Annotated in this window: 43 protein-coding genes, 1 tRNA gene and 1 riboswitch (2 of these 45 cut by a window edge); of the genes, 28 read left to right on the top strand and 16 right to left on the bottom strand. The window is 43.2% G+C overall.

What is annotated here, in order from left to right:
- The 13 genes from DSL64_RS10540 to DSL64_RS10475 form a co-directional block, all read left to right on the top strand.
- Positions 1 to 1,825 carry the 3' end of a PVC-type heme-binding CxxCH protein gene (locus DSL64_RS10540; protein WP_115830720.1) on the top strand. The gene continues 1,916 nt to the left of window position 1, outside the view, so the window shows 1,825 of its 3,741 coding nt (coding positions 1,917–3,741); its start codon lies beyond the left edge, outside the window; its stop codon occupies positions 1,823 to 1,825.
- 242 nt (positions 1,826 to 2,067) lie between these two features.
- Positions 2,068 to 5,274 (top strand): SusC/RagA family TonB-linked outer membrane protein, encoded by a 3,207-nt coding sequence (locus DSL64_RS10530; RefSeq protein WP_229217032.1) that lies wholly within the window; start codon positions 2,068 to 2,070, stop codon positions 5,272 to 5,274.
- Between the two features lie 12 nt (positions 5,275 to 5,286).
- Positions 5,287 to 7,134, top strand: coding sequence for a RagB/SusD family nutrient uptake outer membrane protein (locus DSL64_RS10525; protein WP_115830717.1), 1,848 nt, complete (start codon positions 5,287 to 5,289; stop codon positions 7,132 to 7,134).
- 13 nt (positions 7,135 to 7,147) lie between these two features.
- The gene (locus DSL64_RS10520) at positions 7,148 to 7,843 is read left to right on the top strand and encodes a DUF3823 domain-containing protein (RefSeq protein WP_115830716.1); all 696 of its coding nucleotides are present in this window, start codon (positions 7,148 to 7,150) and stop codon (positions 7,841 to 7,843) included.
- A 1-nt stretch (position 7,844) separates the two neighbouring features.
- Positions 7,845 to 8,840 carry an arabinan endo-1,5-alpha-L-arabinosidase gene (locus tag DSL64_RS10515; RefSeq protein WP_115830715.1) on the top strand — a complete coding sequence of 332 codons (996 nt, stop codon included), beginning with the start codon at positions 7,845 to 7,847 and terminating at the stop codon, positions 8,838 to 8,840.
- Positions 8,841 to 8,988: 148 nt separating this feature from the next.
- Positions 8,989 to 9,867: an AraC family transcriptional regulator gene (locus DSL64_RS10510; RefSeq protein ID WP_115830714.1), complete on the top strand. Its 879-nt coding sequence runs from the start codon at positions 8,989 to 8,991 to the stop codon at positions 9,865 to 9,867.
- 20 nt (positions 9,868 to 9,887) lie between these two features.
- A complete protein-coding gene (locus DSL64_RS10505) occupies positions 9,888 to 13,625 on the top strand; it encodes a hydantoinase B/oxoprolinase family protein (protein WP_229217031.1) in 3,738 nt (1,245 codons plus the stop codon).
- A 207-nt stretch (positions 13,626 to 13,832) separates the two neighbouring features.
- The gene (locus DSL64_RS10500; RefSeq protein WP_115830713.1) at positions 13,833 to 14,993 is read left to right on the top strand and encodes an NRAMP family divalent metal transporter; all 1,161 of its coding nucleotides are present in this window, start codon (positions 13,833 to 13,835) and stop codon (positions 14,991 to 14,993) included.
- 15 nt (positions 14,994 to 15,008) lie between these two features.
- Positions 15,009 to 16,583, top strand: a complete 1,575-nt coding sequence (locus tag DSL64_RS10495; protein ID WP_115830712.1) for a glycoside hydrolase — start codon at positions 15,009 to 15,011, stop codon at positions 16,581 to 16,583.
- Positions 16,584 to 16,611: 28 nt separating this feature from the next.
- Positions 16,612 to 17,985 (top strand): aminopeptidase P family protein, encoded by a 1,374-nt coding sequence (locus DSL64_RS10490; RefSeq protein ID WP_115830711.1) that lies wholly within the window; start codon positions 16,612 to 16,614, stop codon positions 17,983 to 17,985.
- Positions 17,986 to 18,065: 80 nt separating this feature from the next.
- The gene (locus DSL64_RS10485; RefSeq protein ID WP_115830710.1) at positions 18,066 to 18,278 is read left to right on the top strand and encodes a hypothetical protein; all 213 of its coding nucleotides are present in this window, start codon (positions 18,066 to 18,068) and stop codon (positions 18,276 to 18,278) included.
- Positions 18,279 to 18,280: 2 nt separating this feature from the next.
- Entirely contained in the window at positions 18,281 to 19,063 is a 783-nt protein-coding gene (locus tag DSL64_RS10480; RefSeq protein ID WP_115830709.1) for an ATPase, read from the top strand.
- A gap of 50 nt (positions 19,064 to 19,113) precedes the next feature.
- Positions 19,114 to 19,314, top strand: a complete 201-nt coding sequence (locus DSL64_RS10475; protein ID WP_115830708.1) for a DUF4177 domain-containing protein — start codon at positions 19,114 to 19,116, stop codon at positions 19,312 to 19,314.
- A 98-nt stretch (positions 19,315 to 19,412) separates the two neighbouring features.
- Here the strand turns inward: DSL64_RS10475 and DSL64_RS10470 are convergent, their stop codons facing one another.
- Positions 19,413 to 20,966, bottom strand: coding sequence for a M20/M25/M40 family metallo-hydrolase (locus tag DSL64_RS10470; protein WP_115830707.1), 1,554 nt, complete (start codon positions 20,964 to 20,966; stop codon positions 19,413 to 19,415).
- Between the two features lie 259 nt (positions 20,967 to 21,225).
- On the opposite strand from DSL64_RS10470, the gene DSL64_RS10465 reads away from it, so the two are divergent.
- The gene (locus DSL64_RS10465; protein ID WP_147300352.1) at positions 21,226 to 21,528 is read left to right on the top strand and encodes a hypothetical protein; all 303 of its coding nucleotides are present in this window, start codon (positions 21,226 to 21,228) and stop codon (positions 21,526 to 21,528) included.
- A 59-nt stretch (positions 21,529 to 21,587) separates the two neighbouring features.
- Positions 21,588 to 21,824, top strand: coding sequence for a hypothetical protein (locus DSL64_RS10460; RefSeq protein ID WP_115830705.1), 237 nt, complete (start codon positions 21,588 to 21,590; stop codon positions 21,822 to 21,824).
- Between the two features lie 85 nt (positions 21,825 to 21,909).
- Here DSL64_RS10460 and DSL64_RS10455 read toward each other — a convergent pair whose 3' ends face one another.
- From DSL64_RS10455 to DSL64_RS10430, 6 genes are all read right to left on the bottom strand, one after another.
- On the bottom strand, positions 21,910 to 23,235 hold the full coding sequence (locus tag DSL64_RS10455) for a rhamnogalacturonidase (protein WP_115830704.1): 1,326 nt from the start codon (positions 23,233 to 23,235) through the stop codon (positions 21,910 to 21,912).
- A 221-nt stretch (positions 23,236 to 23,456) separates the two neighbouring features.
- Positions 23,457 to 23,530, bottom strand: a tRNA-Pro gene (locus DSL64_RS10450).
- Between the two features lie 147 nt (positions 23,531 to 23,677).
- A complete protein-coding gene (locus DSL64_RS10445; protein WP_115830703.1) occupies positions 23,678 to 27,109 on the bottom strand; it encodes an efflux RND transporter permease subunit in 3,432 nt (1,143 codons plus the stop codon).
- Between the two features lie 84 nt (positions 27,110 to 27,193).
- Complete coding sequence (locus DSL64_RS10440; RefSeq protein ID WP_115830702.1) at positions 27,194 to 28,327, bottom strand: efflux RND transporter periplasmic adaptor subunit; 1,134 nt, start codon at positions 28,325 to 28,327, stop codon at positions 27,194 to 27,196.
- A 258-nt stretch (positions 28,328 to 28,585) separates the two neighbouring features.
- A complete protein-coding gene (locus DSL64_RS10435) occupies positions 28,586 to 29,953 on the bottom strand; it encodes a TolC family protein (protein ID WP_229217030.1) in 1,368 nt (455 codons plus the stop codon).
- 5 nt (positions 29,954 to 29,958) lie between these two features.
- The gene (locus DSL64_RS10430; protein ID WP_229217029.1) at positions 29,959 to 30,615 is read right to left on the bottom strand and encodes a TetR/AcrR family transcriptional regulator; all 657 of its coding nucleotides are present in this window, start codon (positions 30,613 to 30,615) and stop codon (positions 29,959 to 29,961) included.
- 570 nt (positions 30,616 to 31,185) lie between these two features.
- Between DSL64_RS10430 and DSL64_RS10425 the strand changes: the two genes are divergently transcribed.
- Together DSL64_RS10425 and DSL64_RS29405 are read left to right on the top strand one after the other, a co-directional pair.
- A complete protein-coding gene (locus tag DSL64_RS10425; protein ID WP_115830699.1) occupies positions 31,186 to 32,664 on the top strand; it encodes a type III PLP-dependent enzyme domain-containing protein in 1,479 nt (492 codons plus the stop codon).
- A 108-nt stretch (positions 32,665 to 32,772) separates the two neighbouring features.
- Entirely contained in the window at positions 32,773 to 32,898 is a 126-nt protein-coding gene (locus DSL64_RS29405; protein WP_262512413.1) for a hypothetical protein, read from the top strand.
- On the opposite strand, the gene DSL64_RS10420 is transcribed toward DSL64_RS29405, so the two are convergent.
- The 5 genes from DSL64_RS10420 to DSL64_RS10395 all read right to left on the bottom strand — a co-directional run bounded on the left by DSL64_RS10420 (position 32,895) and on the right by DSL64_RS10395 (position 38,608).
- A complete protein-coding gene (locus tag DSL64_RS10420; RefSeq protein ID WP_115830698.1) occupies positions 32,895 to 33,434 on the bottom strand; it encodes a D-glycero-alpha-D-manno-heptose-1,7-bisphosphate 7-phosphatase in 540 nt (179 codons plus the stop codon). The two genes, DSL64_RS29405 and DSL64_RS10420, sit on opposite strands and share 4 nt — an antisense overlap.
- A 147-nt stretch (positions 33,435 to 33,581) precedes the next feature.
- The gene (gene hemE / locus DSL64_RS10415) at positions 33,582 to 34,607 is read right to left on the bottom strand and encodes a uroporphyrinogen decarboxylase (RefSeq protein WP_115830697.1); all 1,026 of its coding nucleotides are present in this window, start codon (positions 34,605 to 34,607) and stop codon (positions 33,582 to 33,584) included.
- 127 nt (positions 34,608 to 34,734) lie between these two features.
- The gene (locus tag DSL64_RS10410) at positions 34,735 to 35,181 is read right to left on the bottom strand and encodes a hypothetical protein (protein ID WP_115830696.1); all 447 of its coding nucleotides are present in this window, start codon (positions 35,179 to 35,181) and stop codon (positions 34,735 to 34,737) included.
- Between the two features lie 178 nt (positions 35,182 to 35,359).
- Positions 35,360 to 37,813: a TonB-dependent receptor gene (locus DSL64_RS10405; protein WP_115830695.1), complete on the bottom strand. Its 2,454-nt coding sequence runs from the start codon at positions 37,811 to 37,813 to the stop codon at positions 35,360 to 35,362.
- A 115-nt stretch (positions 37,814 to 37,928) separates the two neighbouring features.
- A riboswitch (TPP riboswitch) is annotated at positions 37,929 to 38,024 on the bottom strand.
- Positions 38,025 to 38,374: 350 nt separating this feature from the next.
- Complete coding sequence (locus DSL64_RS10395; protein ID WP_115830693.1) at positions 38,375 to 38,608, bottom strand: hypothetical protein; 234 nt, start codon at positions 38,606 to 38,608, stop codon at positions 38,375 to 38,377.
- Positions 38,609 to 38,798: 190 nt separating this feature from the next.
- Between DSL64_RS10395 and rocD the strand changes: the two genes are divergently transcribed.
- The 9 genes from rocD (at position 38,799) to DSL64_RS10350 (ending at position 51,313) form a co-directional block, all read left to right on the top strand.
- Positions 38,799 to 40,055 carry an ornithine--oxo-acid transaminase gene (gene rocD, locus DSL64_RS10390; protein WP_115830692.1) on the top strand — a complete coding sequence of 419 codons (1,257 nt, stop codon included), beginning with the start codon at positions 38,799 to 38,801 and terminating at the stop codon, positions 40,053 to 40,055.
- A gap of 4 nt (positions 40,056 to 40,059) precedes the next feature.
- Positions 40,060 to 41,448: a S41 family peptidase gene (locus DSL64_RS10385; RefSeq protein ID WP_115830932.1), complete on the top strand. Its 1,389-nt coding sequence runs from the start codon at positions 40,060 to 40,062 to the stop codon at positions 41,446 to 41,448.
- Between the two features lie 93 nt (positions 41,449 to 41,541).
- Positions 41,542 to 41,796, top strand: coding sequence for a GlsB/YeaQ/YmgE family stress response membrane protein (locus DSL64_RS10380; protein ID WP_115830691.1), 255 nt, complete (start codon positions 41,542 to 41,544; stop codon positions 41,794 to 41,796).
- 113 nt (positions 41,797 to 41,909) lie between these two features.
- Entirely contained in the window at positions 41,910 to 43,451 is a 1,542-nt protein-coding gene (locus DSL64_RS10375) for a GH3 auxin-responsive promoter family protein (protein ID WP_115830690.1), read from the top strand.
- Between the two features lie 68 nt (positions 43,452 to 43,519).
- On the top strand, positions 43,520 to 46,618 hold the full coding sequence (locus tag DSL64_RS10370; protein WP_115830689.1) for an AAA family ATPase: 3,099 nt from the start codon (positions 43,520 to 43,522) through the stop codon (positions 46,616 to 46,618).
- 443 nt (positions 46,619 to 47,061) lie between these two features.
- A complete protein-coding gene (locus DSL64_RS10365) occupies positions 47,062 to 48,165 on the top strand; it encodes a DegT/DnrJ/EryC1/StrS family aminotransferase (protein ID WP_115830688.1) in 1,104 nt (367 codons plus the stop codon).
- Positions 48,162 to 49,082 (top strand): glycosyltransferase family 2 protein, encoded by a 921-nt coding sequence (locus DSL64_RS10360; protein ID WP_115830687.1) that lies wholly within the window; start codon positions 48,162 to 48,164, stop codon positions 49,080 to 49,082. Before DSL64_RS10365 ends, DSL64_RS10360 begins: the two co-directional genes overlap by 4 nt.
- Positions 49,079 to 49,840, top strand: coding sequence for a class I SAM-dependent methyltransferase (locus tag DSL64_RS10355; protein WP_115830686.1), 762 nt, complete (start codon positions 49,079 to 49,081; stop codon positions 49,838 to 49,840). Before DSL64_RS10360 ends, DSL64_RS10355 begins: the two co-directional genes overlap by 4 nt.
- Positions 49,841 to 49,969: 129 nt before the next feature.
- Positions 49,970 to 51,313, top strand: a complete 1,344-nt coding sequence (locus tag DSL64_RS10350) for a DUF418 domain-containing protein (protein WP_115830930.1) — start codon at positions 49,970 to 49,972, stop codon at positions 51,311 to 51,313.
- A 60-nt stretch (positions 51,314 to 51,373) separates the two neighbouring features.
- Here the strand turns inward: DSL64_RS10350 and DSL64_RS10345 are convergent, their stop codons facing one another.
- Complete coding sequence (locus DSL64_RS10345; RefSeq protein ID WP_115830685.1) at positions 51,374 to 52,543, bottom strand: AIR synthase related protein; 1,170 nt, start codon at positions 52,541 to 52,543, stop codon at positions 51,374 to 51,376.
- A gap of 290 nt (positions 52,544 to 52,833) precedes the next feature.
- Here DSL64_RS10345 and DSL64_RS10340 point away from each other — a divergent pair, with 290 nt between their 5' ends.
- Positions 52,834 to 53,337 carry a C40 family peptidase gene (locus DSL64_RS10340; protein WP_115830684.1) on the top strand — a complete coding sequence of 168 codons (504 nt, stop codon included), beginning with the start codon at positions 52,834 to 52,836 and terminating at the stop codon, positions 53,335 to 53,337.
- A 106-nt stretch (positions 53,338 to 53,443) separates the two neighbouring features.
- On the top strand, positions 53,444 to 54,781 hold the full coding sequence (gene argH / locus DSL64_RS10335) for an argininosuccinate lyase (RefSeq protein ID WP_115830683.1): 1,338 nt from the start codon (positions 53,444 to 53,446) through the stop codon (positions 54,779 to 54,781).
- A 633-nt stretch (positions 54,782 to 55,414) separates the two neighbouring features.
- Here the strand turns inward: argH and DSL64_RS10325 are convergent.
- The 3 genes from DSL64_RS10325 to DSL64_RS10315 form a co-directional block, all read right to left on the bottom strand.
- A complete protein-coding gene (locus DSL64_RS10325) occupies positions 55,415 to 56,728 on the bottom strand; it encodes a c-type cytochrome (protein WP_115830681.1) in 1,314 nt (437 codons plus the stop codon).
- 5 nt (positions 56,729 to 56,733) lie between these two features.
- Positions 56,734 to 57,300, bottom strand: coding sequence for a redoxin domain-containing protein (locus tag DSL64_RS10320; protein WP_115830680.1), 567 nt, complete (start codon positions 57,298 to 57,300; stop codon positions 56,734 to 56,736).
- A 79-nt stretch (positions 57,301 to 57,379) separates the two neighbouring features.
- Positions 57,380 to 57,671, bottom strand: partial view of a SusD/RagB family nutrient-binding outer membrane lipoprotein gene (locus tag DSL64_RS10315; protein ID WP_115830679.1) — the 3' end only. The gene runs 1,409 nt beyond the window's last position; the window shows 292 of its 1,701 coding nt (coding positions 1,410–1,701); its start codon lies beyond the right edge, outside the window; the stop codon is at positions 57,380 to 57,382.

Raw genomic sequence — 57,671 nt, 5'->3', positions numbered from 1 at the left:
TGAGAACGGAAAAGGAAATGCTTATGAAACGCCTTTGAGAGATTTCACGCATGGTCGTCTGTACCGCGTTGCATACAAAAAAGCACCTGCTTACAAACCACTTGCTTTGAGCAAAAGCCGTCCTGACGAGCTGGTTGCTACTTTGAAAAACACCAACATGCTTTGGAGAAGACATGCACAGCGTTTGCTTGTTGAGCGTGGAAACAAAGATGTGGTGGCAAAACTGGTGGAGCTTGTAAAAGACAAATCAGTGGACGAAGTAGGATTGAACACAGCTGCGATCCATGCATTGTGGACATTGCACGGATTGAATGCAACTGATGATGCAAGCGTAGTTGCTGCAATCACCGAAGCTTTGAAGCATCCATCTAATGACGTTCGTAAAACTGCGGTGCAGGTATTGCCACGCACTGCAGCTTCTGCAAAATCATTACTTACAGCTGATGCATTGCACGATAAAGAACCTCTTGTAGTATTGAACTCACTGCTTGCTTTCTCTGAAATACCATATACTGCTGAAGTAGAAACGGCAATTCTTGGCTTGCTTGATACCTATTCACAGGCTGATGACCGCTGGATGCCGGATGCATTTGCTGCGGTATTGAACGCTCAGGATGGTAAGTTATTGAACAAATATCTGGCTCAGCGTGCAAGCAAAGCAGGTTCTGCACAGTCGGCAGCTACAGGCACAGCAAAAGCTGCTGATGCACATGCAGGTATGGACCACAGCGCTCATGGTGCAAGCAAAGTAACCGTACAGGGAGCTGCCGAATTGGCCATCACCAATATCACCATTGACCCCGCTACTCCTTATGTTCGTGAAAATGCCCGTGTAACGATCGAAATTACCAACCAGGGAAGCGTTGCAGTTCCTAAGGGAGTTGTTCCTGTCGTAAACGTAGGTATCAGAAGCCGTTCACTGAACAGCAACTATATCAGCCGTCAGTTGGTAAATGGTATCGCTCCTGGTGAAACTATCAAACTTACAGAAGGTAACAACGGTCCCTGGAAGAGCATGTTCAACTTTACTTCTGATGAAGCTGGTAAAGTAAACGTAACTGCTACCATCGATCAGGATAACGTTGTAGCGGAAAAAGATGATTTCAAAAACAATACTTTGAGCAAATCATTCGAAGTACGTCGTCTGGATCGTTTGTCCGACTTTGCACTTGAACGTGCGACGCGCGGATATACTTCTTATGCAAGCGGAAGCGAAGTGGTGAATCTGATCAAAACTTCTCAGACTCTGGATGCACAGGGACGTAATGCCATTCTGAAAGGAATCCTTGGTGCATGGAACCCACGCAGAAAAGAGAAACCATCTGATGCTGATAAGACTGTTCTTGCTTCAATCAAAAACGATATTCCTGAAGATCTGAACGCACGCTTTGGTACCCTATTGGAATCTTTCGGTTTGAAAGAAGAAGCACCTGTTGATCCAAACGTACAGATCGTGAAAATTAAGGCGATCCGTGAGGAAATGAAATTCGATATTACTGAGTTTACGGCAGTAGCTGGAAAAACAGTAGAAATCGTATTCGAAAATCCAGATGCGATGCAACACAATATCGTTGTCGGCAAGCCAAAATCGACCAACATCATCGGTAATGCTGCTGACAAAATGATCACAGCCAAAGACGGAGCTGAGAAAAACTACGTTCCGGCTATCCCGCAGGTCGTTGCAGCTTCGCCACTTGTGAATCCGGGACAAACTTACCGTCTGCGTTTTGTAGTTCCTGACGTTGCAGGCGACTACCCATACGTTTGTACTTTCCCTGGTCACTGGAGATTGATGACCGGTGTAATGAAAGTTGTCAAACAATAAGAAGACATCTCAAAGACTGCCGATCAAACGGTAATTTTTGAAGTTAGATAATTCCATTCCGCATATCAGTTTCGGCTGATATGCGGAATATTTAACCCTCATAAGAATATTCACCATCTGCTTTGGTGGCTGGGATTCGTATTGCCATATCATTTTTAAAATATAACTAAATAAATAATTTATGAAATAAAACAAAGTCATCTAGCCAAATTTAAAAGATCATCTCTAACCAAACTTAACTTATGACCATAATTCGACAAGACTCCATCCGGAGATTTTGCAAACCTCTCCTTGCCTTTGCGGTAACGGGAATGCTGCTTCCGCAAGCGCCCGCCGCTCTGGCTGCAACCAGTCCTTCAACTGCCTTTGCCAAGCGCCATCGCACTGCCGATAAGACTCTCACGGGTCAGGTAGTAGATGAAAAAAACAACCCACTGCCGGGAGTCAGTGTGGTTGTTAAAGGCAGTACTCAGGGTACCACTACCAGTACCGAAGGTAATTTCAGTATCACAGTGGACGACGATGCAAAAGTTTTATCATTCTCTTTCATTGGGTATACGACACAGGATGTAAACATCGGTTCTCAATCCAAATTCAACGTTTCACTGGTTCCAAGCACGGAAGACCTGACCGAAGTCGTTGTAGTAGGTTATGGAACCCAATCCAGTGCCACCCTTACCGGTGCAGTAAGTAGCGTGCAAGCCAAAGACCTGATCCGTACCCCTTCCATCGGAACTTCCGATGCACTCGTAGGACGCGTACAAGGTATCACAGCTCGTAAGGCAGATGCCCGCCCCGGAAATGCGACCAGTATCCAGATCCGTAACATGGGTACTCCATTGTATGTAATTGACGGTGTTCCATCTGATGCAGCCAACTTTAACAACCTGGGTCAGAATGACATTGAAAGTATCTCTATTCTGAAGGATGCTTCTGCCGCTATCTACGGCTTACGTGCAGCAAATGGGGTTATCCTCGTTACCACCAAAAGAGGGAAAGCCGGTGACGGACCTGCCCGTATCAACATTTCAGGTTACTACGGTTTACAGAATTTTACCCGCTACCCAAGGCCCGCCAATGCCTACCAGCACATGCGCGGATTGGTGGAGTCGGATGTGAACCAGGGACGTACGCCTACCATCACGCCCGAAGAACTGGCCAAATGGAAAGCCGGTACTGAAAAGGGATACCAGAGCTTCGACTACTACAAAATGGTGATGCGCCCGAACGTTCCTCAGTATTCGCTTAATGCCAACGTTTCCGGAGGAACAGAAAAAATCAACTATTTCCTGTCAGTAGGTCATTTGAATCAGGACGCCCTGATCCGCGACTACAACTTCAAGCGTACCAACATCCAGGCTAACATAGAAGCAACTGTTGCCAAAAACCTGAAAGTGGGAACACAGCTAAGTGCTCGTATTGAAGACCGTTTTCAAGTCGGGGTACCAGGTTTGGACGATTATTTTAACCCGTTCCTGAGTATTTTCACGATGTGGCCTACCGAGCGACCTTATGCGAATGATAACCCAAAATATATCAATCAAACGCACAATGTAAACGTCAATCCTGCGACATACAAAAAGGAAATCACAGGTTACATAGACGAAATTGATCGTGTGGTAAAAGGAAACTTTTATGCAGAATATGACTTTGCATTTGGCTTGAAAGCAAAAGGTACTTATTCTTATCAATTCCGGAATTTTGATTTTGACGGATTTGAATATACCTACAACGCTTACACCTATGACGCTGCCAATGATGCCTATAATGTAGTACCGGGAGGCGGTAACCAAAACCCATGGAGAGAGCGCCGTAAACGCAACGTTGTTGACCGCTTTGCACAATTTCAGCTAAGCTACAATAAAACTTTTGGTGACCATGAAATATCTGCCGTTGCAGCTTATGAGCAGTCCGACAATGTAAATACTTACATGATCGTTCATACTGTCCCGCCTAACAACTACATTCCTTTGATGTCATTCGCGAATCAGGATTATCTTCTGGACGAGTGGAATACAGAAGCACGCGCCGGATATGTTGGAAGGGTCAATTATAACTATAAACAAAAATACATTATTGAAGGTGTAGGCCGTTATGACGGTTCATTCCTTTATGCAGCTGGCAAACGTTTCGGATTTTTCCCGGGTGTATCTGCCGGATGGAGAATCTCCGAAGAAGACTTCTTCAGTGGAAAGCTTAAAAATGTAGTAAGCAACCTGAAAATCCGTGGTTCCTACGGACGCACAGGTAGTGACAGAAATGCCACACTTCCGAACGATCCGTTTATCGTAGATCCATTCAGCTATTTGCCTGGCTATAACTTCTTACAGGGAAGTGCAATTTTCGATGGACAATACAATATTGGTGTGCGCCCGAGAGGTTTACCTATTACTACACTTTCATGGATCACCAACGTATCTACCAACTTCGGTATTGACTTCGGATTTCTGGATGGTAAGCTGAACGGTCAGTTTGATATTTTCGAGAGAAAACGAGAAGGCCTTCCTGCTGCACGTTATGATGTACTGCTCCCATCCGAAGTCGGTTATTCATTACCTAATGAAAACCTGAACAGCGATACGCACCGGGGTGTGGAAGGGGTTTTGACATATAAGAGCTCGGTTGGACAACTTGAATATTCAATTGGTGCCAACGCTACACTTTCACGCCGCAGGGATCTTGACTTCTACAAACCACGTTTTGGAAATTCTTACAATGAGTACCGCGATTCTTATGTAGATCGCTGGGGGAATATTAACTGGGGTTACCAGGTAACAGGCCAGTTCCAGTCTCAGGAGCAAATTGAAAGTCACCCCGTAAATAACGACGGACAAGGTAACAGAACCCAGCTTCCGGGTGACTTTATCTACAAAGATGTAAACGGAGATGGAATTATCAATAACCTCGATGAGCGCCCTATCGGCTACGCGGAAGGAGCTAATCCTTATTTGAGCTTCGCTTTGAACACCAGTTTTGCATACAAAGGTTTTACCCTGTTTATGGATTTTGCAGGTGCATCTCTTCAAAGTTTCCAGCGTAACTGGGAATTAAAAATTCCATATCAGAACAACGGTACTTCTCCAGGCTTTATGCTGGAAGACCGCTGGCACCGCGAGGATCCATACGATCCGAACAGCGCATGGATTCCGGGAACATATCCTGCTATCCGTAAGGACAATTCAAGTCATGTCAACTTTGCAAAAAGTGATTTCTGGATTACCAATGTACGTTACATCCGTTTGCGCAACATCGAATTGGGCTATAGCTTTAACCAGAAGGTTTTCAAAAAACTGGGCAGCAACGGACTTCGCGTTTATGTCAATGCAAGTAACCTGTTCTCTCTTGACAATGTAAAGAAATACCAGATCGATCCGGAAATTTCTTCAGGAAACGCGCTTGTCTATCCACAGCAACGTCTGTTCAATGCAGGTTTCAACATCACTTTTTAATTCGACTCAGTCATGCGTAAATTTTCAAAATATATCCTTGCCTTTTCCATCCTGACACTTTCGGGATGTGCGGAGGAATGGCTCGACAGAAAGCCGCAAAACATTATTCTGGAAGACCAGGTTTGGAACGACACCAAAATGATTACCGGACTGCTGGCTAATTATTACGATCGCCTTCCAGCTCACACATCGCTTACCACAGGATGGGCAGAGTTTGCTGCTTACGATGAAGCCATGTGGTCCAACAACGACGACGGACGTAACAACATCATTAACTATCCCTTCGATCGCTGGAGATACTGGGATTATGGTTTGATCCGTGATATTAACCTGGCTATTGAGAATATAGAACAGTACGGAACTTCCCTTACTGCCGCTCAGAAAACACAGTTTTCTTCGGAATTCCGGTTCCTGAGAGCCATGGTTTATTTCGACCTTGTAAAACGAATGGGAGGAGTCCCTCTTATTACAAAACAGTTGATTTATGACTTCAATGGTAATCCGTCTTATCTTCAGCAACCGCGTAACAAAGAAGAAGAAGTATATGACTTCATTGCTTCAGAACTTGATGCGATCAAAGGAACATTGGGTAACGGAACCAGTAACACGCGGGCAAATAAGTATACGGCAATGGCCCTGAAAAGCCGTGCTATGCTGTATGCAGCATCTATCGCTAAATACAATAACCGCCTGTCGTCGCCTATCTCGACACCTGGTGGGGAAGTTGGAATACCTGCATCCAGAGCAGCTGGTTATTATGCACAATCACTGGCAGCCTCGGAAGAAATCATTAACAGCGGGGTTTATCAGCTTTACAATACCAACCCGAACGCCGGAGAGAATTTCTATGAGGCAATTACCAAAAAGACTGCAAACAGAGAGGTTATCCTTGCACAGGATTTTCTTGTAAGTAAAGACAAGCGACATGGTTTCACGTATGACAACATTGCCCGTAACGTGCGCGAAGACAATCTTTCGTCTTCCTCCATTACTCCTTCTCTGAACCTCGTTGAAGACTATGAATACCTGGATGGAACTTCCGGTGAGCTGAAAACCAGAAATGCGGGAAATACGGATTATATCTACTATGATAATCTGCAAGGTGTGTTTGCCAACAAGGATGCAAGGTTATATGGTACCATCATTTATCCGGGTACCACTTTCCGTGGAACTCCTGTGCAGATTCAGGCAGGTGTGAAGGTTTGGAACGCTACAACTAACAGTTTTCAGAATGTGGAATCCAACACGCTTGGCTCAAACTATGACGACGGTGGCTTGCTGACTGGCTCATCGGGCCCACAACGCGCGCAGACAGAAGTAACCAACTCAGGTTTTTATCTGAGAAAGTATGTGGATCAGACTGCCATGTCGAGCACACGTGGTATTCGCAGTGATATGTGGTGGGTTAGGTTCCGTTTGGGAGAAATTCTGCTCAACGCAAGTGAAGCAGCTTTGGAAACAGGTAAAACAGCCGACGCTTTGAAATATGTAAACGTTGTCCGTGAAAGAGCCGGATTTGGAGCAAATAGCCTCAAAGCGCTTACCATGGATCGTTTACAAAACGAAAGACGTGTAGAACTTGCATTTGAAGATCACCGCGTTTGGGATTTGATCAGATGGAGAACAGCGCACGAAGTCTGGAACGGAAATGCAAACAATCCGGATGCGATGATATATGCGTTGTACCCTTATCGGGTGATTCGCCCGGGGCATCCAACGCACAACAAGTATGTATACGACAAACTTGTAGCGCCAAGGTTCCGTGCTCCACGTTTCTTCCAGCTGGGAAATTACTATTCGTCCATCGCACAGTCTGTGATCGACAACAACCCTAAAATTATCCGGAACCCGTTCCATTAATCGTCTTGTAATCATGATAAAGAAATTCATACTTCCGACTAAGCTGTTTCTGGCAGCGATCCTGACTGCCGGCATCATGTCGTCTTGTGAAAAAGATAACAGAGCGGAACCTAAATCCGTACTGAAGGGACGCATTGTATACGAAGGGCAACCAGTGGGTGTTCGCTCCAATGGCGTACAGCTGGAAATCTGGCAACGAGGTTACCAACTATTTACCAAGATCCCTGTCTACATCGCACAGGACGGAACTTTCTCTGCTTCGCTGTTTGACGGAGATTACAAACTGGTTCGCCTCCGTGGCAATGGCCCGTGGGTGGATAACACAGATACCATTGCCGTATCCCTGCGCGGAACGCAGGAGCTGGATGTTCCCGTGAAACCTTATTTTGTATTTCAAAATGACAGTTATTCCAAGGGAGAAGGTAAAGTATCCGCTACATTCAGCCTGAAACAGGTCGATGCTTCACGTACACTGGAGCGTGTCAATTTGTATATCGGGACGACGATGATCGTGGATCCAAACAACAATGCGGGTAACGTTCAGAAGCCTGCGGCGGAGATTACCAATTTGTCCCAACCGATTACTTTGACGGCAACGCTATCTGCAGCAATGGCCAAACGCGAATATGTATATGCCAGAATTGGTGTTAAAACTTCAGGCGTGGGTGAAATGTTGTTCGGAGCTCCGCAAAAAATCATGCTGAAATAATATGGTAAAGCACTTGGCTTTCCTGTTCATTGCAATCCTGGGCGCTAATTTTTCCTGCGCCCAGGATTCTTTGTTAACAGACGTTCCTGTCCATGACCCGGTTATGATCAGGCAAGATGGCACCTACTATCTTTTCGCCACAGGGAGGGGAATCAATGTATGGTCATCTAAAGACATGAAAGGCTGGAAAAAGGAAAAATCGGTATTCAGTTCACCTCCTGAATGGGCGGTAAAAGCGGTTCCCGGTTTCCGCGGGCACATTTGGGCTCCTGATATTGCGTATTATCAGGGTTTATATTACCTCTATTATTCAATATCCACTTTTGGTAAAAACGGCTCCTGCATTGGTCTGGCGACAAACAAAACCCTGGATCCGGCAGATCCTGATTTCAAATGGATCGATCATGAGAAAGTAATAGAATCCGTTCCGGGAAGAGATGAATGGAATGCGATTGATCCGAATCTCATCATTGACGAAAACAAACAGCCATGGTTATCATTCGGTTCTTTCTGGAATGGTCTGAAACTCGTCGCGCTGGGCCAGGATGCAAAAACGATTGCTCTTCCGCAAAAATGGTATACACTCGCAAGTGTGCCGGGCAATCCGGTTAAGTCAGATTCTTCAGCTGGCAAAGGAGCCATTGAAGCTCCGTTTATTTTCAAAAAGGACAAATACTATTACCTCTTCGCTTCCTATGATTATTGCTGCAAAGGTGAAAACAGTACTTACAAAATGCGGATAGGACGTTCTGAAAAACTGACCGGTCCCTATATAGACAAAGACAATATTCCGATGAAACAAGGTGGTGGAACGTTGCTACTGCAAGGCGACAGCAACTGGCACGGCGTCGGGCATAATTCGGTATATACTTTCGATGATACTGACTACCTGATCTTCCACGGATATGACGCCAAAGACAAGGGAAAATCTAAACTTCGAATCGAAAAACTGAACTGGGATGCCCAAAACTGGCCATACATCAAAATCAATAAATAATGCAAAATTGGTAAAATATATCCACCCACTTATCATTTTTTAACATATAAGAAACCAGTTTTATCATTCCATTGTAAATTTTGATCAAATCAGTTATTTTAACAAACCAATCTTGATTTACAAGTAAACAGCGTAACCCTTTCAGCCAATGAAAGTAGTACAGTTCACCATACCGGTTTCCAAAGAGAATACGATTGTAGTGCAGGAGGATATTTTGCCACATTACTACAATCATTTACACAGGCACAGGGAAGTGCAGATTGAATGGGTTATTGAAGGAACGGGCATCCTCATCGCGGGAAATTATATGCAACGGTTTGAATCAGGTGATGTTTATATTATCGGTGCCAATCAATCTCATATCTTTAAAAACGACGAAACCTACTTTGATTCGGAAGAAGGAAAACAGATCCACTCCGTTTCGATATTTTTCAATCCGCATCAGCTCATGAACAATATTCTGAACCTGCCGGAAATGAACGGAATCAGAAAGTTTGTGGATGGCTTACACAACGGTTTTCAAATTCCGAAAGAGTCAGCAGAACTGATCAAAACCATCATCAAAGAAGTAATGCAGGCGAAAGACAGTCTGCGTGTGGCATCTTTCATCACATTGCTTCACCAGTTTTCTATTGCCCGAAACATGCAGCCGCTCGCTACCAACAACAGCGAGCATATCATCTCAGAAGTAGAAGGGATAAGAATGGACCATATTTTCCAATATTTGGTCACCAATTATAAAAATCATATTTCCCTGAATGAGATCTCCGAGGTGGCCAACCTTACACCTCAGGCATTCTGCCGCTATTTCAAAAAACATACTGATAAAACCTTCGTCAGTTTTCTGAATGAATTGAGGGTAAATGAAGCCTGTAAAATGATCGTTTCGGGGAAATTCGACAGTTTTTCTGAAGTATCTTACCAAACCGGTTTCGACAATGTCACCAACTTTAACAGGGTATTCAAAAAAACAATTGGCAAATCGCCGAGAGAATACCACCGTGACTTCCGCGCAAGACTGATCTGAAACGCCTAAATCCTACCACCTTGTCAACATCAATTGCACCGGTCTGGAAAATCAACATTGATACCGGAGGAACCTTCACCGACTGCCTGGCCACAAGTCCGACTGGCAAAAAAATGCGAATCAAAGTATTGAGTTCATCGCGTTTACGCGGTACAATTACGGAGAAGATAGCACCCTGCCAATTCAGGTTCACATCTCCGTGGCAATACAGCGGCGAGGTTCTGTCTGACTACACCTTTCAAGTCGCAAATCATACAGGAAAACTGGTATCACTTTCTCATCAAAGTTCTATTTTGATGGTTGATGAAGATATTGCTATAGATAAACCGATAGATTTTGAGCTATATGCAAATGAGGAAGCCCCTATACTGGCAGCCCGTTTGCTCACCGAAACACCATTATCTGAGCCCCTACCTCCTATTGAAATGCGCCTTGGGACTACCCGTGGCACTAACGCATTGTTAGAAAGAAAGGGAGCTAAAACGCTGTTGATAGTAAGCAAAGGGTTTAAAGATTTGCTCTATATCGGCAACCAGCAGAGACCTTCGCTGTTTCAACTCAATATACCGGAACCTTCATTGTTATATACCGAAGTTTCGGAAATAGATGAAAGACTGGACGCTGAAGGTAATGTCATTACGCCCATCGATTTGGAGACGCTCCACGAACACGCTGCAGGCGATTTCCAGTCAGTGGCAGTTTCTTTACTTCACTCCTATCGCAATCCTGACCATGAAACTTCTGTCGCAAAGTTCTTCCGACAGAACGGGCATCAGTACGTATCTTCTTCAGCCGAATTGTTTCCATTTTCGCATTACCTGCGCAGGACACAAACTGCCGTTGTAAATGCATACCTGGATCCAATTCTGGATCAGTACCTGAGCAATATCCGATCAAAACTGTCGGGTAGTCTGAAGATCATGACCAGTACAGGTAGCCTCGCCGAGCTGAATGCATTTACAGCAAAAGATAGCCTTCTCAGCGGACCAGCCGGAGGCATCGTTGCTGCTTCAAATCTGGCTGCGATGCGTGGCGTGGATCATGTTATTACCTTCGATATGGGCGGAACCAGCACCGATGTGGCTCGTATTGACGGGCAACCGGAGTTGAAATATATTACCGAAATTGATGGCATAGAATTTCACAATCCGACACTGGCGATTGAAACAGTAGCAGCTGGTGGCGGATCGGTTTGCTGGTTCGATGGATTCACGCTACAAGTTGGTCCGGATAGCGCAGGTGCATCACCCGGACCGGCATGTTATGGAGCAGGTGGACCACTTACGATTACGGACGTCAATTTGTTGCTTGGAAAACTCGATGCATCGCGATTCGGTATACCCATTCGTGCAGGAGATGCAGAAAAAGCATTGGGTAAATTAAAAATTGAGATTGAAGCAACCAGTGGCAATATCCTCAGCGACCTTGAAATCCTGACGGGTCTTGAAAGTATTGCCAATGAAAAAATGGCTGATGCGATCAGAAAGATTTCGGTTGAAAAAGGCGTGAATCCCGGAGATTATGCGTTGGTCACTTTCGGTGGGGCAGGCGGACTTCATTGCTGCCAGCTGGCAGATCTGCTTGATATTAAAAATGTAATTATTCCTTACGATGCAGGTCTTTTCAGTGCTGCCGGAATTGGTGAATCGCTGATCAGCACTATTGTTTCCAGGCAAATTCTCCAACCGCTGACACAGGTTTCAGAGCATATTGAGCAGTGGAATCATGAGCTGATTCAACAGGCAATTCATATACTGGCGGAACAACAAATCCTGGAATACGAAACGGTATTTATATCTCTTTTCCTCCGGTTCTCCGGACAGGAAAATGCGCTCAGTGTAGACTGGCAAGGCGAAAAAACGGGTGAAGCCTTCAGAAAGTTATACACCGATCAGTTTGGCTATTATCCCGAAAACATGGTGATAGAGCTGGAAAGTATCAAAATAAAGGTTTGTGAAAAAGCATCTGCTTCGGAAATCAAAGAGCAGCTTACAACAGGATTGGAAGTTGATTCAGAAAGAACTGTCAGTACCATAAACCCTACAAGGATATTTGAGTGGGACTCACTGAAAGCAGGTGACAAAATCACAGGTCCTGCGATATTGCTAAACGCTACTTCAACCGTCTTTATACCTGCCAACTGGGAGCTGGTTATTCAGGAAAACAATGATGCTTCGGCATTCAATATCACATCCGGACAATCACCTAAAACAGAAGAAAAGGAAGAAATAGCCCTGGAACTGTTTACAAATCGATTTGAGGCAATCGCTGAAGAAATGGGCGCTCAGTTGCAACGTACCGCCTTTTCTGTGAATGTAAAAGAAAGGCTGGACTTCTCCTGTGCTATGCTGGATGCGGATGGCGATTTGCTTGTGAATGCGCAGCATATACCTGTTCACCTCGGTAGCATGGGTATTTGCGGCAGACTTGTGCTCGACTATATTGATATCCGTCCGGGTGATGTTGTCATTACAAATCATCCAAAATACGGCGGTTCTCACCTCCCTGATGTGACGCTCATTTCCGGCGTATTTACAGACTCCGGAGCATGTATGGGCTATGTGATCAACCGCGCTCACCATGCTGAAATAGGTGGAAAAACGCCGGGCTCCATGCCACCTGATGCTACTTGTCTGGCTGAAGAAGGCGTTGTGATCCTACCTCAATATCTGGTTAAAGGAGGTATATTCCAATGGGAAAACCTTCGAAACCTTTTTACGAAAGCGGCATATCCTACAAGGAATTTTCTTTCCAACGAGGCGGATATTATTGCTGCACTTTCGGCACTCCGAAAAGGCAGTGAACAACTCCTGAAACTCACTGAAACGCATGGCGTAGCAACGGTTAAAAAATATATGCAGCTGCTGAAGATGAGTGCCACTTCTCAGCTTAAAGCCAAAATTGACTCGCTAGCCGGAAAAACTTTCAGCGCGGAGGAATTTCTGGATGACGATCACCGTATAGCGGTTCAAATACATATTCAGCCAGACAAACAGATTTTCGATTTTACAGGAACATCCTCAGTTCATCCCAACAACCTGAATGCCAATATTTCCATTTTGCACAGCGCGATTTTGTATGTATTACGGTTATTAGTCAATAAGAAAGTTCCGCTGAATGACGGACTCATGAAGCATGTAGAGATCATCCTGCCTGACAATAGTTTTCTGCATCCACAATTTTCAGACGATCCGCTATTATGTCCTGCGGTAGTAGGAGGCAATACCGAAGTGAGCCAACGGTTGGTAGATACGCTTTTAAAAGCCTTCGGGTTGGCGGCATGCAGCCAGGGAACGATGAATAATTTCTTATTTGGAAATAAAAACTTCGGATACTACGAAACCATAGGCGGCGGAACCGGTGCAGGGGAAGGTTTCCACGGACGCTCTGCCGTACACCAGCATATGACCAACACCCGCATCACCGATCCGGAACAGCTGGAAAGAAAGTATCCGGTACGTTTGCTTGAATTTGGCATCAGGAAAGGATCAGGCGGAGATGGGAAATTCAGAGGAGGTGACGGGATCAGCAGGAAGATACAGTTTTTAGAAAAATTGCAGATCACGCTTCTGGGCCAGCACCGTAAACACGAGCCATATGGAATGGAAGGAGGAGGCAACGGAAAATGTGGTACGCATACGCTGATCAGCAAAGGAGAAGCTGCTCAGCTACCCGGTATATGCAGTTTCGAAGCAGAATACAACGATATTTTAGTGATAGAAACACCCGGCGGCGGTGGATATGGTCGTGAAAGTTAAGGTTACAGCGAATTGAGGAGCTTACACAGACAGACACAGAGTTGAACAAGAGATACACTGAGATTTTTATTAATATAACTGAGGAGATTACACAGAGAACCACAGAGTTAAATAAGAGACACACAGAGATTTTTTTTAATTAAATCTCTGTGAACCTCCATATTACCTCTGTGAAACTCTGTGTCCCAAAACCTAAACCCAACCCCTATGCCTAAATCATCTTCCAAAACCCTTCTCGGCGCAGCATTTCTGATGGCTACTTCGGCTGTTGGACCTGGCTTTCTGACGCAAACCACCGTATTCACACAGCAGCTCACTACCAGTTTCGGATTCATTATTTTGATTTCGGTGATCATTGACCTTTGTGTGCAATACAACATCTGGCAGATTGTGACAGTATCTGGCAAACGCGCGCAGGATCTGGCTAATGGCTTACTGCCGGGTCTGGGTTATCTGCTCGCATTCCTGATCGTTATCGGCGGACTGGCTTTTAATATTGGCAATGTGGCGGGAGCAGGTTTGGGTATAGAAGCGATGACAGGCGTACCCGTTCATATTGGCGCTTTGGGCAGTGCTGCAATGGCAATCGGAATATTTCTGTTCAAAGAAGCAGGAAAAGCGATGGATAGTTTTTCCAAAATCCTCGGTCTGCTGATGATCATCCTGATCCTATATGTGGCTTTCACATCGCATCCTCCACTTTTGTCAGCGGTTCACCATACTTTCATTCCTGAACAATTTGATGCCATCGCAACCCTGACGCTCGTGGGAGGTACAGTGGGTGGTTATATATCATTTGCCGGCGCTCATCGTCTTCTGGATTCCGGCGTAACCGGAGAAGCAGCATTACCGGCAGTGAACAAAAGTGCCTCAACAGGAATACTGGTCACAGCAACCATTCGCTATTTACTATTTCTGGCCACACTTGGCATAGTAATGTCGGGAGTTGCTATAAATCCCGATAATCCCACAGCTTCTGTTTTTGAAAGTGCAGCGGGCAGTATAGGCCGACAAATGTTCGGATTGATGATCTGGTGTGCAGCAATTACTTCGGTGGTTGGAGCTGCATATACTTCAGTGTCATTTGTGAGGTCGTTCCATCCGGTTCTTGAAAAATACCACACCTATCTTACAATTGCTTTCATACTGGTTTCAACCCTCGTTTTCTTATTTGTCGGAAAGCCTGTAAGTATACTCATCTTCGTCGGCACACTTAATGGTTTTGTACTCCCGATCGCGCTTTCTATACTTCTTGTTGTAAGTAGAAAATCAAGATTGATGGGAAATTACAAACACTCAGTATTACTGCAAGTTGCCGGCTGGGCTGTGGTACTTATATTAATAGCTATGGGCATTAATCTCTTTTAAACTAACCCCTTTACAATGTCTAATAACTTAAAAATCTGTTTATTTTTATTTGTTTCAACTTCTTTATTTGCTCAGAATAAGAAATCGCTTACGGTCAGCATTGATGTAAATAAGAAGGCTCAGAAAATCGACAACTTCGGGGCAGCAGGAGCCTGGTTTTCGGAAGGCATTGGCAAAAACTGGCCGACGCACAACAGGGAGCAAATGGCAGAATGGCTATTCAGCAAGGAACTGGATTCAAAAGGAAATCCGAAGGGTATAGGATTATCGGCCTGGCGTTTCAATATCGGTGGTGGTACCGCCGAGCAAGGCGATAGCAGTGGTATTTCCGATTTCCGGAAACGGGTTGAGAGTTTTCTGAATCCTGACGGTAGCTATGACTGGACCAAACAGTCGGGATACTTATGGTTTACCAAAAAAGCGAAAGATTATGGTGTCGAAAACCTGATTGCATTTTCGAATACGCCTCCCGTTCAGTTTACTAAAAACGGATTAGGCTATAAAACAGACAAAGATTATGTCTCCAATCTTCATCCTGAAAAATATGCCGCTTACGCAGGATTTCTGGCTACAGTTTTAAAACACTTCGATGAAGAAGGACTTCACTTTAAATACATCAGTCCGATAAACGAACCACAATGGGACTGGTCGCATCCTGTAGGAGCACCTGCCAAACAGGAAGGGTCTCCATGGCGAAATGAAGAAATGGCACAGGTTGTTACCAAGCTCGACAGCGCTTTGACTGCCACCAATTCTAAATCCAAAATCCTGATCACAGAAGCTGCGCAGCTGGATTATATGTATGGAAAAACAGGTGGAGCATCGAAACAGATACAGGCCTTCTTTGGGAAACAAAACCCAACTTACCTGGGTAACCTGAAAAACCTTCCTCCGATTATGGGCGGGCATAGTTACTTCACCGACAAAGGAGATAGTGCCCGCATTGCCGTTCGCCAACATGTGGCAGATACCACTTCCAGATACGGTGTTACATTCTGGCAAAGCGAATATTCTATGCTTGCGGATGGCTATAAGGAAGGTAAGAAAGGAAAAATTCCGGCTATTGACTGTGCACTTTTTCTGTCCAAAGTCATCCATGATGATATTGTATATGGCAATGCGGCAGCATGGCAACTCTGGAACAGCTGGGAGCCGGGCAGCGCCGATTTTGATACGCGTTATTATGTGATCGCTCTCAATCCGGCCAACAAAGAATATACCGATGGAACGGTTACGGCCACTAAAAACCTGTGGGCATTGGGTCACTACAGCCGTTTTGTGCGTCCTGGAATGCAACGGCTGCAGGTCGGCAGAAATGATGCTTTAACTCCCGTGGCAATAGCACAGGATGTGATGCTCACAGCTTACAGCAGCGAAAAGGAAATCGTACTGGTAACTATCAACTATACTTCGGAGTCGCGGGAACTGAAACCGGCGATCAGCAATTTTAAAGTCGGGAAAGAATATGATACCTACCTGACCACCACAGAGCAGGATGTAAACATGCTACATACTAAAGCACAGGATGCTGCAAAAGGAATTCAGATTCCGGCACGTTCTATGATGACCATTGTATTGCATAAAAAATAATTAAACTGAATTTCAATATTTGACCTATATGTTTTCAACAGAAACCTATATCCAAAGACGCAGGATATTAAAACAAAAAGCAGGCAGCGGCTTGCTGCTTTTCATTGGTAACGATGAATCCGGTATGAACTACCGCGACAATGTATACCCGTTCAGACAGGACAGTACTTTCCTGTATTATTTCGGTCTGGATGTAGCCGGACTGACGGCAGTTATTGATATCGACAACGATCAGGAAATCATTTTCGGAGACGAGCTGACGATTGATGACATTGTATGGACAGGACCGAAAGAACCTTTGGCAGAGAAAGCAGCCAGGGTTGGCATTCATCAGGTGAGGCCATCTGCAGCTGTCAGCGGATATTTAAAATCATCATCTGCGCAAGTACATTTCCTACCCCCTTATCGTGGGGAACACTATCTGAAATTACAGGAATGGATCGGAATTACACCCGCTGCCGCTAGTGAGAAAGCTTCTGTAACTTTGATCAAAGCGGTGGTCGCCATGCGTTCGTACAAATCGGAAGAAGAAATTGCTGAAATTGAAAAGGCAGTGAATACCTCCGTGGATATGCATCTCGAATTCATGCGTATCACCAAACCAGGCCTGACCGAAAAACAGGTTGCCGGCCAACTGCAAAGTATTGCAATCGGACAAGGCGGCGATATATCCTATCCTATTATCCTGACTGTAAACGGAGAAATCCTGCATACCCATACCCGCGATCTGGCGATGCGTGACGGACAATTGTCATTATGCGACGCAGGAGCAGAAACAGCGTTGCGCTATTGCGGAGACCTGACGAGAACCATCCCAACAGGCAAAAAGTTTACGACACTTCAGAAAGAGATGTACGAAATCGTGCTCAACGCAGAGGAGTTGGCGATAGCTGCTGCTAAACCAGGAGTTCTGTTCAAAGACCTGCATACATTGGCATCTACCAAATTATTGGAAGGACTAAAAGCTGTGGGTATTATCAAAGGAGATCCAGCCGAAGCAGTAGCGCACGATGCACATACACTTTTCTTCCAATGCGGGCTCGGTCATATGATGGGTATGGATGTGCATGACATGGAAAATCTCGGTGAACAGTTCGTTGGATATACTGATGACCTGAAAAAAGGAACAACTTTCGGATGGAAATCACTTCGTTTGGGTCGCGCCTTAGAACCTGGTTTTGTAGTTACAGTAGAGCCAGGATTGTACTTTATCCCGACTCTGATTGATCGTTGGAAAGCGGAGAACCGACTTGCCCAGTTCATTGATTATAACAAACTGGAATCATTCCGCGATTTCACAGGCATCAGAATCGAAGACGATATCGTCATCACAGAAACCGGCCACAGAATTCTCGGAAAACATTTGCCAAAATCGGTTGCTGAGATTGAGGCGTTGAGGTAGGAAAAAAAATTGATAAGATTCAAAACTATGGTAACCAATAGCTGGTTGAAAGTTTTGAATCTTTTTGTAACTTTAAAAGTATGAAAGCAGAACAGAAAAAAATTTCTAAGCATACAACAAGGGATGGCTTTGAATACCTAACCAAAAGACTGTTGATCAGTAAAGCTAAAAGTGCAGGCAAAATTGCTGCAAAAAATGCTATGGATACAATGGGTTATATTGTTACTGTTCAAGACGGTTGGGTAGTAAAGCGCTATGAGTCCGGTAAGATTGAGCAACTTCAGAAATTGTAATATTGGCATCATCCGATACTCCAAATTCTCAGTTACGCTTACGCGTTTTTGCCGGACCCAATGGTTCAGGCAAAAGTACCGTCATTAAGTCAATACGGGACACGATAGTAAATGGGCGCAATCTTGATTTTGGAACATATATCAATGCAGATGATATTGCCAGTGCTTTGAAAGAAAAAACTTTTTCGTTCTCTTCCTTTAACCTAAATCCGAAAAAAGAACAACTTATCAGTTTTGCAAATATCTCGGGGTTGATATATACAAAAGCTGATTTATCTCACTTCACCGATTCTTTCGATCTTAAAAATCAAGAATTGATTACCTCTCCAGATTTACCGCCTGACCGACTAGCTCAAATCACAGCCAGGTATCTCAGAGAACAATTACTAAGTGATAACCAGAGGTTCTCTTTTGAAACTGTTTTTTCTCATAGATCAAATCTTGATATTATGAGAAGAGCCGCTGAGTCAGGCTATAAAGTATATCTTTACTTTGTCTCCACGGAATCTCCGGAAATCAATAAGTATCGTGTAGCGCTACGTGTAAAGCAAGGCGGACATAATGTACCTATAAACAAGATAGAAGAGAGATATTACCGATCATTGAGTTTATTAAAGGAGGCAGCCGATTTATCTTATCAGGCATTTTTCTTTGACAATTCTATTGATAATGAACCATACAAACTAGTAGGCCACTTTAAAATGCTTGGTGACCAACAAAATTGGGATAACATCAGAGAGGATCAGATTTCGCAATGGTTTAGAAAATATTACCTGGAGGCATAGAAAATTTATTCACTTTTTACATATTACTTAATAACAACCACAATCAACCCATGAAAGAATACAAAGTAGAGTCACTGATTTTTTATTCTAAATTAACGCTTGATTCCGAGCATATTGCAAAGAAATCGAAGGAAGAAATACAGATCAAGCTGGATGAATACGCAGCAGCAGGCTACAGGCTTGTGTCAACAGATTCGACCAATTTTGGTGCTGCAATTTACTTTCACTTGTATTTTGAGAAGGACATTTGATCGATAAATAACATTTCATTGATCTAAAAATCAGACATAAAAAAATGGCAACCAGATATATCTTCGGTTGCCATTTCTCATTAAAAGAAAATACAATTTTATCTGCTTACACCAGTTGCAGTACGTGGCTTCGGAAGTTCTTTTCTTGGAATTTTCTGATCCATTTGCGCCGTGTTGTAAACAAACGCTGCTACCACTGTCGCCATCTGTTTCAGGTCATCCATAACGAGTCTTTCGTAAGTATCCACGTTGGTATGGTGGGTACGGGTATTGTACTCTATACCATCCTGAATAAACTGAAAACCGGGTAAGCCAACCGCATCAAAGCTCTGGTGATCGGTACCACCTGTATTGCGCGAAGTAACAGTCGGGTTGTCAATAATATCTTTGAACTCACCAAGCCACTTTTCGAAAACAGCGCGAGGCCCTTCATTGCCCTGAAGATAAATCCCGCGGATTCGACCTGTACCATTATCAATATTATAATAGGCCGACAATTTCTCGTGAGCCGGTAACAATTTCATCGTCTGTGGATCGCCAAATGTATTTTTTACATAATTACGTGAACCATGTAACCCCTGCTCCTCACCAGACCATAACGCAATTCTGATCGTACGTTTTGGTTTCAAACCCGTCGCCTGAAGAATACGAACCGCTTCCATCATCACCGTGGATCCCGCCGCGTTGTCGGTAGCACCGGTAGCACTATGCCATGAATCCAGGTGAGCGCCCAACATCACTATTTCATCTTTTAGCTTCGGATCCGTTCCCGGAATCTCTGCGATTACATTTCCGGTTTTCAGATTTTTGTCATAAAAAGTAGTTTTTGACTCCGCCTCAATTGTAACGGGAATGCCGCTTTCTGCCAAACGGGCAATCAGTCCGGCATATTCCGGAGCAATTTCAAATGCAGGACCAGCAACCGGAGAATCACCTTTGTAGGAAGCACCATTACTCGTAAAGAAAGTACCATGCTTACCAGTACGACCCGCCAGTTCCAGCTTGATTCCCTGTGTTTTCAAAGTACTATCAACCTTACTGCGGAAAGAACGCATTTTCAGCAACCGCTCCATTTGTTCGGGATTGAAACTGCTCTGTCCGAATGGCTGAGAATTGGTCATTTTTTCAAGATCTTCGGCAGTATAACGATTGGCATCAGGTTTAAATCCCGGATCAGTATCTGCCGCACTTCTTGTCAATACCACTTTTCCTTTCAGATTCCCACCTGCATATTTTTTCAGGTCATCCTCATTTTGAATATCTACAACTACAACCTCACCTGTAAGCGCGCCGTTCGTACCGGCGGTCCACGCCTTTGGTATAGCAATAAAAGGCATATAATAAGGTTTGGTCATGGCCAGATAACTTTTCTCAACCTGCCATCCCTTTCCGAATTCCCCCCATTCCTGAAGACTTGCATTTTTGAGCCCCCAATCTTTCAATTGCTTTACAGACCAATCAGCAGCACGCTGGAAACCAGGAGAATTCGTAAGCCGCGGACCCGTTACGTCGGTCAGATGATGTGCAATCTCTTTTACTTTTGAGTTTTCCAGACCCTCTTTTCTGATTTTAGCAAGAGCAGACTGATCTACTTCCTGAGCAAACAGCAATGCAGGAGAAAGGAAGAGTAAAGGGTAACAAATTCTTTTCATATAAGACGATAGTTGTTGAAATAATTAATATTTCAAATGTAACTATTTTTCACTTCACGCTCTCATCAAATACAACTATCAAACAATTGAGTTTTTACCAAATTAAATTCCGGAATAATAGTTTAAAACAATTTTTAGACAAAATTAAATTTTTAAGTTATTCCGCCTGTTCAGGGCCACGCAAACAGCCTGATTGGTCTGGCGGCATGAAATTTTACGAATTGTAATGGAAATCACATCGCTTTTGATATTTTGCAATATGAACTCATCAGAGCAAAAAGATTACGAACACAGCACTCCGTCAGAGGAGCAGATTGAGGAAACGATACAAATGGTTGCCCGTATACTCCAGCATCCGGCCACGAGCAGAGACGAAAATGCAGGCATTAAAAACGGATATAGGGAAGCCATCAAAATACTCACCGGCAACATCAGAAGTTATGAAGAAATTGATCTGATGCTGGAAGCCGGACAGCCGCTATCCATTGCCGTGATGGCAGTAGATTACCTTAACGGCGAATGCAGCCAAAAGGCCTTACTGGCAGTAGATCCGACACGCTGAGCTGCTTTATGAACTGTAACAGCGGAAGTTATATATAAACCAACTATCACCTGAACACTATGGGAAAAGGAAAAGACCTGTTTGGACACTACAATGACCTGGGAAAAGAAAAAGGCCCCGGAAGCGAAGAGTACGACTATGCCGGCGTGTTGTTTCAGGCATTATTGATTTTGGGAGAAAGAAAAACTTTTGAGTTGCTTGAAGAAGCAGACCTTTCAGGTAAAAAACTACAGCTTGAATATACATCTGTTGCGGCTGGCGACAGTCCGGTACCAGAGGGAGTGACCCTGGTATAATATTTCATATCATACAATATTGACAAGCCCCGGAACCGTCCTCTACGACAGATCCGGGGCTTTGGTATTTCCAGGTATGCTTTCGCTACTGCAATTGCTTATTGTTGACCTTTACATTCTTCACCTTGAATCCCTTTACCAGACTTTTATCGAAAGCATCATTCTTTGCAGTAATATCCAGGTTTTCAAAGTTGAATTTGGACAAACGATCGTATTCACCAGGTTTCACATCAAAGAATACTTCGCACTTCAGTTTGATATTCTTCAATGTAATATTGTCGCTGTAAGACAATGGTGCCTCTTTTCTTCCTTTCAGATCAAAAAACTGCGTCCATGGTTTTACATAAATGAGACTGTGTGCATAGCCATCCACATTTTCGACACTTACAAATTCATATTTCTGAGGCGTATCGGGGCGCATTTTAAGCCATAGTACACGTACCGCGTTGGTAATATGGCAATCACGCATCACTACATTTTTGTTATGAATGGCCTCACTTCCACAAGTGAGCGCTGCGTGACAAAATCCAAATTCAGAATCTTCAATGATAATATTGGAATTGCCACCATTGCCTGCCTCCTTATCGGCATAAGGTCCCTTTCCACCTTTAAGCGCAATGGCGTCATCATTCACTGCCAGATAACATCCTTTGATCAATACATTGTTACAAACGTCCAGGTCTATTGCGTCCGTACTTGGCGCTTTAATCGGCTCATGAGGAGCTGTAATGCGCACATTCAGGATTTTGATATTATTACATTGGTAGTAATGGCTCGTCCAGAAGCCAGAATTCTGCAGCCGCACATCCTGTACCTGCACATCGTTGCTTTTCCAGATAAATACCAGTCGCGGGCGTGAGACTTCCAGATTGGTACAATTCGGATTTTCCTTTCTACGCTGCCAGAAAGCCTTCCAGTAATTCAGGCCGTTTCCGTCAATAGTGCCTGCACCTGATATAGAAAATTTATTAACTCCGTAAGCATTCACCAGAGCCGGAAAATAATCCAGATTCTGCCCCTCCATGCGTGAAGGCATCATCGGATAGTCAGCAATATTGTCCGAACCTTTCAAAACAGCACCTTCAGAAACATACAAATGTGTTTTGGGCTTAAAGAATAAAGCACCACTCAGAAACGTCCCCTTCGGAATCACGATCGCCCCGCCCCCACGCTCATGTGCGAGATCAATCACTTTCTGAATCGCGGCGGTTTGCACCAGATTACTATCCGCCAGTACACCATGTTTTGTAAGCACATACTGCTCTCCCAAATCGGCCAGTTTAATTTTTGTTGAATCTGAGAACCAGGCTGGAATCTTTGTGCCGTCAGGGAAATTTTTCGACTTATGACTTTGAGAAAATGACGAGAGAGCAATAAAAAATAGTGAAACGGATAATAATAATCTGAACATGGTCGAAGTAATTGATAATCTGACGATACACATTGTTTTGCTATGTGTTACATGCACGTTAACTGTACTGTAACGAGCAATACGAACAACTGAAAGGGAGAATGGGAAAAAAACTACTGTGTTAGGACTGAACGAATAAAAATCATGACGATCAATAACCGACAATAGCTAATTCAAAAGCAAAAAAGAGTCCGACCCTCTCAGATCAGACTCTATACTCGTCGGGATGACAAGATTCGAACTTGCGACCCCCAGCACCCCATGCTGGTACGCTACCGGACTGCGCCACATCCCGTGGTATTGGGCTGCAAAACTAAGTAAAAAAACGCAGAGTAAAAGGAGTTTTTCGCAGAGTAGCACAAAGTTTTATTTTACAGTAATCTCCGTGCAACTCCGCGCTTAACTCCTAACCTCCGCGTTTAAATAAATCTGCGCTATCCAATCAGATACTCTCGTTTCTCCAATTAGGGTTAATCACTTCCTGCTTTCCTTTACGGAACCATTTGTCTCTGATCCGCTCGTTGACGTAGTACATACACGGCACAAGCAGCAATGTCAGTACGGTTGAGAAGGTAAGACCCATGATGATGGTCCAGGCAAGGATGTTCCAGAATACGGAACTGGCTCCGCCGGTAACAAAATTCGGCTCAAAGTATCTGAACAGTCCTACAAAGTCGAGCGTCAGACCGAAGGCCAATGGTATCAGTCCCAGTACAGCTGCCGATGCAGTAAGTAATACCGGAGTCAGACGTATTGCTCCACCTTCAATGATGGCATCACGCAAGGGATAACCACGTTCACGAAGCTCATCAATAAATTCGATGAGCAAAATCCCGTTCTTCACAACGATACCTGCCAGTGCTATAATACCAACACCGGACATGATCACGGAGAAGGTTTTGTCAAAAATCACAAAGCCCAGCAATACCCCGATCAGCGATAGTACAATGGTGAAGAATATAATAAGCGGTTTTACGACGGAATTGAACTGTGTCGCCAGGATCAGATAGATCAGCAAAATGGCTGCTCCGAATGCACCCGTAAGGAAGTTCATAGATTCTGCCTGGTCTTCCTGCTCTCCACCCATTTTAACGGTATAACCACTTGGAACTTTCACATCAGTTAGCAAAGTCTCTATCTGGGCAACAATTTCATTGGCATTGTAGCCAGGCAGTACATCTGAGCTCAAAATAACGATCCGCTGCTGGTCTTTCCTGTTAATCTGACTGAACGTAGATGTATAGGAGATGTTAGCTACTGACGTAATCGGTACCTGGCGCAACGCTCCGCCGGAGTTCATATCGCGGTACACAATATTCAAACTTAATAGTTGTTCGATCTGCTGGCGGTCGTCTTTTTTCAAACGGACCATGATCGGATACTCATCTTTCACATCACGGAACTTTGATACTTCCAGACCAAACAGGGCTGTCCGGATGGCGAGTGCGATCTGGGAAGAACTGATCCCTTCACGCTGCGCTTTCTCACGGTCAATATCAATCGTAATTTCCGGCTTATTGGTTACCAAATCCGATTTCAGCTGATCAATACCTTGTATACCCGACTGCTGTACTTTCTGCAAAAGATCCTTTTCAAGTGTCTGCAAAGTCTCAAATTCATCACCCGAAATCTCAATCGAAATAGGTTTTCCGGTTGGCGGACCTGTACTCTCACGTTCAACAGAAATTTCCGTTCCCGGTATTCCGCTCACAGCATTCCGTACTTTGGTAAGCAGTTCCTGCGTAGAACGCCCGTCACGATCCTCGCTCTTCACAAAAGCAACTGTCACTTTTGATTTGTGAGGTGTAGCAGAGCGATCAGGATTGTTAGGGTCACCCGCGTTTTTACCCACATTGGCAATCACCGAGTTCACGATATTCATCGCTTTTTCATTTTTTAATACCGTGAAAACCCTTTTTTCAATGATTCTCGTTACTGAATCCGTTGTAAGCGCATCGGTACCTGCAGGCAGTTTATTGTACACATAAATGTAATCGGGATCTCCGCTTGGGAAGAAAGTAACTTCCGGCTTGGCAATACCCACAATCACAAAAGTAGCAAACAAGAGCACTACCATCGATATGATCGCCGCCACGGGTCTGTAACCCTTAATCAGCCAGGTAATCAACCCTTTATAGTTGCGTTTAAGTGCAGGCAACAATCTATCCTGGAAAGGAACCAATATTTTAGGCGTAAGGATATAATGGTTGAACACATACAGAGCAAGCAGGATAACGAAGAAGTTACCGACGCCACGGTCTATAAAATAACCGATCACCGCCAGTACTCCCAAGATAATAAGAGGCCGCATGATAGCTTTGATACTGGTGTCGTGTTTCTCCTTTTCATCCTCATGACGTCCCATGAACGATACCGCAAAAACCGGATTGATCACATAAGCCACGAAAAGAGACGACATCAAAGTCAGGATCAGCGTAAGCGGCAGGAACTTCATAAAGTCCCCTACGATACCCGGCCAGAACAACAACGGGAAAAATGGCGCAATGGTCGTAAGCGTACCGGACAATACCGGCACAAACACCTCTCCTGCCGCTGCTTTCACTGCTTGCTGGATTGTCCAGTCCTTATGATTGTTAAATAGCCTGTGGGTGTTTTCAATTACCACAATGGCATCATCCACCACCAGACCAATTCCGAGCAGGAAGGCAAAAAGCACGATTGTATTCAAAGTAAATGCCGTTCCGATCGCAGGACCCAATACGGGCATAAGCATAAAGGCCACCAAGGCAGAAAGGGGCACCGATAGTCCGATGAAAATAGCATCACGGATGCCCATGAAAAACATCAGAACCAATACCACAAAGATGAAACCGATGATAACGGTATTGATCAACTCGTGCAGATCCGCACGGGTACGCTCCGACTGATCGGCTGTGATCCGAATATCCAGTCCGGATGGCAATTCGGTTTCTTTCATTTTATCAATAATCACCTCAATATCGTCGGCAGCTTTCACCAGGTTGGCACCGGCTCTTTTGATCACGTTAAGTGTGATTACTGATTTGTCGTCCAAACGGGCAAAGTCGAGTTGTTCCTCAAAGCTGTCCACAACTTCCGCCACGTCACCAAGCCTTACCACAGCTCCTGTCGAAGTACGGATACGCAGATTTGACAATTGGGTCATGTCCAGAAACTCCCCTTTTACACGAAGTGTACGACGCACCTGACCCACTTTAAGATCACCGCCGGAAACGTTAATGTTTTCACTTTGAACGGCTGTCTGAATGTCATAAAAAGTAAGTCCGGTTGACTGCATACGTGGCAAATCCAGGTTGATCTGAATTTCGCGGTTCAACGCTCCCACAATATCGACACGGCTGATCTCCGGCATGGCTTCAATCGCATCCTGTAAATCTTCCGCATATTCTTTCAATTGCTTCAGCGAATAATTACCTGCCAGGTTGATGTTCATGATCGGAAATTCCGAAAAGTTCACATCCTGTGCCGTTGGCCCTGAATCCAGCTCCTGCGGCAAATCCTGCTTGGCTTTATCAATGGCGTCACGTACCCTCTGCAAAGCATCCGAGACCTCCACATCCGGCGTAAATTCTACCAGAATTACTGATACATCCTGTAATGCATTGGATTTGATATGCTTGACACCATTGATCGATTTTAACTGCTTTTCAATGGGTTTATTAATCGTATTCTCCACATCCGCAGGAGCCGTACCAAAATATACTGTATTGATATAAATCTGCGGTATTTTGATATCAGGAAACTGCTCCTTGGGCAGGTTGTTGTATACCACAAAGCCTGTCAACGTGATGATAAACGTAAAGATGTAAATCGTCGTCCGATTCTCTACGCACCAGTTGGTAAAACTGAGGGTTTTATGATCTTCAAATTTCATGAGTATACTGAAAGTTAAATGTTTGAATGTGCAGAGAGTTGAGGGCTGAGGTGTTCCCCTGCCCTGCGCCCCAAGCCCTATACGTTAATACGAGATCGTCTGACCATCAGAAACTTCCTGATATCCGGTAGTAATGATTTGGTCTCCTGCCTGCAAACCTTCCGTAATTTCTATTTTCCCGTTGTAGATCAAACCTGTTTTCACCAGTTTTGATTTGGCCACTTTTTTACCTCCTTCTTCCACTGCCACATAGACCACCTGTCCCTTTTCAGTACCCTGAATGATATTCTGATCCACGATAAGCGCGTCTTTTTTAGTAACGTCGTTGATTTGTACTTTGGCAACCATATTCGGTTTCAGGGCAGGATTCGAAGGAAGATTGGCTTCAATGGTAAAGGTGCGGCTGAGCGGATCAACCGTGGTACTTACGAAAGATACTTTTGCGGTGTAATCTTTTTGCAGGTCGGGGAAACTGATCAGAATTTCATCCCCGCGTTTCACACTGGCCGCATACGTATCCGATACTTTTGCAATAACTTTAAGATTTCCAAGATTGACAACTCTGAATACACCTACACCTGGTGCAGCCGCTTCTCCGATTTTGATATTCACCTGATCCACAACACCTGAAATCGGTGATACAATTCTGGACTGAGAAAGTTGCGCATTCAGCGTAGCCAGTTTTCTTTCAAGTCCTTCCTTGTTGTTTTGGGCTTGCAGGAACTGAAGCTCTGTACCGATTTTCTGATCCCAAAGGTTTTTCTGCTTGTTGTAAACAGTAGTGGCCAAGGCCAGAGAACTATTGAGCTCTTCTACCGTTTCGCGCAAAATGCTGTCGTCTACTTTTGCCAACACACTTCCGGCTTTTACCTGATCGCCTTCACGCACATATACGGCAGTCACCGAGCCACCCGATTTTGGCGTAACCATGACGCTGTTTTTAGCATCAATAGATCCCTGCAGCTCTACATAATGGCTCAGCGTTCCGGTTGTCAGCGGCTTCACTGTAACGATTTTTATATTTGTTTCTTCTCTTTTGGTAGTATCCAGTTTGGCAATTTCAGACTCGAGTGCCTTTATTTTTTTATCATTCTCGCTCTGCTCCGCTTTAAGTTTGGTCAGTTCCTCTCTTTTCCCTTCCAGTCCTTCTTTTTTTTCTCCCGAGCATGCAGCAAGAAAAGCAGCTATTGTGGTGATTAATAAAATATTTCTTTTCATGATATAGATATGTAGTGTCTTTTCTTAATTGTTAATTGTTAAGTGTTAATGGTAAATGATAGCCCTTATTCCTGAGCAGTCAGAGCTCGATGTCGGCTGATATAATGATTAAATGTTAATGGTAAATGATTATCGATTATTCCTGAGCCATCAGATTTCTATACCAACTGATCTAATGATTAATTGTTAATGGTAAAGGATGATCGGTTACTCCCGAGCAGTCCCCGACAGGATCAATTAACAATTAACCCTTAATAATTAATCATTATAAAGTTCTCCTTTTGCTTTGCTCAAATCGACTTTCGCAATCATCAGATCGTACAAGGCAGCGAAATAGTTAGTCTGTGCTTCCTTAAATGAAGACTCCGCATTGATCACCTCAATGTTGGAACCCACCCCTTCTTTGTATTTGATTTTAGAAACACGGACAATCTCCTGAGCCAGATCCAGATTCCGTTTCTGGGTTTCGAGTGTTGCAAAAGCATTTTTGATATTGATACCAGCCTGACTTGCTTCCAGATCAATAGATTGTTTCAGCAACGTCTGCCCATTTTTCACTTTATCCAGAGCAATTTTCTTTTGCTCTATCTGATAACGCTTGGTGAAACCATCGAAAATCGGGATACTCAGGTTCAGGCTGAGTACCGAGTTATTGAACCATTTCATGGTAAAAAGATCCGCATAGGTGTTGGCTCCGGCATTATGACCATACCCCACCGACGCCGAAAGACTTGGCAAATAACCCGCTCGGATATTCCTGATATCCAGCACTGCCAGCTTTTCCTGCGTGTTCAAAAGAGAATATTCAATCCTGTTCTCATAATTAACAGCTGCCTGAGCCGTCTCTGATCTTAGCTGATCAAGATTTACAGTGTCAATTGTATCTGTAAGTTTCAGAGGCTGATCCAGAGCCATACCCATCTGATACTTCAAAAGTGTATAACTCAATTCAATCAGATTCTGAACCTTCTGGCGCTCTGTCAACAGGTTATTTTGCTGCACTTCCAGTCTGTTTACATCCAGCAATTCTACAAAACCACTCTCGTTCATAGCCTTGGTTTCCCGCATGAGTGTATCTATACGACTGATATTGTAATCCAGCACTTTCGCCTTTTCTACAGCCACCTGCACTGAATAATAAGCTTTTGTTACAGCTTCAGCTACGGTAACCTTCGATTGAGTTGTGCTTTTCTGAGCCAATTCCCTATACGTTGCAGCAGCTTTCAGACCGATGAAGTAAGAACCATTAAAGATCAGCTGGTTCAGTGTGGCAGATACAGACCCCTGCTTTTTCACCCCAAATTTAACCGCAACCGGCGGTCCGTCAGCCGGTACACTAGGATCTCCAAAACCACCTGCGGGCAAAAAGAATCGCTGAATAATGAGGTTGTCGGTAATATTGGCATTAGCACTTAGCTGAGGCAATCCGGCAGCACGTATTTCACCTATCTGCGCTTCAGCAGATACAGCATCCAGCTGCGCATTTTTGACATTAATATTATTTTTAATTGCATAGTCCACCGCTTCTTTCAGGGTAAAATTGCTGTCCTGAGCCCGCGATGGGACGATACTCAGACAAACCGCCAGCATGAATAAACAGCTGCGTATTAATTGTTCATTTCTCATGGGTGTTAAAATTCGATTACTGATTTATCTTTTAAGGTGTTATAATAAGCAAAGCCTTTTTCTGTCATGATTCCTCTCAGAAAATGATGTACGAACTGCATTTGCACGCGCATCATGTGGAATTTATCGGGAGGAAAAACGGTAGGGTCAAAGGCAATTTCAAATTCCTGAATGCGCAGGAGAGAAAGTACATCTACATCAAGATCTGCCCGGTAATAACCTTCAGCGATCCCCTGATGCATATTATCCCTGATACCTTTAATAATGAACTCATCCTTATGACTTTGAAACAGTCCCCAGGACTCCGGATAATACTTTTTCAGATCATAAATTAAAGCAGGATTCATATTCGCCATCGCAACTCTCATCTGATCTGTAGCCTCGATCATCTGGTCAATAGGATTTCCGATTTCGTCCAACTGTGCCATTTCACATTGCTGTGTACTGAGCTCTTCCTGGATCACTACTTTAAGAATGGCCTCTTTGTCAGAATAATGTTGGTAAATGGTTCTTTTGGAAATTCCCAAATCCTTGGCAATATCGTCCATGGTGACACTACGAATCCCATAGCGCCAAAACAAGTTTAATGCTGATTTTACAATTCTCTCTTTCACACCGCAAAGTTGTAGTTTTCGAATGATAAAAACTATGGAAACTTTCAAAATATTTTAAGTTTTCTAAAATCATCATCTCATTCTAACATAATGGCGAAGCCTGCATGAGTCACAACCGCATAAGTAATTAAAAATGAAGGTATAGCCAATGAGGTATTAGATAACAATAAGAAAATTCAAGTGTCTACTCTGTATCTGCTCAAAAGCTCCAAAATGCCAAAAATATAATTATTCAAATAATAACTATATATAAAATAGAATTGAATTTCAAAATGGAATCAGCATCTCAGCTTCCGGCACACGCTGAAATTTCAGGTGAAAGTAGCTCAGCAACTCCCTGGTATACAATCAAAATGGGACAAGTGCAGCGTTTTAAAGGATGAGCGCAATGTTTCCCGGCATAAACGCCGGATCGGTGGAATGATTTATAACTCAATGATGTTTGGAATTGACACAGATTCTAAGCAATTTTCCGCCCTTTTTCTCAAATCTGAATCCGGTATATTAACATTTTAATAAATCGATTGTGCAAAGGCACTAAGAAGAGCGAAAACAAGTTCTATCCATATTGTATTCAGTTACTCACCATTTTAAACAGCAGACCGCAAACGACAATAAATGAAAAGCTACATTGACCTGATTCAGCAAACGTTCGAGTTCCCGACTATGGAATTTAACGTTGACAATAATGAATTGCTGTTCAACAATGTACCATTGATGGACATCATCAAGGAGCATGGTACGCCGTTAAAACTAAACTATCTCCCGAAAATCGGAGAGCATATCGCAAATGCAAATATGTTCTTTAAGAATGCTTTCAAGAGGCATAACTACAAGGGGAGCTATACTTACTGCTATTGTACCAAGTCATCTCATTTTAGTTTTGTACTGGAAGAAGCACTGAAGCACAATGTCCATCTGGAAACTTCTTCTTCTTTCGACATACCTATTATACGTGAGCTGTACAGACGCGGCAAGGTGAGCAAATCGACCTATATCCTAGCCAATGGATACAAACGTCCTCTTTATACTCAGTATCTGAGTGAACTGATCAACGAGGGCTTCAACTGTATACCCATTCTGGATAATCTTCGTGAGATTGAGGCATACGAAAAACTGGTTACTGCCGATTCTATGAATCTGGGTATCCGTATCGCAACGGACGAAGAACCTAATTTTGCTTTCTACACCTCCCGTCTTGGTATTCGCTATAATGACGTAAACGAACTTTACAAAGAGAAAATAGCGCCAAATCCGAAGTTTAAGCTTAAAATGCTTCACTTCTTTATCAATACAGGTATCAAGGACAGTGCTTATTACTGGAGTGAATTAACCCGCTTCATGTTCAAGTATTGCGAAATGAAGAAGATCTGTCCTGATCTGGATTCCATTGACATTGGCGGAGGTCTTCCGATTCAGACGTCGTTGTCGACCGGCTACGATTACCAGCAGATGATTGACGAGATCGTTGAGAACATCCAATGGATCTGCAACAAGAACAACGTTCCTGCGCCTCACATTTTCACCGAGTTCGGCAGTTATACAGTCGGAGAAAGCGGAGCGGTCATTTATGAAGTGATCGATAAAAAGCTTCAGAACGATAAAGAGCTTTGGTATATGATCAATGGTTCTTTCATCACACAACTTCCTGATTCATGGGGAATGAACCAGAAGTATATCATGATGCCGATCAACAACTGGGATAGCCCTTATCAAAAGGTGAACCTTGGTGGATTGACGTGCGATTCTCAGGACTTCTATAACAGTGAAATGCACAGTGCTGACTTGTACATGCCTATCTATGAGGACGATGAACCGCAGTACATCGGATTTTTCCACACTGGTGCGTATCAGGAATCTTTGGGAGGATATGGCGGTATTCAGCATTGCCTCATTCCTGCGCCGAAACATGTTTTGGTAGACCGCGATGAGGAAGGACGCATCACCACGCGCGTTTTTGCAACCGAGCAAAACAGCGATTCGATGCTACGAATTCTCGGCTTTAAAGATGAGTCTTATGTTTCGCCTGATGTAAAAGAGCAAAAGGAAGATGAGCCCGCAGAGCAAGTTGAGGAACTGACAGAAACAAAAATCTGATTAGTTATATAAAGTTCTTTGAATGAGTTCGTTATTAGTCATACTAAAACGCTCATTCAAAGAATTATTTTTAATAACTTTACAGTCACATCTTATAATTGATACCTGATGAGAAAATTATTCTTCCTTCTTGCAGTTGCCGGTTCACTGGCCTTCGCTTCATGTACAAAACATGCCTGCCCTGCATATGGATCAGTTCAAAAAGCAGTTCCTACCCAGGTTGAAAGGGTTTAAGAAACCTGCTTCAGAATAATTTCAGCGGCTTCGGCCAGATTGGCTGCACCATGATCTCCTACCAGAGCCTCGTGCTCTGACAAGATCTGTATTGTCCGCAGTTTTACCTTCTTTCCCGCCAGCATATCTCTGCCCCGGTCTCCTACCATCCAGGATTGGGATGCATCAATATTATACTTAGCAATTGCCTTTTCGATCAATAAGGAATCTGGTTTTCTGGATAATGATTTACCAGAAAAATCGGGATGATAGGGACTGAAATACAAATAATCCATTGCATAATCCGAAGCTTCCTGCATCTTTTCATGAATGGCGTATACAAGCTCAGGTCCGTATAAACCTTTGGCGATACCTGCCTGGTTTGTAATGACAACCAGCAAATATCCTGCAGCCTTCAAAGCTTTGAGTGCACCAGGCACACCCTCAGGAATGATAAGATCATCGATTTTGGTTATATAATCTCCGAGTTCTTCGTTTAATACACCGTCTCTGTCGAGGAAGACGCATTTTGTTTGGGGGGATGGGGAGTTGGGCATGGGCTGGAATTTGAGGTTACATAGAGGAGCACAGAGTTATTAAAAAGAGAGCCACAGAGAAAGTTGTTTTTTCGTTGTATTATATACAGAAATAATACTCTGTGCAACTCACCTTAAACTCTGTGGCTCTCTGTGTCCCTTTTCTATCTATGAAGAAAATTCCTTTACAGATTCAATGAAGCAACGTACTTTATCCGGATCCGTATCAGGATATACACCGTGACCAAGGTTTGCGATGTAACGTTGCGTACCAAACTGGTTCACCATTTTCTTTACTTCAAGCTTAATCTGATCGTATGAAGCATACAATACGCATGGATCCAGATTCCCCTGAAGTGTTTTATTCGGAATTAATTTTCTGGATTCAGCAATGTCCATATTCCAGTCAAGACCGACTACAGAGCAGTTCAATTGCCCGATTGCTTCTCTTGCGAAAAATGCACCTTTTGCAAAAACAGTCAGAGGCACTTCCGTGATAGCATCACAAATTTGCTTGATGTACGGCAATGAGAAAACATTGTATTGTTCCGGCGACAAAATGCCTGCCCACGAATCGAAGATTTGAACGATATCAGCTCCGGCACGTATCTGGGCTTTCAGGTAGGCAATAGTGCTATCCGTAATTTTCTGAAGTAGCAAATGAGAAAACTCAGGATCAGCGTATAAATGTTTTTTGGCAACAGAGAAAGTCTTCGATCCTTTGCCTTCTGTCATATAACAGAATATGGTAAACGGAGCTCCTGCGAAACCGATCAGAGGAACACGATTTGCCAATCCATCCTTTGTCAGCTTGATCGCATCAATGACATATTTCAGATCCACTTCGGGCTCGGCCACATGCAGCGAATCAAGATCAGCAATGGTATGTACCGTTTTCGGAAAAACAGGACCACGTTGCTCAATCATTTCATAAGGCAATCCCATCGCTTCCGGTATCACCAGAATATCGGAGAAAATAATGGCTGCATCTACACCCAGTAAATCAACAGGCTGAAGTGTAACTTCCGCTGCCATTTCCGGCGTAGTGGCCAGCTTGATAAAACTACCTGCTTTTTCACGAACTGCGCGGTATTCAGCCAAAATACGGCCTGCCTGACGCATCATCCAAACAGGAGTGCGCTCGGTTTTTTCACCCCTTGCAGCACGTAATAAAAGGTCATTTTTCAGATTCATGCCGCAAAGGTAGGCTGAAAAAATTTAAACGCAGAGTTCAGGAAGTTTTTTGAATGGGTGTGTGTCTTATTTAAACGCAGAGTTATAGGGAGTTTCGCGCGGAGTTTCGCTGATTTACATTATTGCTTTATTCGGTTCGGCTATACACAAGGTGAGCCCTATCACACATGGCTGTTATTCCTTGTATTTCGCTGTTGGATTTGACATATAACTGTTCAACGGGCGTAGCATAACAATTATCAACTAATTCACTCCTGGTTTCGTAGGTGACTTCCAAAAATTTCTGTGAATCGACTTCTGTAAATCTAAATTTCCCTTGTATCGTTTTCGCAGTTCCATTCGCTTCCCTCGTCTTACTTGCCGTACCATCTGCATAAAGAATGTAAAACTCCTGCATATTTAAATCAGAGCCCTTCAATATCGGACTATTTGCTATGCTTCTACCTTGTGCAGAATACAATTGCCACTTTTGTGGAAATTTGTCTGAATCAAACTTCGCCATCTCTGGCTCTGCATCTTTTTTACAAGCTGACAGTATTACCACTAAAACTGTCAATAAAAGTAAATTTTTCATTTTGATCCATTTAAGTTGCCCAAATTCATTCTCTCAGACAGACAGTTAAAAAATCAAAATAGTTGGAAAAGCAATGGCTTATATCAAAACAGAGTGACGCCGAAATTTCGCAGAATCATAAAAAAACTCTGCGAAACTCTGCGCTAAACTCCTTTACTCTGCGTTCAACCCCAAAAAATCAAAATTTAAAATTAACCCCTACCAAAAAGTTGGTCCCGGCCTGTGGGAAGTAGAAGTTCTCTCTGGTCTGCACACCTCCGGCAAAGAATCCGTAGGTATAACCGTTTGACTCATATCTTTCGTTGAAAATATTATTTACCAGCAAATTGAAAGATATTTCCTTCATCCAGCTCGGCTTCACAGACCACGTTAATCTGATATCATTAGTGAAATAGGCATCCAGTTTCCTTGTTTCATCCGACGTGTTGTCCAGATACTGTTTGCTTACATACTTACTCAGTAAAGCCAGTTCGATATTTTTTTTAGGACTGAAAGTAAACTGACTACCCACAATCACATTCGGAGAAAATGAAATATCTGTCTGCCCATGACTGATTGTGCGGTATTCATAAGTGTCATAATCAATCACATATTCTGTGAAATCTTTGATCTTGTTTCTGCTGAAAGTAGCATTTGCATTCCATTTCAGATATTGATTAAAGACCGCAGCTCCTTCAAGTTCAATACCCATTCGGTAACTATTCGGAACATTAACACGAATCGCATTGCCCACATCATTAATTTGTCCGGTAAGTACAAGCTGATTGGTGTAATTCATCAGATAGTAGTTGGCTGCAAATGCCCATTTCCCTTTTTGCGTACGCACACCCGCTTCCACATTGTGCATGGTTTCATTTTTGGGAAACAATTGAGCAGTGGCAGAGGTAAAATCGTCACGATTCGGCTCTCTGTTACCAAGGCTATATGAGGCATATACAGAAGTCTGAGGTGCAGCCTGATAGGTAAGACCGGCTTTAGGATTCACGAAATTATATTTTTGATCTACTGCATGAAGTACCTGATCATTGTCTCTGCCATGAATCGAGTGACTTACGGCACGGTACTGCACATCAGCGAATGCGTTGAGTTTATCAGTAAACTGGTAATATACCTTACCGTATAAGTTGAAATCTTTTTTAACACCCTTATTGTCGTAATATTGGTGCTCACTGGAAATAGTACCCGCATTACGCGCCCAGATAATCTGCCCGTAATGATCGCCGTCGTAGTGATTCCACCCACCGCCAAAACTGGCAGTCAACTTTTTGAAGCTATTATAATCCAGAGAAAATGTTGTTCCGTAAAAATAATTATCCAACCACCTTCTGCGAATAATATCGGTACGTGTTAATGTATCAGCTCCAATTACCACATCGGGCAAGTTATACTTGCTGTATTTATCATTTGCCTTAAACTGCTCATAATGCCCCAAACCTCTCACCAAAAATGCGTTCAGGTTCAATGTCAGCTGATCGCTCAGCGTATGTGACGTTACCAGCTGGTAATGATCCTGGCGGTAATTGTCTACCTCGTTTTTATAGGTGTAAGAATTATAAGTTCTGTCTCCTGAGTTTAATAAATTCTCTGCATCCGCTTCTCCTAATTCATTACGGCTGATATAATCTAAAATCCCCTGACGATCTCCTCTCAGCTTAGCTTCAGGCACCCCATTCCATGATTGATATGTTCTTTCTTTACCAGAAAAAACATTGGCTCTTACAAAGCTCTTTTTACCATAATAAGCTCCTGAAAGATAATAAGAATGGAGATTGGATGAAGCCCTGTCCACAAAACCATCTGAGGAAATACGGGACAGTCGCCCGTCAACAGAGAACTTATTGTTGATCAAACCGGTACCCAGCTTAATAGTATTCTTAAATGTATTGAAAGATCCAACAGAATTGTTTAGCTCGGCATATGCCTCTTCCCTGAAAGCATTGGTGCTGATGTTCACACTCGCTCCGAAAGCACCTGCTCCATTGGTTGACGTACCTACGCCGCGCTGCACCTGGATACTGCTGACCGAGGATGCAAAATCGGGCATATTCACCCAAAACACACCCTGACTTTCCGCATCATTATACGGAATACCATTCACGGTAACATTGATCCTGGTTGCATCAGAACCACGAATACGAATGCCTGTGTAACCTACCCCTGCTCCGGCATCACTGGTGCTTACCAGCGAAGGCGTAAAATTCAGCAGTACAGGCAAATCTTGTCCAAGATTTTGTTTTTCGATCGCTTCGGCATTGACGTTGGTATAAGCCATACCCGTTTTATCATTCACACGGGTTGCACTGATAATCACCTCATCGGCCTGATAGGTGCTTTTGACAAGTTTAATCTGAACAGTTTTGCTCCCCGATTCCAATGCAAATTTCTGCGACTGGTATCCTACATAGGAAACCTGAAGTTCAGCTATATTTTCAGCAATGTCTTTGAGAGAGAAATTACCTTCTTTGTCGGTAGCAGTTCCGCGGATTTCTCCTGCACGCACAGTGGCACCTGGAAGTGGCTTACCATCCGCGGCATCCGTAATTTTTCCGGAAATGGTTTTTTGGGCCCAAACGTGGGTAATACTAATAGTAGTGAATAACAGCACAAACAGATAGGCCGTAACTTTTCGCATAGCGATAAAATGGTTACGAACAGGCAGGGGCCACCTATCCTTGATGATTAAAATAAAAGTTCGATAACAGCTAAGAATGGTATTGAGCTGAAGGTATCTCAACCTTCGTATTCTTTTCATTTAAGCTTTCTCTCCCTACGCCGGCATTACCCGGATCAGGTTGTATGGGTATGATCTCAGCCCGTTAGGTTGGGCACCCCTATGAGATTCTGCTGCAAAGGTATAGCAGAGAAGGCAATGAACAGCTAAAAAAGAAAATAAATTAGACCTTCTCTCGCCATAAAGCCGGGTTTCGGCTGGTGTGCAAGACTGCAATAATTAGTACTGTCTTTATTTTTTCCTCAATTGAAAAATGAATCATGAATGGAAATACATCCAATAGAGCAGTACGTACATCCGAATACCGTACAACATAGAATTGAGGATCTCGTAATATTTTATTCACTTTTGTTCTTACGAGTCGAATAAAACGACGTCCAAGTCCGTGCTGCTGATCGTTATACCAAAGCGCAGCTTCCTGAATATCAATATTTGCAGCAGGTAGAATTACAGCCCGATACATCAGATACTTCTCTCTAAATCGTCCATAGCAATATCGAAATCCAAAACTGATTCTGATTTTTCACCGGATTCTTTAAGACGTGCCATAACTACATCCTTGTGCCATTGAGGAATATTATCTGTTTCTTCAGCTTCAATTCCTTCAAACCTGATTTTCATTTCTTCCCACTCAGCAATAGGTATATAAACACCAGTTGTAATACCCTTGCTATCTGCGATATATTGTAACTTCATGATATATACCCTAAGTAGTTAAACCATATCCTTTCGAAATCCTGACTTTATAGTTATTAACAAAAACAGCAGTTAACAAATATAACCATTTTATAAGTTAATGTATTAGACCATCTCAAATCAGATAATCAACAACCTTTTCCGTATTTTTACCTATCAAATCCAACTTCATTTCAAAAGCGTATATTTAATGGCTCATCACACCGACACTACTTTCATGAATGTATCTCAGCAGGCAATAGAACTTGAATACCGCTATGGCGCTCATAATTATAAGCCCATGCCGGTGGTTCTTTCCAGGGGATCAGGCGTGTATCTGTGGGATGTAGAAGGGAAACGATATCTGGATTTTCTCTCTGCCTACAGTGCGGTAAGTCAGGGGCATTGCCATCCGAAAATTGTCCAGGCGATGATAGACCAGGCACAAAAACTGACTCTAACTTCCCGCGCTTTTTACAATGACAAACTGGGCGAGTGTGAGAAATTCCTTTGTGATTACTTCGGTTATGATAAAGTGCTGATGATGAACAGCGGGGTTGAAGGTGGAGAAACTGCACTTAAGTTAACCCGTAAATGGGCATACAAGGTAAAAGGTATCGCACCCAATAAAGCGAAAACAGTATATGCTTCCGGCAACTTCTGGGGCCGTACACTGGCGGCTGTTTCGTCGTCCACTGACCCTTCCAGCACCAACGACTACGGACCATTTCTCCCTGGTATGCTGATTATCCCTTACGATGATTTGGATGCGCTCGAAAATGCATTTCGTACCGATCCGGATATTGCCGGATTTATGGTAGAACCGATTCAGGGAGAAGCCGGAGTGGTCGTTCCACAAGATGGTTATCTGAAAGGGGTACGCAAACTTTGCACCCAGTACAATGTACTTTTCATCGCAGATGAAGTACAGACCGGCATAGGCAGAACAGGAAAAAGACTGGCCTGCGACTGGGAGGGAGTAAAACCAGATATACTTGTGTTGGGAAAAGCACTTTCCGGAGGAACCATGCCGGTATCTGCCGCCTTCGCCGATGATGAAGTGATGCTGACAATTGCTCCGGGTGAACACGGCTCTACATATGGCGGAAATCCTCTCGCCTGTGCGGTTACGATAGCGGCTTTACAAGTAGTCGAAGACGAAAATCTGGCAGTTAATGCAGAAGTCATGGGAGCTCTTTTCAGATCCAGAATGGAAACACTGCAAAAGGAATGTAACCTGATTGAGCTCGTAAGAGGCAAAGGACTGCTGAATGCTATTGTGATCAACGATTCGGAAGACAGCCCAACTGCCATGAATCTTTGTTACAAAATGATGGAACAAGGTTTGCTATGTAAACCTACACATGGCAACAAAATCAGATTTGCCCCACCTTTGGTGATTAACGAGGAACAAATGAACGCCGCATGTGATATTATTGCTGATGTTTTTATCCATTTTAATGCATAAAAAAATGCTTTTGAAACGAATTGTAATCATGCTGGCGCTTTTGCCGCTGCTCTATTCCTGCAAAGATAAAACGGTGGATCCAGCCACCGACAGCCAGACCAATGAGTGGATACTTTCCAACATGAAACACTGGTATTACTGGAATGATAAGATACCGGCAAACCCAAATAATGCGCTGGGGCCGTCAGAATATTTCTCATCACTTTTATATAAATACGATCGCACCAGCAATCCGAATGGCGACCGTTTTTCCTGGATACAGGAAAGTGCCGATGAGCTCACTTCATCACTGAATGGAAATACAAAAACAACGGGTCTCGACTATCGTCTGGTGATATATCCGTCGGGCAGTACAAATGTGGTGGGTATTGTTTTGTACACACTTCCAGGTTCTCCTGCGGCGAAAGCGGGCTTTAAAAGAGGTGATATTTTCACTCATATTGATGATCAGAAACTAACCACTTCCAATTATAATGCTCTGCTAAGAGGCGATGGCCCCCTGAAATTCACCGTTGGTACCGTAAGTGATGCAGGCGTAATTACGGAAGGTACTACACAACGGACAGCTGCAAAACTGGAATTACAGGAAGATCCGATTCACTTCGACACACTGTATCAATATGGCTCCAACAAGGTGGGCTACATTGTGTACCATCAGTTCGTGCCTGGCCCCGACAGTGTAAGTGGTTCAAAAGCTTATGACCAGAAACTGGATAATATTTTTGCAAATTTCAAAAGTGCGGGCGTCAACTCGCTGATCCTCGATTTACGCTATAATGGTGGTGGTTATGTAAGTTCTGCTACTAACCTGGCGAGCTTAATGGGAAAAGTTACCAACAATGATGTTTTTTACTATAAAGAATACAACGCCACGGTTACACCTGCTTTGGAAAAGCAATATGGCGCTGGTTTCTTTTCTGAGAAATTTCAGACCAAGTCGCAGAATATCGGACAAAGCCTGACTAACCTGGTGATTATCACTTCCAGAAATTCCGCTTCAGCGAGTGAACTGCTGATCAACGGCCTCAAACCCTTTATGAATGTAACGCTCGTAGGTGATGTCACTTATGGAAAAAATGTAGGTTCCATTACGATAACAGGGAAAGACAAAGGTATCAAATGGGGCATGCAACCTATCGTTACCAAGTCGTTCAACAGCCTGAAGCAATCCGACTATTCTGTTGGCTTCACTCCTACGTACTCGGTGATTGAAGGGACTAAATTATATCCTTACGGAAGTCTTAAAGATCCGCTGCTCAACAGAGCGATGACGGTTATAACAGGCTCGCCTCTGGCACGAGGAAAAGCTCAGGAAAACACACCGGTTTATCTGGAGATAGGCTCTTCTGTCGTTAACAAAGCGGGGGGAAGTAATATGTTTTTCGACCGGTAAAACGCATCAGAATATCCTATCGGATTTTGAATACCTTATCAGGCAAAGTTTTTGTATATTGACACCCATACTGTCACACTAAACTAAAACAGAATGGGTATTTTAGCCTGGATTATCGTAGGACTCCTCGCAGGAGCTATTGCCAAAGCACTTCACCCGGGAAAAGATCCCGGCGGATTTATAGTTACCATCCTGATAGGTATTGCCGGAGCCGTTGTCGGAGGTTGGATATCATCACTTTTGGGCTTCGGGAAAGTCGATGGCTTCGATATCGGAAGTCTCTTTATAGCTATTCTCGGATCGGTTCTGCTTCTTTTTCTTTACAGAAAGTTCAGTTCCAGGACATAGCATTTAAAAATTGATTTAACCCGGTGAGGGAAACAGTAGTAAGCTGTTCTCTCACCGTTTTTATTGTTAATTTTACAGAATTTTACAACTCAATATCCACAACGGAACGTGTTATGAAGCTGGTGAATGATATGACTGTCTGGTTTTTGAAGCGACGCTTTGAAAGGATAGAACAGTTTATGAAGAATCCGGTTGAAACCCAGCAACGTATTTTCTCTGAGCTTATCGAAACGGCTCGTTATACGGAATGGGGTTCAAGGCATAACTATGGCCAGATCAAATCCATCCGGGAATTTCAGGATCAGGTGCCTGTATCGTCCTATGAAGAGCTGTATCCTTACATAGAGCGTGTTTTAAAAGGTGAACCTAACGTACTTTGGCCATCCCCCATTGAATGGTTTTCCAAATCATCGGGAACAACCAACGCACGCAGTAAGTACCTGCCTGTTTCGCCGGAAGCCTTAGAGGACTGCCACTACGAAGGCGGAAAAGATATGATGACTCTCCTGATCCACAATCGCCCGGAGACGCGTGTTTTCGATGGAAAGGGTTTGTCTATTGGTGGCACTTTACACGCAAACCCGTTTGATGATTACACACAAGTCGGTGATGTATCAGCGGTAATTATGCAAAACCTGCCGGCCTGGGGCGAATTCATGCGCACTCCTCCTCTTGAAGTAGCATTGATGGACCATTGGGAAAGCAAGCTCGACAAGATGGCTTCCATCTGTTCTCAGGAAAATGTAACCAGCATTCTTGGTGTACCCACCTGGACTATCGTTTTGCTTGATCAGATTCTCGAACGGACTCAGAAAAGCAATATGCTTGAAGTATGGCCCGATTTTGAGGTTTTCGTACACGGAGCAGTTTCTTTCGAACCTTACCGCGATTTGTTTACCAGCAAATACTTCCCGTCCGATCAGGTTACATACCTTGAAACTTACAGCGCTTCTGAAGGCTTTTTTGCGATTCAGGATGATTTGAGTCGTGTGGGCGAAATGCTATTGATGCTGGATTACGGTATATTTTATGAATTCATACCCATGGATGAAGTGGGAAAGGCTCATCCAAAAGCCTTGTTACTTGATGAAGTGGAAATCGGTGTTAATTATGCTTTGGTCATCTCGACGAATGCCGGTTTGTGGAGATATCTGATTGGAGATACCGTAAAATTCACATCCAAATATCCCTTCAGACTCAAAGTGAGCGGCCGCACCAAACATTTTATTAATGCGTTCGGTGAAGAAGTGATCGTTGAGAATGCAGACTATGCCATTAAAATTGCAGCCCACGAAACCGATTCGCTGGTTGCCAACTATACCGCCGGACCTGTTTACATGGGTGATGGATCAAGAGGCGGACATGAATGGATTATAGAGTTCAACAAAGAACCTGCAGACCGCCAGGCTTTTATTGCTATTCTGGACAAATCGCTTCGTGAGATCAACTCGGACTATGACGCCAAGAGATATAAAGATATGGCACTGGTTGAGCCTCTGGTTCATTTTGTCCCTGCGGGCACGTTCTACTCCTGGATGGGAAAAAGACAAAAACTCGGCGGACAGAATAAGGTTCCAAGACTGAGCAACGACAGAACTTATCTTGACGATCTACTTTCTATGAGTCTGGATGAATCATCACAATTAGACAGATAATCTCATCTTTATCAGCCTACGAAAATCAACCTGTATGTCGCTAAAAATGGTGTGCATACCGCTACCCTATGATTCCTAAATCACTAAAAATAAAAGGATTATACTCCTATCTGACTGAACAGGAAATTGAATTTGATGCACTTACAGATGCCTCGTTATTCGGTATATTCGGATCGGTAGGGAGCGGAAAATCGTCTATACTGGAAGCCATTACTTTTGCTTTATATGGTGATACGGAACGGCTCAACAAAGCCGGGGATGACCGTACATACAACATGATGAATCTTCGATCAGATGATTTATTAATTGATTTTGAATGCATTGCCGGAAAAAACGCTGACAATTACAGGTTTACGGTAAAGGGAAAACGAAATAGCAAAAACTTCAAAGAAGTAAAGACATTCGAAAGGAAGGCTTACATTCAGAAAGAAGGTAACTGGATGCCGCTTCCCGAGCATGAAACGACCGAAAGTATCATAGGACTCAGCTACGACAATTTCAGGCGAACGATTATCATTCCGCAGGGGCGTTTTCAGGAATTTATTGAACTGAAAGATGCCGAAAGAACCCGCATGATGAAAGAGCTTTTTCAGTTGGAGAAGTACGATCTGAGCCGGAAAGTTGGCACACTCAGTAAACAGAATGATCTTGAATTGTCCAATCTGGATGGTCAGTTGCAGGCAGTCGCGGAAATAGACCAACAGGCTATAGACACCAGAGAAGAACAGAAGCAATCGGTACTAACCACAATTTTGCAAGCAAGCGAAAAGCTGAGTTTGCTTGCTGCTGAGTTGGAAAAAATGCAATCCCTGAAGCTTGCTTTTGAGAAAATGCAGCTTCTGAATGAACAGCTTGTGACACTCGAATCCCGGAAATCACAAATGGAGGAACGGGAAGAAAGCCTTCGCCTGTTTGAAATTTGCTCTATTCATTTCAAAACATTATTGGATCAACAGAAATCACTAACCGCCGCGACCGCCAGAGATAAAAATACCTATGAACTGAATGCCGGAAAAGAAAAAGAGCTGAGCGAGACATTAATCAAGCAAAAAGAGACACAGGAAAGCCTTAAAAATGCTTACGACAAACGACAGGAACTGATCGACCTGGCTGAAGAACTCGAAAAGGTAATCGGGATTAAACAGCTCGGAGAAAAACTGGCTCAACTTAAAAACAGGTTGGTGAAAGCTGAAGAGCAACTGAAAGCCAAACAAGCTGCTATTGAAATCCTTCAACAAGAGAAAAAAACACTCGAAACAGATAACGATCTCAACAAAACGCAGCTCATTGACATTCATGTACTCAGTCAGATCAAAGGTTGGTTTGCTACCGCAGACGAAATTGAACAAAATAGAAAAGCCTTACTGAAAGAGGCAGAAGACCTTAAAAATGAACAACTTGTCTTTACTGAAAAACTATCCGGTAAGGTAAAGAAAGCCATTGATTTCTTTACACTGGAACTGTCGATACAGGCCGGATCTGAAGAAATTGAAAAGGCTGTTAACAAATATCTTACGCAAAGTGAAGCTGAGAGAGAAAGAATAGCACAGCTCAGCGTACGAATTCAAACACAGATTGCACTGCATCAATACGCTTCGGGCTTGTCAGACGGAGATCCTTGTCCATTGTGTGGCTCAGCCCACCACCCTTCCATTTTACATCAGGATGAAAATCTGACAGAACAGCTCAGTTTGGAAGAAAATCGAAGACTGCAACTTCAGAAGATGGAGGATTCTGTCCGCAGATTTCAGGCAGATACACTGAAGGATTTTTCTTCCATAGAAAATATTGAAAAGCAAAAAAACAACATTCGCAACCGCTACGCAGAAATAAAGGAACGGATTAAGGCACACGATCTGATTTTCGTATGGGAGAAGTTCAGTAAAGAAAATCGTGAAGCTTTTGAACAGGAACTCGCCCGTATGGAGCAGCTTCAAAAGCAGATCAGAGAGGTTGAAGTAAAGATCAAAAACAAAACTGCTGAACTAGAAAAATCTCTGACAGAAAAAACAGAAGTTTTTGAAAAACCTTTAAACGAGCTCAGAAATAATATACTCCAAAACGAGAGTACGGCTTCAACCCTTACCTCTCAACTGGTTCAGGTAAAATTGAGTGACTGGGCTGATGTAGAACAGGATACGATTGTTCAGAAGGCTGCTGAACTGAAAACATCTTATTCAGAAATAAAACAGCTGTACGAAACAACAGTTGCTCAGATCGACATCAATGAAAAAGAGAAAGATATCATTTCCGGGAGCCAGAATACCCTGTTGAAGGCACTGGAAAATCATCAGCAGGAACTGAACCATGTCAGAGATGCATTGACAAAACAGCTTGCTCAATTTGAATTTCAGTCTGAAGACTTTGTTGAAAAAATACTGCTGAATCCGATTGCTATCGAGCATGAAAGACGGGAAATTGACACATTCAAATCGGCATTGAGAAACATAAAGCAAGAACTGGATACTTTAAAGGAAACACATCAGGACAACCATTACCAGGCAGAAACCCATCAGTTACTGATTACAGAAAAAGCAGCACTGGATGCCAGCCTCAGCGATCTTCGCAAAGAAGAAGGCCGGTTAGAAGGATTATTAAAAAAACTAAAAGAAGACTTAACCCGCAAAACAAACCTGCTTAAAGAAATTGCCAAGCTAAAAATCCGAAAATCCCATCTGGACGATCTGGCAAAACTTTTCCGGTCAAGCGGATTTGTCGATTATGCCTCCAGTATTTACCTCCAAAATCTGATTCAGGCTGCCAATCACCGTTTCCACCAAATGACTCACCAGCAACTTCATCTGGAATTAGGCGACGGAAACAGCTTCTGGGTCCGGGATTTACTCAATGGCGGTCATATGCGTCTGTTGAAGACGCTTTCCGGTGGTCAAAAATTTCAGGCGGCACTTTCACTGGCTCTGGCCCTTGCTGATCATATACATATCAGGAACGAATCCAGACATAACTTTTTCTTCTTGGATGAAGGATTTGGCTCGCTGGATAAAAATGCACTGCAAACAGTTTTTGAAACATTAAAATCTCTGCGAAAAGAAAACAGGATTGTCGGGATCATCAGTCACGTCGAAGATTTGCAGCAGGAAATTCAGACTTATCTGAAGGTAGAGCAAACGGAAGAGGGAAGCAAAATTATCCCAAGCTGGAAATAATTAATGCTCTTTTAATATTATCAAATTTATTCGCAACGCACTGCGTAATAATCGCACAATAGCCATATCTCAGGTAAATTTATTTGTCACCCCAAGCATACATTATTTGGAAAGTAGCCAATTTTCAATAAAATTATTATGTCTGTTTGGAATTTAACCTACAAAGAGAATACATTTACCCAGCGATTCATAAGTAACCTCTGACGTATATATATGCTCAGAATGCGGTTTGAAGCGTGAACCAAATCATACCCTAACAGAATTTAAATTATGCCAAAATTTGTTGAGCTGATTACTTTCGGCTCAGACACAGGCAATCTCATCGTTCCGAAAAACAAAACTTCTGGTATCTTAAAAAGTATCATGTATTCTTATGGTCTTAACGACCCGGATCGAAAAATTTCCAGGTTCTCATCACACCCACTATATCGATCCAATTTCTCATGATTCCCTTTTTAGATCTGAATCAGATCAATGCCCCTTTTCAGGAGGCTATTGAACAGGCCACCTTACGCGTACTACGCTCTGGCTGGTATATACTCGGCAAAGAACTTAGCAGCTTCGAAAAGTCTTTTGCGAGTTATTGTGAAGCAGCTCACTGCATTGGTGTAGCCAATGGTCTGGATGCCATTACGCTCATTTTAAAAGCATTTGATTTTCCGACTGGCAGCGAGCTTATCGTTCCTGCCAATACCTACATAGCATCAGTGTTGCCGGTTTCTTACCTCGGCCTTACACCTGTATTGGTAGAACCTGATCCTGTTACGATGCTGCTGAATCCGGCACTCGTAGAAGAACGGATCACTCCCAATACTCGGGCAATCATTACGGTGGATTTGTACGGCCGAAGCTGCGAGATGGATGCCATTATGGATATTGCCGAAAGACATCGTCTGAAAGTGATCACCGATGCTGCTCAGGCACACGGAGCAATTTACAAAGGAAAAAAAGTAGGAAATATTGCTGATGCTACGGCATTCAGTTTTTATCCTACCAAAAATCTGGGAGCATTGGGTGATGCAGGAGCAATTACGACTTCGGATGATACACTGGCAGAAAAGATAACTTTCCTCCGGAATTACGGTTCAAAGGAACGTTATAAAAACGAATATAAAGGTGCAAACAGCCGGTTGGACGAGATACATGCAGCTATACTCAGCGTAAAGTTGCCTCATCTTGAGAGTGATAACAAAAGAAGAAGAGCGATTGCACAGCGCTATCTGGATGAAATCACAACCGAAGGACTTACACTTCCCCCCGCAGATAAAGTGGAGCAGGATGCATGGCATTTATTTGTAGTAAGGCATGCTGAAAGGGCGGCACTGGTTGCTCATCTTGAAAATTGCGGTGTACAGACAAATGTTCATTACCCTTTGCCTATACATAAGCAACACGCCTACACGGAACTGGCTCATCTGGACCTGCCTGTATCTGAAAAGATCCATCGCGAGGTGATCAGCCTTCCTTTGCATCCGATGCTAACGGATGAAGAAGTTTCAGTCGTTATTGATGCAATAAATACCTTCTCTGTACGGCAAAAACCATGAAACTATCCGTTGTAGTGCCTGTGTACAACAGTGAGTTTTCTATCAGCTCATTGGTACAGCGACTGCAGTCAGCACTCAGTTCTGTTTCATTTGAAATTGTACTGATCAATGACAACAGCCGGGATGCATCAGAAGCAGTGTGCGGCCAACTGGCAGCCACTCATCCTAACGTACATTTTATCTCACTCAGGAGAAATTACGGGGAGTTCAATGCTGTCATGTGCGGACTGAACTGGTCGAAGGGCGACTATTGCGTCATGATCGACGATGACTTCCAGAACCCGCCAGAAGAAATTCTGAAGCTGCTTGATAAAGCAGAAAATGGTGATTATGATGTCGTATACACCTACTATGCAAAAAAACAACATGCCCGTCACCGCAATTTCGGAAGTAAGGTCGTGAACTGGATCACCAGCTATCTGCTCAATAAACCAAAAGACCTATACCTTTCCAGCTTTAAACTGATCAGCAAAGAAGTTGTACAGGAAATCATTAAATACAAAGGCCCCTACCCTTATATTGATGGTTTGATCTTCCGAACCACCAGTAACATTGGCAAGGTGCAGGTTTCGCACCAGAAGCGGGAAGAAGGTGCCTCCAACTATACCTGGCGTAAGCTTATTTCCCTTTTCCTAAATATCCTTTTTTGCTATTCAGCACTTCCCATCAGGCTCTTTATGCCCGTAGGCCTGGGATTGTTTGGTTTGGGGGCACTTCTGCTTATCTTTCTTTTCGGACAATGGGTAATCGGTCCCGATCCCAAAGGTTGGCAGGTAGTTACGGCAGCATTTATTTTCATCGGTGGCATGCAATGTACCTTGCTGAGCGTATTGGGGGAATACATCGGTAAAAGCTTTATGGCTCAAAGTGGGCAGCCGCAATACGTGATCAAGTTCAACAGTTCTGAATTGAAATGATAGATAACAGGCTGGAATACCAGAAAATGTACGAGGTCGAACGGAAGTTGTGGTGGTATAAAATCCTGCATGAAAAGGTGTTGGCACAAATCGAAAAACACTTCGATCCAAAAAACAGAAAAATTAAAATCCTGGATGCGGCATGCGGCACGGGCGGATTGCTTTCATTCCTTCGCGAAAAGGGTTTCACGGATATCTCGGGATTTGACTATTCATCGCATGCTGTTGATTTTTCTCTTGAAAGAAAGCTCGATGCAGGCTTCGGGGATTTACGCCATGTAGAAAATTTCAGGCCTCACGAAACTTACGATGTCATATGCTGTAATGATGCACTCTACTTTCTTACGGATCAGGAAATTACAAAGGCACTGTCTGTTTTTAAACAAAGGCTAAAACCAAATGGTATTCTATTGATTAACATCCATGCGTTTGAAGCTTTCTCCGGAACGCACGATCTAGCTGTAGGAAGTTCGCGCAGATTTGTCCTGAATGATTTTCTGAAATATACCCGGCAAGCAGGATTGTCTGTTTCATTTTCCACCTATTGGCCTTTCGCACTCTCCATCCCCATCTGGTTCGTACGTCAGTTTCAGAAATATCAGATCAAAAGAAATAACATGACTATTTCCGAGGTTGATTCCGACGTAAAGTATCCCGGCGATTTCATAAATAATCTCCTGTATACGGTAATGAAGACAGAAAAAGCCGTTCTTAAAAAAGGCCCTTTCGGTAGCTCTCTTTTCATGCTGATCAAATAATCACAACAAATACATTATCAGTTACTTATACCGAATAATAACTATTCTATCTCATCCGTAAATCTGCAGATTTATGTGATTACATTTATGTTCGCCCGACCAAGAATGTATATCGTAAACCTTCAGAAAATGGAAAACTTACAGGTGGCTCTGCCTGACCAGCCAGACACCCTTGCGCCCGTCTCCCAATCCGACCGCATCTCAACCATAGACATCTTGCGGGGCGTTGCCTTATTGGGAATTCTGCTGATGAACATTCCTATGTTCTCCATGCCTGATCGCTATACAGAAGCTTTTCGCAGCAATCCCGAAGACTTTAACTTCTGGGTACGCGCAGTGATTCTCGTCGTATTTGAAGGCAAAATGCGTGCGCTCTTTTCCATGATCTTCGGAGCGGGTATTCTTTTGTGTACTACCAAAAAGGAGGCAGCAGGCAAATCAACTGCATTTTTGTTTTACCGCCGCATGGGTTGGCTGGTACTGTTCGGTCTGGCGGATGCACACTTGCTTCTTTGGGAAGGTGATATTCTGTATGCCTATGGAATCATTGGAATGCTGGCATTTCTGTTCAGGAGAATAAAACCCGTTTACCGGGCACTGGGTATACCTCTTGTTGCACTGATGGACTTTGGCATGAGTCACGCCTTCTATTCTGATTTACGGGCTAAACGAATGGACTATGTGAAGGTTCAGAATGAGATCAAAACAGGTCAGAAACCCAATCCGGAACAACAGAAAATACTGGCTCAATGGCGTGAAGTGGAACTGGACTTTGTTCCCAATGAGCAGGATATTAAGGATAATATCAAAAAGATGAAGTCAGACTACGGTACCGTGGCTCAAAAGATCAGAAAAGATTCCTGGAACTGGCAAACCAAATATTTCCTGTACGGCATTGCCGATCCACTGGCATTAATGTTACTTGGTATAGCGCTGTTCAAATGGGGTTTCCTCACGAACAAATGGTCAGCCAGGAAATACCGCCTCACCATGCTGATCGGTTATGGAATCGGTTTACCGTTGGTTTTGTATGATTTCTATTACGGGTTTGTAAACATGCCCAATCTGGCTGCATCCTTCCGCCACATGGAAACACATCCTGTAGTTTGGGTAAACATCATTTATCCGTTTCAGCGTATTCTGTTGGTGATGGCACACACAGCCGCCATCATGCTGATCATCCAGTCGGGAGTGATACAACAAATCCTGAACAGAATTGCAGCTGTAGGACAAATGGCACTCACCAACTATGTGATGCATACAATCATCTGCACACTTTTCTTTTTCGGATACGGTCTCAACTATTACGCAACGTTCCAGTACTACCAGATTTTCTATGTAGTTTTTGCAATCTGGATTGTACAATTAGTATTGAGCCCGGTTTGGCTGAAGCATTTCTATTTTGGTCCGCTGGAATGGCTTTGGCGCTCACTCACGTATTGGAAAATACAACCGATGCGGCGACGGGATTAAAAGAAAATGGGCGCAGCCGATTCGTCAGCTACGCCCATTTTTATTTTATACTGAAACAGATTAATAGTAGTATTCCCCGGTTTCAGTTTTAATTGTCAGTTTTTTCTCTTCGGAAGCCTCCACGAGTCCAATAATCTGCGCATCGATACCGAATGACTTGGAAATTTCTATCACTCTTTCAGCATGCTCTGCAGAAAGGTAAATCTCCAGTCTGTGACCCATATTAAATACCTTATACATTTCCTGCCAGCTCGTACCGCTTTCTTCCTGAATCAAACGGAACAATGGAGGAATCGGCAACAGATTATCTTTGATGATATGCAGTTTATCAACAAAATGTAAAATTTTAGTCTGAGCACCACCACTGCAATGTACCATCCCATGTATCTGCGCACGCAGTTCGTCCAAAAGTGCTTTCGCAACGGGCGCATAAGTACGTGTTGGAGAAAGAATCAGTTGTCCAACATTCAAAGGCGTACCTTCTACAGGATCAGTCAGCTTTTTTGTCCCGCTATATACCAGCTCCTCATTTACTTCCGAATCAAAACTTTCAGGATATTTGCCAGCAAGATATTTGCCCAATACATCATGGCGCGCGGATGTCAGTCCGTTGCTACCCATTCCGCCGTTATATGAGGTTTCGTAAGTAGCCTGCCCGTAAGAAGCAAGGCCTACGATCACATCACCCGCCTGGATATTGGCATTGTCAATCACCTCAGCACGCTTCATTCTTGCGATCACCGTACTGTTTACCGTTACGGTTTTGACAAGATCACCTACATCTGCGGTTTCACCACCAGTACTGTATATCTCCACTCCATATCCACGCAGCATGTCGAGCACTTCTTCAGCACCGTTAATTACCTCGGCGATAACTTCACCAGGAATCCGGTTTTTATTTCTGTCGATAGTAGACGAATACAGCATAGGACCAGTAGCTCCTACACAAAGAAGGTCATCCGTATTCATCACGATCGCATCCTGCGCAATTCCTTTCCACACCGAAATATCACCCGTTTCCTTCCAGTACAGATAAGCCAGCGACGTTTTTGTACCTGCACCATCTGCATGCATGATCGTACAGTACTCAGGGTCTCCGCCCAGTGTATCCGGTACTATCTTGCAAAAAGCTTTGGGATACAGCCCTTTGTCAATATTTTCAATTGCCTTGTGCACATCTTCCTTAGATGCTGAAACGCCGCGCTGCAGATAACGGTCGGTGGTATTCATGAAGAAACGTTTTATTAATTACTCCGTTTGGAAGCTACAAAAGTAGGAAAAAACCGGCGCGTAATGAAGGAAATCTCGGTTCAGTGAAATTCATTAAACCTTTACTTTCATGTAAAATATCCTATTTACTAGTTTTCAGCGATTTAAGCTAAAACGCTGAAAAAGAACTGAATTTAAAATAAAATAAATCAAAAAATGATCGTTAGCTTTACAAAACATAGATAAAATTACAAAAGGCAATATTTTCTGCTGCTGAGAATTTTTATATTCTGAACCAACCTGAATCCCTGATGCAATTATCGATTGGACGTATTATTTTGTTTGTTACCCTGTTATTCGCCGTTGCTTCTACCCCTTCGGTCGCCCAAAGTAAAAAACAACCCGCCGTTTCAGCCGATACGCTCAATCCCATCGAATCTCTGGTTTCCTTCGCTACCAAGCATTTACACATTCCTTACCGTTCGGGAGGATCCTCCAAAAGAGGCTTTGACTGCTCTGGTTTTGTAAGATATTGCTTTGATAAATGGGACATTTCGCTCCCGCATTCCAGTGCTGCCCAGGCTCAAAAAGGGACACTTATAGAACTACCTGAAGCCAAACCAGGCGATCTTATTTTCTTCAAAGGACAAAGTACCAAAAGTTCAAGAGTAGGCCACGTAGGCATTATTACCGAGGTTACGCCCAATTACGTGAAGTTCATCCATTCCGCATTCAAGGGTGGAATACGTTATGACCTGCTTGATGCCGCTTATTATCAAAAACGCTTCGTGGCAATTCGGCGTATGATCGACTAATTCTGATAAGTTCTTCTTCCTTTCCTCACAAATTCCATACGAGCGTGTAAATTTGCAGTAGTCAAGTCGGGAGTGTTCCCGGCATCACCTATTCAACTGCTGCATTTTGAAACTCTGGCAAAAAGAAAATACCGTAACGTCTGAAAAAATTGAACGTTTCACTGTTGGAAAAGACCGTGAAATGGATCTCAATCTGGCTGAATTTGATGTATTGGGCAACCTTGCTCATGCGACGATGCTGGAATCAATCGGGCTCCTTACTGCTGACGAACTTACTTCACTCAGGGAGGTACTAAAAGAAATTTACGGTCAGGTTGAAAAAGGTGAATTTACCATTGAAGACGGTGTAGAAGACGTTCATTCGCAAGTGGAACTGATGCTTACGCGCAAACTGGGTGATACCGGCAAGAAAATCCATAGCGGACGCTCCCGTAACGACCAGGTTCTTGTGGATATGAAGCTTTATACCCGTCATCGTCTTTTTGAAGTCGTAAAAGCTACCGAAAAATTATTCGCTATACTTTCCAAAAAATCAGAAGAACATAAAAATGATCTTCTCCCGGGCTATACGCACCTGCAAATCGCCATGCCCTCTTCTTTTGGGTTATGGTTCGGAGCTTATGCCGAAGGATTGATCGACGATGTGATTCAACTTAACGCAGCTTTCAGGCTGGCCAACCGCAATCCTCTGGGTTCCGGTGCGGGTTATGGCTCATCTTTCCCATTGAACCGCCAGATGACTACCGAATTGCTTGGATTTGAGGGCATGCACCGCAATGTGGTATATGCACAAATGAGCCGCGGACGTACAGAGCAGGCAGCCCTTACAGCTATATCCTCTCTTGCGGCAACAGTATCACGTCTGGCCATGGATGTGTGCTTGTACAACAGCCAGAACTTCGGATTTGTAGTATTGCCGGACGACCTCACAACGGGAAGCAGCATTATGCCACATAAAAAGAATCCGGATGTAGCCGAATTGCTTCGTGCCAAAACAAACCGCATGAAAGCGCTACCCATGGAAGTAACGATGGTGCTGAGCAACCTGCCATCAGGCTACCACCGCGACATGCAGCTACTGAAGGAAATATTGATGCCTGCATTTGACGAAATACTGGATTGCCTTGACATTGCCACTTTTATGCTTGAACACATGAAGGTGAAGCAGAATCTGCTGGATGATGCCAAATATGATTTACTGTTTAGTGTGGAGCGCGTGAACGAGCTTGTGATTAACGGCGTACCATTCAGAGATGCTTATAAGCAGGTGGGTGCAGAAATCGGCGACGGAAGCTATACAGCTCCCCGCGAACTGAAGCATACGCACGAAGGCAGTATCGGAAATTTGCAAACGCAGGAAATTGAAGCTAGAATGGAGAGGGAGATAGAGGCGTTTGGGTTTGATAAAATCTCCGCTACGCTGGAAAGATTATTGAAAATGTAAAAATTAATTGCCGCAGATAAATTGTTGATACCTTTATTAAACATCATTTATCTGCGGCTATGATATAGCCTGTTTTTCTCTGCTGATTCTACAGTGTATGGCTTACGAGAACCTGAGCAGGCACATACCAATTCGGTAAACACCAAACTGCCCTATCTTTTACGCCGTCTGAAAAAATCGACGAGCATACCGATCTGCAATAACACACCGACACCCATCATGATCCTCCCGCCAGACCAGTGCTGAATAAAGAAAAAACATCCGATAACAACCAACGACATTGCTGCAAAGAACAGCGCAATTCTTATTAAATTGGAATAGATATTCATCAGTCAGTAAATTTTAATTAATAGGTGTGGACAGTAATTAATCCTGGTTATTTCTTCTTTTCCGGAAGATAAATTAAAAAGTAATAATTCAGACACAAGTGGATTACAAAAACACCGGAAAGCATTAAAAATAAGCTTTTCTCACGTTCCATGTTCAGCCAATAGTTATCTGCCAGAGAAAAGAGAACAGCATAAATAATGATAATCAGCCAATGGGTCATATTTCGCGTCTTTCTGGAAAAAATCAAAAGGTATTTTTTATTCATACGATTAGCTGATCTCGATCAAAAAACTAAATTTCAATTTACTCATTTAAAACAACATTTTCATCACCTTCTTTATAAGCTGAATAGATCATCAGCAACGTCATCATTTCATTTTTTGAATTCATATCACCAAATGAAACAACAGGTTGTGGCGGATTATTCGGATTAAATGGATTATCTGCAGTATTATCATACGTGCAATCCACATGAATCACAGAGCCTTTCGGAATTTTGACAAGATTTTTCATCTTATACAATTCCTGCCATCTGAAATCCCATTTAGGAATATGCACCAGTTTAACTGTATCTTTTTGTGGCGTAACCGCGTAAGCCAAAAATTCCTTTCCCCAAAAATGCATATGAGGCCAAACATACATCACCGACTGATCTTCCTGTGTGCGCACTTGTAATGAATGCTTACTTATATCGTTAGGCAGTAACAGCAAAGGTGGATTAATATCCCGCTCTCCAACTCCACCTGAACCCAGACTAATCACTTTTACATCTCTTTTAACAGGATCTTTCCGATAAAACAAATTCACTCCCACAGTTGAAATTTCCTCGGCTGCCAATGGCGAATAATGTGCCGTAATGAGCATTACACCACGTTTAGGTAATGTCCACCCAAATCCCTTCGGATAATTTTCCACCGATGTACCGGGAATCCATCCGGTATAGTATACCATCTTTTTTTTGTAAGGAATATGTTGTCTCAGTTTGGTAGAACTCTCGTTATCGTCTGTGGAATTGATAGTTTCATCACCTCCCGTAATATCAATAGAAGAATCAGCTACATCGTAAAAACCATAATTGATATGATGTATTAATTTTTTATTGTTTGAATATAGTTCTACCGCTTCTATATCATGAGAACCGTCCAGTTCAAACGGTACTTTAAAAACCACAAACCGCTCCTTGTTATCACCTTTCAATTGAAAAGCAGAAGCAATTTTTAATGTCAGATCGGGCTTTCTGTTATAGGAAGTAATCGAAAGCAGTGACTGTTGTCCAGGCTTTGCAGTATAATTTCCTTTCGCCGCGCCACCATCTATCCAGGCTAAAATTTTATTTTTCTCCGCTTCGGACAGAGAGCGATCATTGGCAAACTGCCGGTAATGATTATCGGCACGCCAGGGGGGCATATATCCATTATCAATCACCTTTCTGATCGTTGTTTTTTTCTTAAAAATATCTTCGTAGGTGATCAGGGAAAATGGTGCCGCATCTCCCGGTCTGTGACAGGCAACACATTTAGCAGTAAAAATGGGCTCAACTTCCTTGAAGGTAATTTTCTGTGCAGATGCATCCAGACTAAGAAGACTGATGATCAGAATAAGTAATGTTTTTTTCATGGTGTTCAAAGGTCAGAAATAAAGCAACCTATTGCCTTCTTTCTGGTTAATATAATAGGTTCTCCTGCTACATAGGCAGCTATTGCATCAGGCAAGTAGTGTTCGCTGGCTGCGTATCGCTTTGTCCCCAAATCTATCGCCCAGTTATCAATAGCACCGGCATACAACACCTTAAAATTAGTATCCAATAAAAATACTTCAGGCGTTACCAAAGCAGCCAGTGCTTTGACCAGACTTTTGGAGCTATCTACAAATAAATCAAAGTTCACTTTGTATTTGTCCCTGAATGTGATGTAATCGGAATAAGAATAGGACGTTCCCGGAAAGATACCCACAACCTGTAGTAAGCTGGCATTCTGTTGTTGAATACGATTGAGGTTCAATATATAACTCTGGCTCAATGGACATTCCGGAGACAGAAAAACAACAACAGTTAATTTTTTATTTGATGATGAAAGACTGACCAGTTTCCCGTCAAGCGTGCGCAAGGGAATATCAGTCAATTGCTGAGCTCTGACCGTCAGAAACGTAAAAAGAAAAGCTGCCAGAAAAATGATAATCCTTCGCATCATCAAAAACTACTATAGTCCGTAAACAATAACTCCGGCGTTACACCGGAGTTATTCATGCTATAAAATTACTATTTAAAATCTACTTCACATCCCACCAAACACGCCCTGTAATATCACCAGGAACACTAAAATCTGGATTTTTTTGTTGCTCTTCGATCGCCGCTTTTGCATTTTCGTAGTTGATGTCGGTCAACGATGGAAATGAAATTGAGAATCGTCTTGGCATTACCTGCTCAGTTCCTCCCTGATTTACTCTTTCAAGTTTCAGAATTTTACCGTTCACAGATGGGAAACCTGTTCTCTTGATAATTGCCCACGCCTCATTCTGATTTTTGAAGAAATTGAGGTACTGCTGTACGATAATCTGCTCC

The organism is Dyadobacter luteus, from assembly GCF_003383615.1.
GTDB classification, from domain to species: Bacteria; Bacteroidota; Bacteroidia; order Cytophagales; family Spirosomataceae; genus Dyadobacter; species Dyadobacter luteus.
This window is presented reverse-complemented; position numbering and strand designations above follow the sequence as displayed.

Excerpts from the sequence above, each read along its gene's own strand:
- DSL64_RS10530 (WP_229217032.1), top strand. The coding sequence starts at position 2,068 with ATGACCATAATTCGACAAGACTCCATCCGGAGATTTTGCAAACCTCTC.
- DSL64_RS10525 (WP_115830717.1), top strand. The coding sequence starts at position 5,287 with ATGCGTAAATTTTCAAAATATATCCTTGCCTTTTCCATCCTGACACTT.
- DSL64_RS10520 (WP_115830716.1), top strand. The coding sequence starts at position 7,148 with ATGATAAAGAAATTCATACTTCCGACTAAGCTGTTTCTGGCAGCGATC.
- DSL64_RS10515 (WP_115830715.1), top strand. The coding sequence starts at position 7,845 with ATGGTAAAGCACTTGGCTTTCCTGTTCATTGCAATCCTGGGCGCTAAT.
- DSL64_RS10510 (WP_115830714.1), top strand. The coding sequence starts at position 8,989 with ATGAAAGTAGTACAGTTCACCATACCGGTTTCCAAAGAGAATACGATT.
- DSL64_RS10500 (WP_115830713.1), top strand. The coding sequence starts at position 13,833 with ATGCCTAAATCATCTTCCAAAACCCTTCTCGGCGCAGCATTTCTGATG.
- DSL64_RS10495 (WP_115830712.1), top strand. The coding sequence starts at position 15,009 with ATGTCTAATAACTTAAAAATCTGTTTATTTTTATTTGTTTCAACTTCT.
- DSL64_RS10490 (WP_115830711.1), top strand. The coding sequence starts at position 16,612 with ATGTTTTCAACAGAAACCTATATCCAAAGACGCAGGATATTAAAACAA.
- DSL64_RS10485 (WP_115830710.1), top strand. The coding sequence starts at position 18,066 with ATGAAAGCAGAACAGAAAAAAATTTCTAAGCATACAACAAGGGATGGC.
- DSL64_RS10475 (WP_115830708.1), top strand. The coding sequence starts at position 19,114 with ATGAAAGAATACAAAGTAGAGTCACTGATTTTTTATTCTAAATTAACG.
- DSL64_RS10470 (WP_115830707.1), bottom strand. The coding sequence starts at position 20,966 with ATGAAAAGAATTTGTTACCCTTTACTCTTCCTTTCTCCTGCATTGCTG.
- DSL64_RS10465 (WP_147300352.1), top strand. The coding sequence starts at position 21,226 with ATGAACTCATCAGAGCAAAAAGATTACGAACACAGCACTCCGTCAGAG.
- DSL64_RS10460 (WP_115830705.1), top strand. The coding sequence starts at position 21,588 with ATGGGAAAAGGAAAAGACCTGTTTGGACACTACAATGACCTGGGAAAA.
- DSL64_RS10455 (WP_115830704.1), bottom strand. The coding sequence starts at position 23,235 with ATGTTCAGATTATTATTATCCGTTTCACTATTTTTTATTGCTCTCTCG.
- DSL64_RS10445 (WP_115830703.1), bottom strand. The coding sequence starts at position 27,109 with ATGAAATTTGAAGATCATAAAACCCTCAGTTTTACCAACTGGTGCGTA.
- DSL64_RS10440 (WP_115830702.1), bottom strand. The coding sequence starts at position 28,327 with ATGAAAAGAAATATTTTATTAATCACCACAATAGCTGCTTTTCTTGCT.
- DSL64_RS10435 (WP_229217030.1), bottom strand. The coding sequence starts at position 29,953 with ATGAGAAATGAACAATTAATACGCAGCTGTTTATTCATGCTGGCGGTT.
- DSL64_RS10425 (WP_115830699.1), top strand. The coding sequence starts at position 31,186 with ATGAAAAGCTACATTGACCTGATTCAGCAAACGTTCGAGTTCCCGACT.
- DSL64_RS29405 (WP_262512413.1), top strand. The coding sequence starts at position 32,773 with ATGAGAAAATTATTCTTCCTTCTTGCAGTTGCCGGTTCACTGGCCTTC.
- DSL64_RS10420 (WP_115830698.1), bottom strand. The coding sequence starts at position 33,434 with ATGCCCAACTCCCCATCCCCCCAAACAAAATGCGTCTTCCTCGACAGA.
- hemE (WP_115830697.1), bottom strand. The coding sequence starts at position 34,607 with ATGAATCTGAAAAATGACCTTTTATTACGTGCTGCAAGGGGTGAAAAA.
- DSL64_RS10410 (WP_115830696.1), bottom strand. The coding sequence starts at position 35,181 with ATGAAAAATTTACTTTTATTGACAGTTTTAGTGGTAATACTGTCAGCT.
- DSL64_RS10405 (WP_115830695.1), bottom strand. The coding sequence starts at position 37,813 with ATGCGAAAAGTTACGGCCTATCTGTTTGTGCTGTTATTCACTACTATT.
- DSL64_RS10395 (WP_115830693.1), bottom strand. The coding sequence starts at position 38,608 with ATGAAGTTACAATATATCGCAGATAGCAAGGGTATTACAACTGGTGTT.
- rocD (WP_115830692.1), top strand. The coding sequence starts at position 38,799 with ATGGCTCATCACACCGACACTACTTTCATGAATGTATCTCAGCAGGCA.
- DSL64_RS10385 (WP_115830932.1), top strand. The coding sequence starts at position 40,060 with ATGCTTTTGAAACGAATTGTAATCATGCTGGCGCTTTTGCCGCTGCTC.
- DSL64_RS10380 (WP_115830691.1), top strand. The coding sequence starts at position 41,542 with ATGGGTATTTTAGCCTGGATTATCGTAGGACTCCTCGCAGGAGCTATT.
- DSL64_RS10375 (WP_115830690.1), top strand. The coding sequence starts at position 41,910 with ATGAAGCTGGTGAATGATATGACTGTCTGGTTTTTGAAGCGACGCTTT.
- DSL64_RS10370 (WP_115830689.1), top strand. The coding sequence starts at position 43,520 with ATGATTCCTAAATCACTAAAAATAAAAGGATTATACTCCTATCTGACT.
- DSL64_RS10365 (WP_115830688.1), top strand. The coding sequence starts at position 47,062 with ATGATTCCCTTTTTAGATCTGAATCAGATCAATGCCCCTTTTCAGGAG.
- DSL64_RS10360 (WP_115830687.1), top strand. The coding sequence starts at position 48,162 with ATGAAACTATCCGTTGTAGTGCCTGTGTACAACAGTGAGTTTTCTATC.
- DSL64_RS10355 (WP_115830686.1), top strand. The coding sequence starts at position 49,079 with ATGATAGATAACAGGCTGGAATACCAGAAAATGTACGAGGTCGAACGG.
- DSL64_RS10350 (WP_115830930.1), top strand. The coding sequence starts at position 49,970 with ATGGAAAACTTACAGGTGGCTCTGCCTGACCAGCCAGACACCCTTGCG.
- DSL64_RS10345 (WP_115830685.1), bottom strand. The coding sequence starts at position 52,543 with ATGAATACCACCGACCGTTATCTGCAGCGCGGCGTTTCAGCATCTAAG.
- DSL64_RS10340 (WP_115830684.1), top strand. The coding sequence starts at position 52,834 with ATGCAATTATCGATTGGACGTATTATTTTGTTTGTTACCCTGTTATTC.
- DSL64_RS10325 (WP_115830681.1), bottom strand. The coding sequence starts at position 56,728 with ATGAAAAAAACATTACTTATTCTGATCATCAGTCTTCTTAGTCTGGAT.
- DSL64_RS10320 (WP_115830680.1), bottom strand. The coding sequence starts at position 57,300 with ATGATGCGAAGGATTATCATTTTTCTGGCAGCTTTTCTTTTTACGTTT.